General features: G+C 68.0%; 56 protein-coding genes and 1 pseudogene (1 of these 57 running past the window's edge). 20 read left to right on the plus strand and 37 right to left on the minus strand.

Translation table 11 applies throughout. The annotated features are described in order from the left end of the window. Positions 1–127: 127 nt before the first annotated feature. The 4 genes from prcA to dop all read right to left on the minus strand — a co-directional run bounded on the left by prcA (position 128) and on the right by dop (position 3,590). Positions 128–874: a proteasome subunit alpha gene (prcA, locus tag AB0F41_RS21785; RefSeq protein WP_357426533.1), complete on the minus strand. Its 747-nt coding sequence runs from the start codon at positions 872–874 to the stop codon at positions 128–130. Further along, the gene (gene prcB / locus AB0F41_RS21790) at positions 871–1,743 is read right to left on the minus strand and encodes a proteasome subunit beta (RefSeq protein ID WP_357426535.1); all 873 of its coding nucleotides are present in this window, start codon (positions 1,741–1,743) and stop codon (positions 871–873) included. Before prcB ends, prcA begins: the two co-directional genes overlap by 4 nt. After that, positions 1,740–1,934, minus strand: a complete 195-nt coding sequence (locus AB0F41_RS21795) for a ubiquitin-like protein Pup (RefSeq protein WP_030521323.1) — start codon at positions 1,932–1,934, stop codon at positions 1,740–1,742. Before AB0F41_RS21795 ends, prcB begins: the two co-directional genes overlap by 4 nt. A gap of 156 nt (positions 1,935–2,090) precedes the next feature. Then, on the minus strand, positions 2,091–3,590 hold the full coding sequence (dop, locus tag AB0F41_RS21800) for a depupylase/deamidase Dop (protein WP_357426537.1): 1,500 nt from the start codon (positions 3,588–3,590) through the stop codon (positions 2,091–2,093). Positions 3,591–3,681: 91 nt separating this feature from the next. Here dop and AB0F41_RS21805 point away from each other — a divergent pair, with 91 nt between their 5' ends. From AB0F41_RS21805 to AB0F41_RS21815, 3 genes are all read left to right on the plus strand, one after another. Continuing rightward, positions 3,682–4,893: a DUF418 domain-containing protein gene (locus tag AB0F41_RS21805; protein WP_357426539.1), complete on the plus strand. Its 1,212-nt coding sequence runs from the start codon at positions 3,682–3,684 to the stop codon at positions 4,891–4,893. 188 nt (positions 4,894–5,081) lie between these two features. Next, positions 5,082–6,431, plus strand: a complete 1,350-nt coding sequence (locus tag AB0F41_RS21810; protein WP_357426541.1) for a DUF3533 domain-containing protein — start codon at positions 5,082–5,084, stop codon at positions 6,429–6,431. A 64-nt stretch (positions 6,432–6,495) separates the two neighbouring features. After that, the gene (locus AB0F41_RS21815) at positions 6,496–7,416 is read left to right on the plus strand and encodes a helix-turn-helix domain-containing protein (protein ID WP_357426543.1); all 921 of its coding nucleotides are present in this window, start codon (positions 6,496–6,498) and stop codon (positions 7,414–7,416) included. 25 nt (positions 7,417–7,441) lie between these two features. Here the strand turns inward: AB0F41_RS21815 and AB0F41_RS21820 are convergent, their stop codons facing one another. The 3 genes from AB0F41_RS21820 to arc all read right to left on the minus strand — a co-directional run bounded on the left by AB0F41_RS21820 (position 7,442) and on the right by arc (position 10,774). Continuing rightward, entirely contained in the window at positions 7,442–8,119 is a 678-nt protein-coding gene (locus AB0F41_RS21820) for a TIGR00266 family protein (RefSeq protein ID WP_357426544.1), read from the minus strand. 88 nt (positions 8,120–8,207) lie between these two features. Continuing rightward, positions 8,208–8,900 (minus strand): arsenate reductase family protein, encoded by a 693-nt coding sequence (locus tag AB0F41_RS21825; RefSeq protein WP_357426546.1) that lies wholly within the window; start codon positions 8,898–8,900, stop codon positions 8,208–8,210. A 113-nt stretch (positions 8,901–9,013) separates the two neighbouring features. After that, complete coding sequence (arc, locus tag AB0F41_RS21830; RefSeq protein WP_357426548.1) at positions 9,014–10,774, minus strand: proteasome ATPase; 1,761 nt, start codon at positions 10,772–10,774, stop codon at positions 9,014–9,016. 179 nt (positions 10,775–10,953) lie between these two features. Here arc and AB0F41_RS21835 point away from each other — a divergent pair, with 179 nt between their 5' ends. After that, positions 10,954–11,502, plus strand: coding sequence for a hypothetical protein (locus AB0F41_RS21835; RefSeq protein ID WP_357426550.1), 549 nt, complete (start codon positions 10,954–10,956; stop codon positions 11,500–11,502). 88 nt (positions 11,503–11,590) lie between these two features. Here the strand turns inward: AB0F41_RS21835 and AB0F41_RS21840 are convergent, their stop codons facing one another. Then, positions 11,591–12,421 (minus strand): tRNA (adenine-N1)-methyltransferase, encoded by an 831-nt coding sequence (locus AB0F41_RS21840; RefSeq protein ID WP_357426552.1) that lies wholly within the window; start codon positions 12,419–12,421, stop codon positions 11,591–11,593. Between the two features lie 89 nt (positions 12,422–12,510). Between AB0F41_RS21840 and AB0F41_RS21845 the strand changes: the two genes are divergently transcribed. Next, positions 12,511–13,440 (plus strand): RecB family exonuclease, encoded by a 930-nt coding sequence (locus AB0F41_RS21845; RefSeq protein ID WP_357426554.1) that lies wholly within the window; start codon positions 12,511–12,513, stop codon positions 13,438–13,440. A gap of 505 nt (positions 13,441–13,945) precedes the next feature. On the opposite strand, the gene hisG is transcribed toward AB0F41_RS21845, so the two are convergent. The 8 genes from hisG to metH all read right to left on the minus strand — a co-directional run bounded on the left by hisG (position 13,946) and on the right by metH (position 25,266). Next, the gene (gene hisG / locus AB0F41_RS21850; RefSeq protein ID WP_357426556.1) at positions 13,946–14,797 is read right to left on the minus strand and encodes an ATP phosphoribosyltransferase; all 852 of its coding nucleotides are present in this window, start codon (positions 14,795–14,797) and stop codon (positions 13,946–13,948) included. Between the two features lie 37 nt (positions 14,798–14,834). Continuing rightward, a complete protein-coding gene (locus AB0F41_RS21855; RefSeq protein WP_357426558.1) occupies positions 14,835–15,098 on the minus strand; it encodes a phosphoribosyl-ATP diphosphatase in 264 nt (87 codons plus the stop codon). 92 nt (positions 15,099–15,190) lie between these two features. Next, positions 15,191–17,005: a choline/carnitine O-acyltransferase gene (locus AB0F41_RS21860; protein WP_357426560.1), complete on the minus strand. Its 1,815-nt coding sequence runs from the start codon at positions 17,003–17,005 to the stop codon at positions 15,191–15,193. Between the two features lie 57 nt (positions 17,006–17,062). Then, complete coding sequence (locus tag AB0F41_RS21865) at positions 17,063–17,884, minus strand: class I SAM-dependent methyltransferase (protein ID WP_357426562.1); 822 nt, start codon at positions 17,882–17,884, stop codon at positions 17,063–17,065. 47 nt (positions 17,885–17,931) lie between these two features. Continuing rightward, positions 17,932–18,792 (minus strand): arpA protein, encoded by an 861-nt coding sequence (locus tag AB0F41_RS21870; protein WP_357426564.1) that lies wholly within the window; start codon positions 18,790–18,792, stop codon positions 17,932–17,934. Between the two features lie 215 nt (positions 18,793–19,007). Then, positions 19,008–19,721: an HAD family phosphatase gene (locus AB0F41_RS21875; protein ID WP_357426566.1), complete on the minus strand. Its 714-nt coding sequence runs from the start codon at positions 19,719–19,721 to the stop codon at positions 19,008–19,010. Between the two features lie 3 nt (positions 19,722–19,724). After that, on the minus strand, positions 19,725–21,353 hold the full coding sequence (locus tag AB0F41_RS21880; protein ID WP_357426568.1) for a serine/threonine-protein kinase: 1,629 nt from the start codon (positions 21,351–21,353) through the stop codon (positions 19,725–19,727). Between the two features lie 316 nt (positions 21,354–21,669). Then, a complete protein-coding gene (gene metH / locus AB0F41_RS21885; protein WP_357426571.1) occupies positions 21,670–25,266 on the minus strand; it encodes a methionine synthase in 3,597 nt (1,198 codons plus the stop codon). Between the two features lie 191 nt (positions 25,267–25,457). On the opposite strand from metH, the gene AB0F41_RS21890 reads away from it, so the two are divergent. Further along, entirely contained in the window at positions 25,458–26,312 is an 855-nt protein-coding gene (locus AB0F41_RS21890) for a PAC2 family protein (protein WP_357426640.1), read from the plus strand. Positions 26,313–26,342: 30 nt separating this feature from the next. Here the strand turns inward: AB0F41_RS21890 and AB0F41_RS21895 are convergent, their stop codons facing one another. Beyond that, the gene (locus AB0F41_RS21895) at positions 26,343–26,648 is read right to left on the minus strand and encodes a hypothetical protein (RefSeq protein WP_357426573.1); all 306 of its coding nucleotides are present in this window, start codon (positions 26,646–26,648) and stop codon (positions 26,343–26,345) included. 214 nt (positions 26,649–26,862) lie between these two features. Between AB0F41_RS21895 and AB0F41_RS21900 the strand changes: the two genes are divergently transcribed. Then, the gene (locus AB0F41_RS21900) at positions 26,863–28,095 is read left to right on the plus strand and encodes an XRE family transcriptional regulator (RefSeq protein ID WP_357426575.1); all 1,233 of its coding nucleotides are present in this window, start codon (positions 26,863–26,865) and stop codon (positions 28,093–28,095) included. Between the two features lie 26 nt (positions 28,096–28,121). Here the strand turns inward: AB0F41_RS21900 and AB0F41_RS21905 are convergent, their stop codons facing one another. Continuing rightward, a complete protein-coding gene (locus AB0F41_RS21905) occupies positions 28,122–28,655 on the minus strand; it encodes a M15 family metallopeptidase (RefSeq protein WP_357426577.1) in 534 nt (177 codons plus the stop codon). A gap of 138 nt (positions 28,656–28,793) precedes the next feature. Beyond that, positions 28,794–29,408, minus strand: a complete 615-nt coding sequence (locus AB0F41_RS21910; RefSeq protein ID WP_357426579.1) for a TetR/AcrR family transcriptional regulator — start codon at positions 29,406–29,408, stop codon at positions 28,794–28,796. Between the two features lie 107 nt (positions 29,409–29,515). On the opposite strand from AB0F41_RS21910, the gene AB0F41_RS21915 reads away from it, so the two are divergent. Then, entirely contained in the window at positions 29,516–31,777 is a 2,262-nt protein-coding gene (locus tag AB0F41_RS21915) for a glycoside hydrolase family 3 C-terminal domain-containing protein (protein ID WP_357426581.1), read from the plus strand. A 75-nt stretch (positions 31,778–31,852) separates the two neighbouring features. Here the strand turns inward: AB0F41_RS21915 and AB0F41_RS21920 are convergent, their stop codons facing one another. Both AB0F41_RS21920 and AB0F41_RS21925 read right to left on the minus strand, forming a co-directional pair. Then, entirely contained in the window at positions 31,853–32,998 is a 1,146-nt protein-coding gene (locus tag AB0F41_RS21920; protein WP_357426583.1) for a DUF6596 domain-containing protein, read from the minus strand. Next, a complete protein-coding gene (locus AB0F41_RS21925) occupies positions 32,995–33,402 on the minus strand; it encodes a YciI family protein (protein WP_357426585.1) in 408 nt (135 codons plus the stop codon). The genes AB0F41_RS21920 and AB0F41_RS21925 overlap by 4 nt, the downstream gene beginning before the upstream one ends. A 236-nt stretch (positions 33,403–33,638) precedes the next feature. On the opposite strand from AB0F41_RS21925, the gene AB0F41_RS21930 reads away from it, so the two are divergent. Further along, the gene (locus AB0F41_RS21930; RefSeq protein WP_357426587.1) at positions 33,639–34,253 is read left to right on the plus strand and encodes a pyridoxamine 5'-phosphate oxidase family protein; all 615 of its coding nucleotides are present in this window, start codon (positions 33,639–33,641) and stop codon (positions 34,251–34,253) included. Positions 34,254–34,374: 121 nt separating this feature from the next. Here the strand turns inward: AB0F41_RS21930 and AB0F41_RS21935 are convergent, their stop codons facing one another. Beyond that, positions 34,375–34,974, minus strand: coding sequence for a hypothetical protein (locus AB0F41_RS21935; RefSeq protein ID WP_357426589.1), 600 nt, complete (start codon positions 34,972–34,974; stop codon positions 34,375–34,377). A 116-nt stretch (positions 34,975–35,090) separates the two neighbouring features. Between AB0F41_RS21935 and AB0F41_RS21940 the strand changes: the two genes are divergently transcribed. Next, a complete protein-coding gene (locus AB0F41_RS21940; RefSeq protein WP_357426591.1) occupies positions 35,091–35,291 on the plus strand; it encodes a hypothetical protein in 201 nt (66 codons plus the stop codon). A 58-nt stretch (positions 35,292–35,349) separates the two neighbouring features. On the opposite strand, the gene AB0F41_RS21945 is transcribed toward AB0F41_RS21940, so the two are convergent. From AB0F41_RS21945 to pip, 3 genes are all read right to left on the minus strand, one after another. Next, positions 35,350–36,066 carry a GNAT family N-acetyltransferase gene (locus AB0F41_RS21945; protein WP_357426593.1) on the minus strand — a complete coding sequence of 239 codons (717 nt, stop codon included), beginning with the start codon at positions 36,064–36,066 and terminating at the stop codon, positions 35,350–35,352. A 13-nt stretch (positions 36,067–36,079) separates the two neighbouring features. Continuing rightward, positions 36,080–36,961, minus strand: a complete 882-nt coding sequence (locus tag AB0F41_RS21950; RefSeq protein ID WP_357426595.1) for an NAD(P)-binding domain-containing protein — start codon at positions 36,959–36,961, stop codon at positions 36,080–36,082. Between the two features lie 244 nt (positions 36,962–37,205). Beyond that, positions 37,206–38,177, minus strand: a complete 972-nt coding sequence (gene pip, locus AB0F41_RS21955; protein ID WP_357426597.1) for a prolyl aminopeptidase — start codon at positions 38,175–38,177, stop codon at positions 37,206–37,208. A gap of 68 nt (positions 38,178–38,245) precedes the next feature. On the opposite strand from pip, the gene AB0F41_RS21960 reads away from it, so the two are divergent. After that, positions 38,246–38,692, plus strand: a complete 447-nt coding sequence (locus AB0F41_RS21960) for an SgcJ/EcaC family oxidoreductase (protein ID WP_357426599.1) — start codon at positions 38,246–38,248, stop codon at positions 38,690–38,692. A 40-nt stretch (positions 38,693–38,732) separates the two neighbouring features. Then, positions 38,733–39,278 (plus strand): DUF402 domain-containing protein, encoded by a 546-nt coding sequence (locus AB0F41_RS21965; RefSeq protein WP_357426601.1) that lies wholly within the window; start codon positions 38,733–38,735, stop codon positions 39,276–39,278. Between the two features lie 79 nt (positions 39,279–39,357). On the opposite strand, the gene AB0F41_RS21970 is transcribed toward AB0F41_RS21965, so the two are convergent. After that, complete coding sequence (locus AB0F41_RS21970; protein ID WP_357426603.1) at positions 39,358–39,711, minus strand: helix-turn-helix domain-containing protein; 354 nt, start codon at positions 39,709–39,711, stop codon at positions 39,358–39,360. Between the two features lie 59 nt (positions 39,712–39,770). On the opposite strand from AB0F41_RS21970, the gene AB0F41_RS21975 reads away from it, so the two are divergent. Further along, the gene (locus AB0F41_RS21975) at positions 39,771–40,556 is read left to right on the plus strand and encodes an SDR family oxidoreductase (protein ID WP_357426605.1); all 786 of its coding nucleotides are present in this window, start codon (positions 39,771–39,773) and stop codon (positions 40,554–40,556) included. Between the two features lie 30 nt (positions 40,557–40,586). Beyond that, complete coding sequence (locus AB0F41_RS21980) at positions 40,587–41,075, plus strand: GNAT family N-acetyltransferase (RefSeq protein ID WP_357426607.1); 489 nt, start codon at positions 40,587–40,589, stop codon at positions 41,073–41,075. Between the two features lie 62 nt (positions 41,076–41,137). On the opposite strand, the gene AB0F41_RS21985 is transcribed toward AB0F41_RS21980, so the two are convergent. The 3 genes from AB0F41_RS21985 to AB0F41_RS21995 all read right to left on the minus strand — a co-directional run bounded on the left by AB0F41_RS21985 (position 41,138) and on the right by AB0F41_RS21995 (position 42,108). Further along, positions 41,138–41,473 carry a YnfA family protein gene (locus AB0F41_RS21985; RefSeq protein WP_357426609.1) on the minus strand — a complete coding sequence of 112 codons (336 nt, stop codon included), beginning with the start codon at positions 41,471–41,473 and terminating at the stop codon, positions 41,138–41,140. Positions 41,474–41,545: 72 nt separating this feature from the next. Continuing rightward, positions 41,546–41,890: a hypothetical protein gene (locus AB0F41_RS21990; RefSeq protein WP_357426611.1), complete on the minus strand. Its 345-nt coding sequence runs from the start codon at positions 41,888–41,890 to the stop codon at positions 41,546–41,548. Beyond that, positions 41,887–42,108 carry a hypothetical protein gene (locus AB0F41_RS21995; protein WP_357426613.1) on the minus strand — a complete coding sequence of 74 codons (222 nt, stop codon included), beginning with the start codon at positions 42,106–42,108 and terminating at the stop codon, positions 41,887–41,889. Before AB0F41_RS21995 ends, AB0F41_RS21990 begins: the two co-directional genes overlap by 4 nt. Positions 42,109–42,335: 227 nt before the next feature. On the opposite strand from AB0F41_RS21995, the gene AB0F41_RS22000 reads away from it, so the two are divergent. The 3 genes and pseudogenes from AB0F41_RS22000 to AB0F41_RS22010 form a co-directional block, all read left to right on the plus strand. Further along, the gene (locus tag AB0F41_RS22000; RefSeq protein ID WP_357426615.1) at positions 42,336–42,776 is read left to right on the plus strand and encodes a DoxX family protein; all 441 of its coding nucleotides are present in this window, start codon (positions 42,336–42,338) and stop codon (positions 42,774–42,776) included. A gap of 197 nt (positions 42,777–42,973) precedes the next feature. Beyond that, positions 42,974–43,663 (plus strand): ATP-binding cassette domain-containing protein, encoded by a 690-nt coding sequence (locus AB0F41_RS22005; protein ID WP_357426617.1) that lies wholly within the window; start codon positions 42,974–42,976, stop codon positions 43,661–43,663. Positions 43,664–43,770: 107 nt separating this feature from the next. Further along, a pseudogene (locus AB0F41_RS22010) lies at positions 43,771–43,881 on the plus strand (IS982 family transposase); the annotation flags it as partial. A gap of 39 nt (positions 43,882–43,920) precedes the next feature. On the opposite strand, the gene AB0F41_RS22015 reads toward AB0F41_RS22010, so the two are convergent. Together AB0F41_RS22015 and AB0F41_RS22020 are read right to left on the minus strand one after the other, a co-directional pair. Beyond that, positions 43,921–44,451 (minus strand): hypothetical protein, encoded by a 531-nt coding sequence (locus tag AB0F41_RS22015; protein ID WP_357426644.1) that lies wholly within the window; start codon positions 44,449–44,451, stop codon positions 43,921–43,923. Positions 44,452–44,526: 75 nt separating this feature from the next. Then, a complete protein-coding gene (locus AB0F41_RS22020) occupies positions 44,527–45,078 on the minus strand; it encodes a cysteine hydrolase (protein WP_357426619.1) in 552 nt (183 codons plus the stop codon). Positions 45,079–45,245: 167 nt separating this feature from the next. Here AB0F41_RS22020 and rph point away from each other — a divergent pair, with 167 nt between their 5' ends. Next, positions 45,246–47,879, plus strand: a complete 2,634-nt coding sequence (gene rph / locus AB0F41_RS22025; protein WP_357426621.1) for a rifamycin-inactivating phosphotransferase — start codon at positions 45,246–45,248, stop codon at positions 47,877–47,879. Positions 47,880–47,950: 71 nt separating this feature from the next. On the opposite strand, the gene AB0F41_RS22030 is transcribed toward rph, so the two are convergent. Together AB0F41_RS22030 and AB0F41_RS22035 are read right to left on the minus strand one after the other, a co-directional pair. Continuing rightward, positions 47,951–49,039, minus strand: a complete 1,089-nt coding sequence (locus AB0F41_RS22030; protein ID WP_357426623.1) for an alkene reductase — start codon at positions 49,037–49,039, stop codon at positions 47,951–47,953. A 32-nt stretch (positions 49,040–49,071) separates the two neighbouring features. Continuing rightward, positions 49,072–49,467: a RidA family protein gene (locus AB0F41_RS22035; protein ID WP_357426625.1), complete on the minus strand. Its 396-nt coding sequence runs from the start codon at positions 49,465–49,467 to the stop codon at positions 49,072–49,074. A 102-nt stretch (positions 49,468–49,569) separates the two neighbouring features. Between AB0F41_RS22035 and AB0F41_RS22040 the strand changes: the two genes are divergently transcribed. Then, positions 49,570–49,977 (plus strand): MarR family transcriptional regulator, encoded by a 408-nt coding sequence (locus tag AB0F41_RS22040; RefSeq protein ID WP_357426627.1) that lies wholly within the window; start codon positions 49,570–49,572, stop codon positions 49,975–49,977. Between the two features lie 31 nt (positions 49,978–50,008). Here AB0F41_RS22040 and AB0F41_RS22045 read toward each other — a convergent pair whose 3' ends face one another. Both AB0F41_RS22045 and AB0F41_RS22050 read right to left on the minus strand, forming a co-directional pair. Then, a complete protein-coding gene (locus tag AB0F41_RS22045; RefSeq protein ID WP_357426629.1) occupies positions 50,009–51,685 on the minus strand; it encodes a fumarate hydratase in 1,677 nt (558 codons plus the stop codon). Positions 51,686–51,897: 212 nt separating this feature from the next. Next, positions 51,898–52,677, minus strand: a complete 780-nt coding sequence (locus AB0F41_RS22050; protein WP_357426631.1) for an NAD(P)H-dependent oxidoreductase — start codon at positions 52,675–52,677, stop codon at positions 51,898–51,900. 138 nt (positions 52,678–52,815) lie between these two features. On the opposite strand from AB0F41_RS22050, the gene AB0F41_RS22055 reads away from it, so the two are divergent. Next, positions 52,816–53,670 carry a helix-turn-helix transcriptional regulator gene (locus AB0F41_RS22055; RefSeq protein ID WP_357426633.1) on the plus strand — a complete coding sequence of 285 codons (855 nt, stop codon included), beginning with the start codon at positions 52,816–52,818 and terminating at the stop codon, positions 53,668–53,670. A 164-nt stretch (positions 53,671–53,834) separates the two neighbouring features. On the opposite strand, the gene mftD is transcribed toward AB0F41_RS22055, so the two are convergent. Both mftD and mftE read right to left on the minus strand, forming a co-directional pair. Further along, positions 53,835–55,052 carry a pre-mycofactocin synthase MftD gene (mftD, locus tag AB0F41_RS22060; protein WP_357426635.1) on the minus strand — a complete coding sequence of 406 codons (1,218 nt, stop codon included), beginning with the start codon at positions 55,050–55,052 and terminating at the stop codon, positions 53,835–53,837. Beyond that, a protein-coding gene (mftE, locus tag AB0F41_RS22065) for a mycofactocin biosynthesis peptidyl-dipeptidase MftE (protein WP_357426642.1) crosses the window boundary here: on the minus strand, positions 55,049–55,565 show its 3' portion. Its footprint extends 182 nt past the window's final position; the window shows 517 of its 699 coding nt (coding positions 183–699); its start codon lies beyond the right edge, outside the window; it ends in the stop codon at positions 55,049–55,051. The genes mftD and mftE overlap by 4 nt, the downstream gene beginning before the upstream one ends.

Consider the following 55,565-nt stretch of genomic DNA (forward strand, 5'->3'; position numbering starts at 1 on the left):
GGGGCGGGGCCCCCCCCCCAACATTTCCCCCCCCCGACCCCCCCCCACCCCCGGCCCCCCCCCCCCCCCCCCGGCCCCCCGGCCCGGGCTGGATGCCCGGCGTCGGGACTCTGCCCGCCGGGGTCGGTCAGTCGGGCTTTCCGCCCGTTTCCGGGGTGTCGGCTCCGGTTTCTCCGGCCGAACCGAGCAGCTCCTCGAGAGCCGCCCGGCCGATCCGGCGGAACGCCCGCCGCGGCCGCGCCCGTTCCAGGGTCGCGACCTCCAGCGATGCCTCGCCGAGACTCCGCTTCTCCTTCTCCTCGCTGGCCTGCAGGGCCGCCACGGCGACCCCGATCGCCGAGGCGAGGTCCAGGCCCGCCCGGTAGGTGTCTTTGAGGGCGGCGACGATGGGTTCGGTTGTCCCGCCCATCACGACGTACTCGCGTTCGTCGACGATCGAGCCGTCGAAGGTGATCCGGTAGAGCACCGACTCCGGTTCCTGTTCCGGATAGCTCACCTCGGCGACGCAGATCTCCACCTCGTAGGGCTTGAGCTGATCGGTGAAGATGGAGCCCAGTGCCTGTGCGTAGGCGTTGGCCAGCGCGCGCCCGGTGACGTCCCGGCGGTCGTACTGGTACCCGCGCAGATCGGCCTGCAGGATTCCGCCGCGGCGCAGGCTCTCGAACTCGTTGTATTTGCCGACGGCGGCGAAACCGGTCCGGTCGTAGAGTTCGCTGACCTTGTGCAGGGTGGCCGAGGGATTCTCCGCCACGAACACCACACCCTCGTCGTAGGCGAGAACCACGACACTGCGGCCCCGGCCGATCCCCTTGCGCGCGAGCTCGGTCTTATCGCGCATGATCTGCTCGGCGGACGCATACAGCGGCAGGGTCATGCCCGTGCGCTCCCTTCCTCGGCGGCCTCACGGTCCGCGGCGATACCGCGCGCGATCTCCTCGAGCCGGGATTCGGCCACGTCGACAGCACCGTCGGCATCGATGAGGATCGCGGTCGGGTAGATTCCGCGCAGCAGATCGGGCCCACCCGTGGCGGTATCGTCGTCCGAGGCGTCGACCAGGGCCTCGACCGCGATCCGCAGGGCGCGGTCGGCGTCGATCCCCTTGGCGTACAGCTTCTTCATCGACGTCCGGGCGAACATCGAACCGGAGCCGACGGCGGTGAAGCCGAACCGCTCCTCGCTGCGCCCGCCGACCACGTCGTAGGACACGATGCGCCCGGCCCGGTCCTGATCGGTGGCCTGCGGGTCGTAACCGACGAGCAGCGGAACCACCGCCAGGCCCTGCATGGCGGCCGGAAGGTTGTCGCGCACCATCTTCGACAGCTTGTTGGCCTTGCCGTCGAAGGTCAGCGAGACACCCTCGATCTTCTCGTAGTGTTCGAGTTCCACCGCGAACAGGCGCACCAGCTCGATGGCCATGCCCACCGTCCCGGCGATACCGGTCGCCGAGAAGGTATCGGTGATATGAACCTTCTCCACATCGCGGCCGGCCAGCAGGTTGCCCTGGGTCGAGCGCCGGTCGCCGGCGATCAGGACACCACCGCGATAGGACACCGCGACCACGGTGGTCCCGTGCGGTGCGATATCCCCCGCGGCACCGCCGCCGGGTTTCCCGGCGGCGGTGGTCTGGCTCAGCGCATCGAATCTGTTGCTCGGCAATAGATCCGGTGCCTGCTGGCGGAGATGTTCGGAAAAGGATGACAGGGCGTACCCCAACTGGAGACGCAAGGGGTCACCTGCGGTCACTGGCCACCTTTCTGCACGTAGGCGCGAACAAAGTCTTCGGCGTTCTCTTCGAGCACATCGTCGATCTCGTCGAGCAGGTCGTCGGTGTCCTCCGCCAGCTTCTCGCGCCGCTCCTGACCGGCGGCGTCTACGCCGTCGACGCCTTCGTCATCGTCGCCGCCCCCGGCGCGCTTGGTCTGCTCTTGTGCCATCGCAGCCGACCTCCTCTGTTTCCACCGACCGGACGCGTGGTGCGTACCGGACGAATCGTGAGCAGCTCTCTGTGCTCGTTCTTCAACACTACCCAGCCGGGACGACACGTAGTCGTATAACGCCCACCCCGGCGCCGGGCCGCGACCGTACGCGGATCAGGTGGTGAGCTGTCGTACCAGCTCAGCAGCGGTGTCGACACCGTCGAGCAGAGCGCCCACGTGGGCTTTGGTCCCGCGCCGGGGCTCCAGTGTCGGGATCCGCACCAGCGAATCGCCGCCCAGGTCGAAGATCACCGAGTCCCAGCTCGCGGCGGCGATATCGGCGCCGAACCGGCGCAGGCATTCACCCCGGAAGTAGGCGCGGGTATCGGTGGGCGGCTGCGTCATGGCGTCGAGCACCTGCTGCTCGCTCACCAGACGTTTCATCGAGCCGCGGGCCACCAGCCGGTTGTACAGGCCCTTGTCGAGCCGGACGTCGGAGTACTGCAGATCCATCAGATGCAGTTTCGGCGCCGCCCAGCCCAGCCCCTCGCGGCTGCGCATCCCCTCGAGCAACCGGAGTTTGGCAGGCCAGTCGAGCAGATCCGCGCATTCCATCGGATCGCGTTCCAGCCGGTCCAGGACCATCGACCAGTTGTCCAGCAGATCTCGCACCCGCGGCTCGTCGTTGCCCTGCACCTCGACGAACTTCGCGACCCGCTCGTGGTAGAGCCGCTGGATTTCCAGGCCGGACAGCTCGCGGCCGTCGGTGAGCGCGACCTTGGCACGCAGCGTGGGATCGTGGCTGATGGTGTGAACCGCGGTCACCGGCCGGGCCAGCTGGAAGTCCGAGAGGTCCGCGCCGGATTCGATCAGATCCAGGACCAGCGCGGTGGTACCGACCTTCAGATACGTCGACATCTCCGCCAGGTTGGCGTCGCCGATGATCACGTGCAGCCGCCGGTACTTGTCGGCGTCGGCGTGCGGTTCGTCGCGGGTGTTGATGATGCCGCGTTTGAGGGTGGTCTCCAGGCCGACCTCGACCTCGATGTAATCCGACCGCTGCGACAGCTGGAAACCGGCGTTGTCCCCGGACTGCCCGAGACCGACCCGGCCGGCCCCGCAGATCACCTGGCGGGAGACGAAGAACGGGGTGAGTCCGAGAATGACCGCGTTGAACGGAGTTTCGCGGCTCATCAGATAGTTCTCATGGGTGCCGTAGGAGGCGCCCTTGCCGTCGACATTGTTCTTGTACAGCTGCATCCGCGCCGCACCGGGCACACTGGAGGCGTGCCGGGCGGCGGCCTCCATGACCCGCTCGCCGGCCTTATCCCAGATAACCGCGTCCATCGGGTCGGTGACCTCGGGGGCGGAGTATTCGGGGTGGGCGTGATCGACGTAGAGCCGGGCGCCGTTGGTCAGGATCATATTCGCCGCCCCGACCTCGTCGGCGTCGATGACAGGCGCGGGTCCGTTCATCCGGCTCAGATCGAAACCGCGGGCATCGCGCAGCGGCGATTCCACCTCGTAGTCCCACCGGGTGCGCTTCGCGCGGGGCACCCCCTCGGCGGCGGCGTAGGCCAGAACCGCCTGCGTAGAGGTGAGGATCGGGTTGGCCGACGGGTCGGCGGGTGTGGATATCCCGTATTCGACCTCGATACCGATGATGCGCTGCATGGGTTCGAGAGTAGGCGACGGATCGCGAATCATCCGCTGAGTGGTACTTCCGGAGGATGCCGTGGCGGGTCCGCGGCCACATCCTCGGAGCATGACGCGCACGACTACCGACTCCGGCGTTTCCGGAGCCACTTCGCCGCGGCCGGTCCGGCTGGTGGCCCTGGATGTACTGCGTGGCCTCGCGATCCTCGGCACGCTCGGTACGAACATCTGGATCCTCACCGATCCGCGGGGAATGGCCGGCTATCTCGACCGGCTGTCCACCTCGCCCACGGATGCGTGGATGTGGACGGAGAAGATCCTCCAGCAGCTGGCCCAGGGGAAGTTCCTGGGCCTGCTGACCGTGATGTTCGGCATCGGCCTGGCCATCCAGCAGGCCTCGGCCCGGCGCGGCGGACGGCCGTGGCCGGGCGGATATCCGTGGCGGGCGGCACTACTGTTCCTCGACGGACTGCTCAATTTCCTGCTGATCGCCGAATTCGATGTGCTGATGGGTTACGCCGTCACCGGCCTTATCGTGGCATTCCTGCTCACCCTCGGTCCGGGCGCCCAGTGGCGATGGCTGCTCACGATGCTGGGCGTCCATCTCACACTGATCGGGCTCATCGCGGTCGCACTGACAACTGCGGGCCCCGGGAACTCCACCGGCTCCAGCACGCCGTCCCCGAATCCTTACGCGGACGGGTCGTTCTGGGATCTGGTGCTGTTCCGCGCGGAGAACGCGCTGGTCTTCCGTGCCGAGGCCCTGTTCATCCTGCCGATGTCGATTGCACTGTTCCTGCTCGGCGCCCGGCTGTTCCACGCGGGTGTGTTCCGCGCCGACGGCGCCCGGCTGCGGCGGCTTCTCATGCTCGCCGGATTCGGAGTCGCGGCGCCGATCGACTTGCTGGCCGGGGTCCTCGGCGGCGGCGATCTGGTACTGCTCACCCGCTACCTGGTGGCCCCGTTCGTCGCGCTCGCGATCCTGGCGCTGGTGGCCGAGTTCTATCTGCGCCGGCCCACCGCCGGTTTCACCGGCCACCGGCTGGCCGAGATCGGCCGGACCGCGCTCAGCTGCTACATCCTGCAGAATCTGGTGGCCTCGATATTGTGCTACGGCTGGGGATTCGGCCTGGCCGCGCGTTTCGCCCCCGGCGCCCGGGTGCCGTTCACGGTCGCGATCTATCTGGTGGTGATCGTGGTGATCGGATGCTTCGCGCATCTGTGGCTGCGCCGGTTCGCGCGCGGACCGGTGGAATGGCTCTGGCAGGCGAGCTACCAGCGCCTCACCGGGGAACATCGGACGCCGGCCACGACCGGGTAGCCACGCCTGCAGGGCTCCGCACCGGGCCGGGTATGACGACGCCCACCCGCGGACCCCTCCGGTGCGCGCAGTGACCGACACACCAGCGTGCTGTCCCGGCACCGGCCCGGCGAACTGCCACGATGGAACGCGGCCGGGCCCGGTGCGATCGCCCCGAGCCCGCGACCCGCGGCATCGAGGGAGGACAGATGGAGTCGAACGACACCGGTGACGAGCCGGGCACGGATACCGGGACGGCCGGCCGCCCCGCGGGCGGCGCGACGCTCGCGGCGAACCGGCCCGGTATCCGGATCTGGGCCGGGCCGCTGGCGGTCGTCACACTGCTGATGTCGCTGCTGGCCACCATGTACCTCGGCTATGTCGTCAATCCCGAGAAGAATCTGCACGATTTCCCGATCGCGCTGGTGAACCAGGACGACGGCGATATCCGTGACGGCACACCGATCAATATCGGCGACCAGATCACCGAGGGCCTGACCCGGCAGGTGCCCGCGGACAAGGTCGATCTGCGGGTCACCGGTATCGCGGAGGCACAGCGGCTGCTCGGCAACGGCGAGGTCTACGGGGCGATCGTGCTGCCCAGCGATCTGTCCAAACGACTGTCGATCCTCGGGGCGGGCGCGGTGGTGCCCGGAGATATCCAGCAGCCCGCCATCACCGTCTGGACCAATCCCCGCACCGGCACCTACGCCACCCAGATCGTCGCGCTGGTCTCCCGGCAGGCCCTGATCCAGGTGAACAGCGAGGTGGGCCGGCAACTCACCGAGACAGTGAACACCGCGCTGACCCCACCTCCCGGCGGCACCGCCACCGAGATATCCGGCGCCTCGCGGCTGATACTGGCCGAACCGATCGAGGTGATCACCGACCAGTACCGGCCACTGCCCGCGGGCACCGGCAGCGGACTGTCGGCGTTCTTCGTCACCCTGCTGGTGGTGCTGGCCGGGTTCACCGGGGCGATGATCGTGCACACCATGGTCGATTCGGCACTGGGTTTCGTGCCGACCGAATACGGCCCGTGGTTCGTCCACCGGCCCACCGCACCGCATTCCCGGTTGCGCACACTGCTGCTGAAATGGGGCGTGATCGCGGTCGCGGCGCCGATCGTCTCCGGCGTCTTCCTCGGGATCGGCACGCTGCTGGATATGCCGTTCGACCACGGTCTGGCCTTCTTCCTGTTCAGCACGCTGGCGATCATCGCCGTCGGGGTGACCGCGCTGTCGGTGCTGGCGGTATTCGGCTCGGCGGGCATGCTGGTGAACCTGATCCTGTTCATCGTGCTGGGCCTGCCGTCGGCCGGGGCGACCATCCCGCTCGAGGCGACGCCGAAGTACATGGCGTGGCTGGCCACCTTCGAACCGATGCACCAGATCTATCTCGGTATCCGGGCGATCCTCTACTTCGACGCCCACGGCAACCCCGGACTCTCCCGAGGGGTCGGAATGTGCCTGTTCGGGCTCGCCGTCGGCCTGATCCTGGGTGCGGCGGTGACCTACCTCTACGACCGCAAGGGTCTGGAGCGCCGCAACCGTCGCTGAGTCACCGGCCGGCAGCGCAAGAACGGTCGGGCGCATCGTGCCGCCGAACGGCCACACTCGAGGAGTGCGCAACCGACGCGACCGCCTCCGCGAACTGCTGGACGCCGTGCTCGACGAGGACAACACGTCACTCGGGCAGATGGCGGCCGGTGCCTACGCCTCCCCGTTTCATTTCTCCCGCCAGTTCAGTCGCGGTACCGGTGAATCGCCGGTTGGATTGCGGCGCCGGGTACTGCTCGAACGCGCCTGCTGGCAACTCGGCGGAGGCATGTCGGTGACCGAGGCGGCCTTCGCCGCCGGTTACGACACCGTGGAGGGTTTCGGCCGGGCGTTCACCCGGGCGTTCGGCCATCCGCCGAGCGCGACCCCGCCGCGTACCGGCCGGGCACCTCGGTGGCTGCCCGCGGTCAACGGGATCCATTTCCATCCGCCCATATCGCTCTGGGTGGAGGGCGAACCGAAAGGACGGTCCGATATGGACCCGACGGCACTGCTGCTGCACCACGACCTCGAGGACACCCGGCTGCTGCTGGAGGCGGCCGCCGGGCTGCCCGGAGACCGGTACCGGTACAACCGGTCCCCCGGTGCGGTCGTGCTGCCGTGGGACGGACCGGAGGAATCCATCGCCGCGGTACTGCATCACCTGATCCGGAGCAAAGAAGTCTGGCTCGCCGCGATCGACGGCGCCGATATCCCTGCCCCGGGCGCGGACGATCCGGCCGCGCTCACGGCCCGGCTCGCGGAGGTGGGACCGCGGTGGCTGGATACGGTGCGCGAGATCGATCGCCGGGGCGGATGGGGTGACACCCTGATCGACGCGCTGTGCGATCCGCCCGAGAGTTTCGTCCTGGGCAGTGTGATCGCCCATGTCCTCAGTTATGCCGCGTACCGACGCCAGCAGGTCCGGTATTGGCTACACCGCGAACTGTCCGAGGAGACCGTCGGCTGGGGCGATCCGATCGAATGGCTGCGCGACCGGGCCTGAAGGCGCCGCGGGTGGGTGGGTGGGGTCACCCCGACGAGACCGATGCCGTCCAGGACGCGAACGCCCGCGGATTGCGCGTCTGCAGCATCACCCGGCCGGGACCGGTGAAATCGAATACCAGGCCCTCCCCCGATTTCAGCGATTGCAGCGACCGGCCGGAGACCGCGCGCCGGATGGTGAACTGCATGGACAGGTCGTAGGCCACGACATGTCCGGTATCGATGGTCACCGGCTCCCCCGCTGCCAGATCGATGACATCGATCGCGCCGAACACGCCGATCACGACCTCCCCCTGCCCGTGCGCCCGCAGGCCGAAACCGCCCTCGCCCCCGAACAGGTTGGCGAAACCACCCCACTGGCTTTCCACCTGCACCCCGGCCGAATTCGCGATCCAGCCGCCGCGGCTGATGAAATGCGGCCGGTCCGCCGTGATCGGCAGCGCGAGCATATCGCCGGGGAGGGAGGCCGCCACATCCACCCAGCCCCCGTGCGCGGGCGCGGTGAAAGTGGAGACGAAGAACGATTCACCCGCCAGCACCGACCGTTTCAGCCCGGCCAGGATGCCGCCCTCGGCCTTGGCCTCGAGACTCACCCCGGCCGAATGCGCCAGCATGGCACCGGTTTCCACCCGGACCGGTTCACCACCCGCCAGGACACACCGCGCCACCGTCGACGACGGGTTGTGCCGCAGTTCAACTTTCATGATCCGACACTACCGCCGCGGGGGCGTCCGAGGTCACCGGGCCATCCCACCCGGCCGGGCCCGTTACCCGCCGGCAAATACCTCCGGGTCAGCCGAGCGAATGCAGAGCATCCTCGTCCCGCGCGACGACCGCACGACCGTCGGCGGTGAATACGAGCGGACGCTGGATGAGCCGTGGATGGCGGGCCAGCGCGTCGATCCAGCGATCCCGGTCCGCCGCGGTCCGGCCCCAGCCCGATATTCCCAGCTCCTTGGCGGCGTCCTCGCCGGTACGGGTGATCTCCCAGGGTTCGGCGCCCAGCCGGTCCAGCGCCGCGCGCAATTCGGCGGCGGTGGGCGGATCTTCCAGGTACCGGCGGACGGTATAGGCGATGCCGAGGTCGTCCAGACGCGCCACGGCCGCGCGGCTCTTGGTGCAGCGCGGGTTGTGCCAGATCTCGGTTTCCGGAGAGCTCATATCCCGCAGCGTAGCGGCCCGGCGCACGCTACATATGCATCCATTCCGGCCAGACCTCCCGCCGCCCAGATCCCGCGCGATCAGCGCGCTCACCACGATCGCCAGCACCGCCAGCAGGATGGCCGGCCCCCGTAGTGCGACCAGCGAGCCGGGGGCGGCGGTATCCATCGCCCAGGCCGGCACCGGCAGCACCGGCCCCTGGTCGGCATAGCCGGACGAGAGTCGCCGGCCGGCCGCCAGGAAGTACAGTTCGTCGCCGAAATATCCGTAGCGGGTCGCCGACGCCACCAGCACGATCGCGGCGGCCGCGGCGACGGCGAGCACCGGGACAGTGGCGAACGGGCGAACGGCGGACGGGTCCGGCCGGGAACAGGCCAGGGGCCGCGCTTCCGGCGGAAGCGCGGCCCCTGTGTCGGTGGGCGGATACCGGTATCGGTTTACAGGTACTGGCCCGTATTGGATTCGGTGTCGATCGCCCGGCTCGCGCTGGCGTTCTTACCGGTGACCAGCGTGCGGATGTAGACGATCCGCTCGCCCTTCTTACCCGAGATACGGGCCCAGTCGTCGGGATTCGTGGTGTTGGGCAGGTCCTCGTTCTCGGAGAACTCGTCCACGATCGAATCGTAGAGATGCTGGATCCGCAGACCCGGATTGCCGGTGTCGAGCACCGCCTTGATCGCGTACTTCTTGGACCGGTCCACGATGTTCTGGATCATGGCGCCGGAGTTGAAGTCCTTGAAGTACAGGACCTCCTTGTCGCCGTTGGCGTAGGTGACCTCCAGGAACCGGTTGTCTTCGCTCTCGGCGTACATCCGGTCCACCACCCGCTCGATCATCGCGCGGATGCAGGCCACCTTGTCGCCGTTGAACTCGGTGAGATCATCGGCGTGCAGCGGCAGGAATTCGGTGAGGTACTTCGAGAAGATGTCCTGCGCGGATTCGGCGTCGGGCCGCTCGATCTTGATCTTCACGTCCAGCCGGCCGGGCCGCAGGATCGCGGGGTCGATCATGTCCTCGCGGTTGGAGGCGCCGATGACGATGACGTTCTCCAGCCCTTCCACGCCGTCGATCTCGCTCAGCAGCTGCGGGACCACGGTGGTCTCCACATCCGAGGAGACACCCGAACCGCGGGTGCGGAAGATCGAGTCCATCTCGTCGAAGAACACGATCACCGGGGTGCCTTCGGACGCCTTCTCACGCGCCCGCTGGAAGATGATCCGGATATGGCGTTCGGTTTCGCCCACGAACTTGTTCAGCAGCTCGGGGCCCTTGATGTTGAGGAAGTAGGACTTCGCTTCCTTGGCATCCTCACCTCGCGCCTCGGCGATCTTCTTGGCCAGTGAGTTGGCGACGGCCTTGGCGATGAGCGTCTTGCCGCAGCCCGGCGGGCCGTAGAGCAGGACACCCTTCGGCGGGCGCAGCGCGTATTCGCGGAACAGGTCCTTGTGCAGGAACGGCAGCTCCACGGCATCGCGGATCTGCTCGATCTGCCGGCCGAGACCGCCGATATCGTTGTAGCCGACATCGGGAACCTCTTCCAGCACCAGATCCTCGACCTCGGCCTTCGGGATCCGCTCGAACGCGAAACCGGCCTTGGTATCGACCAGCAGCGAATCACCCGGCCGCAGCTTGCGCACCGGGGAGTCCGGATCCTCCATATCGTCGGCATCGGCGAGCTTGGCCAGCGGACCGGACAGCCACACGACCCGTTCCTCGTCCGCATGGCCGACGACCAGGGCGCGGCGGCCACCGTCGAGGACCTCGCGTAGCGTGCCTATCTCACCGATGGCGTCGAACATGCCCGCCTCGACAACCGTCAGCGCCTCGTTCAATCGGACGGTCTGGCCGTACGCGAGCGTGCTGGTGTCGATATTCGGCGAGCAGGTCAGTCGCATCTTGCGGCCGGAGGTGAACACGTCGACGGTCTGATCCTCGTAGACACCGATCAGAATCCCGTAACCGCTGGGCGGCTGACCGAGACGGTCGACCTCCTCACGCAGCGCGACGAGTTGCTGCCGCGCTTCTTTCAGGGTATCCATCAGCTTGGTGTTGCGAATGGTCAGCGAATCGATACGGGCTTCCAATTCCCGTGAGCGATCCGGTGAGTCGGCGAGTTGCCTCCGGAGTGCAGCCGCTTCGGCGCGTACTGCCTCGAGTTCTCTCCAGGCCGCCGAATCCGAATTCTCGATGGGGCTCATATGCTGCTCCTCCCAGTCCCGGTCTACCAACGCTACCGGGCGCGACCCGTTTGCGCTGTCCGACATGATTTCGTCGTGATCACATATGGTCCGCGGCCACGCGCTGGTCAAACCATGTTAGCCTGCCCTAACCCACAATCGGTGGGCGAGCTCACCGACTAGCCGAAAGGTTGCCAGCTATGCACCTTCCCGCACGGAGACTGCGGTTGTCCCGGGTCGCCGCGGCGTCGGCCGCGGCCGTCGCCCTGGCAGTGGGATCCACGGCATGCGGGTCCGGCGACGACAGCTCCGGGTCCGCCGAGACGAGTGCGGTGACCAGCAGCGTCGCCTCGACAGGCGCCGCCGGGGACGGTCACGACCACGAGCACGGCGAATCCGCGGACGCGCCCACCGCGGAGAGCCTACAGGCCGGTCTCGACACCTTCGTCAACCCGGATGTGCCGGTGGACGACAAGGTCGCCCTGGTGGTCGACGGTGAACAGCGCCGCGGCCATTTCGAGCAGCTCAACGCCGCTCTGCAGACCTACCGTGGGATCACCTTCCAGGTCACCGGGGTCGCGGTCGACGGCGATACCGCCACCGCCCAGACCACCATCACCAGCCCCAGGGGTTACAGCGCGCCGCCGGACGAGTTCACCTGGCAGCATCAGGACGACTCCTGGAAGCTGTCCGACGCGGACGCGTGCGTCCTGTTCGGCTTCGCCCAGATCCCCTGCAACGCGGCGTAGCGCATACCCGCACGGCGGGACCGGGGCCGGCGACATCGCGCCGCCCCCGGTCCCGCCGCCGTTTCGCGAGCTGGGCCGCCACGACCCCTCAGCCCTTCGAAGGCCGCCGCTGGGGCTTGGGGGTCACCACACCCTCGGCCAGCCGCCGTGCGCTCACCAGGAAGGCCGTATGGCCCTGCATCCGGTGTTCCGGGCGTACCGCCAGGCCCACCACATGCCAGCCGCGCACCATCGACTCCCAGGACCGCGGTTCGGTCCAGCACTGCTGTTCGCGCAGCGCCTCCACGACCTTGGAGAGCTGCGTCACAGTAGCGACGTAGACGACGAGCACGCCGCCGGGGACCAGCGCCTTCGCGACCGCCGGGAGCGCGTCCCAGGGGGCGAGCATATCCAGCACCACCCGGTCCACCTGCCCCTCGTAGCCGGCGACATCGCCGACCGTCAGCTCCCAGTTCGCAGGTCGTTCGCCGAAGAACCGCTCCACGTTGCGTACCGCGTGTTCGGCGTGATCGTCGCGGATCTCGTAGGACTCCACCGTCCCCTCCGAGCCCACCGCCCGCAGCAGCGAGCAGGTCAGCGCACCGGAGCCCGCCCCGGCCTCGAGCACCCGCGCACCCGGGAACATATCGCCCTCGTGCACGATCTGCGCCGCGTCCTTGGGGTAGATCACCGCCGCACCCCGCGGCATGGACATCACGTAGTCGGTCAGCAGCGGGCGCAGGGCCAGATACGGCGTGCCGTTGTTGGAGTGCGCGAGCGTGCCCTCCTCGGCGCCGATCAGCTCGTCGTGGGAGATGGCCCCGCGGTGGGTGTGGAACTGTTTCCCCGGTTCCAGCAGCACCGTGTACAACCTGCCCTTGGCGTCGGTGAGCTGCACCCGGTCGCCGACGACGAATGGCCCGGTCCGTCTGGCCGTCATGGATCTCCGTTCCGCGATTCGGTCCACGCCCGGCCCGTTGACTCCGCGCGCGAGCACCCGTGTCGGTGCCGCCGGATAGCCTGCCAGGTATGTCAGCGCCTCCGAGCACACCCCCGGCGAGTTGCGGTCCCGGATCCGCGCCGCGGTCCGCCCGCCCCGCGCTGTCCCCTTCGCGCGCAGCCGATTTCAAACAGTGCCCGCTGAAGTACCGGCTCCGGACGATCGACCGGATACCGGAGCCCCCGTCCCGTCAGCAGGTGCGCGGCACCGTGGTGCACGCCGTCCTCGAGGAGCTGTACGCGCTGCCCGCGGCCGACCGCGATCCCGACAACGCCCTGGCGCTGGCCGGACCCGCCTGGGACCGGGTTCTCGGCGAACAACCCGAGGCCGCGGAGGTGCTGGACGGAGAATCCGGGCCGGAGGCGTTCCTGGAGGAGGTACGCGCACTGGTGCGCACCTACTACCGCCTGGAGGACCCCCGCCGCTTCGAGCCCGAATCGTGCGAGACCAGACTCGAGGTCGAACTGCCCGGCGGCCCACCGCTGCGCGGTTTCGTCGACCGCATCGACGTGGCGCCCACCGGTGAACTGCGGGTGGTGGACTACAAGACCGGCCGGTCCCCGGGCCCCACCCGGGAGACCCGGGCTCTGTTCCAGCTGAAGTTCTACGCCCTGATGCTGCTGCGCTCCCGCGGCGTGCTGCCGGCCCAGCTGCGGTTGATCTACCTCGCCGACGCCCAGCTGCTCACCTACGCCCCCGAAGAAGACGAGCTGCTCCGCTTCGAACGCACCCTCACCGCCCTCTGGCAGGCGGTGCGGACCGCCGGCGACACCGGAGATTTTCCACCGAATCCGGGTTGGCTGTGTGATTACTGCGCCTACAAACGGCTCTGCCCGGCGTTCGACGGAACCCCGCCCCCGTACCCCGGCTGGCCGGGCGGCCCGGAAACCCCCTCCGAATCCCGCCCGGAATCGGTATCGGATCGTGTTCTTGCCACCGCCCCCGAGGACACCCTCTGAGTCGCTCGCAACATCGAAATCCCCGAGTGTCTCGCCCGGACTCGCCTACTCCTCGACCTCCGAGCCTCGCCCACTCCGGGGACCACCACCCTCGGCCCGGTCCCTTGGAAACCAACGATCTCCGGGTCCGGCGACGTATCGCACCTCCCCACGGGCCAACCGGCTGCCCGAGAACTCGGCTATCGGGTCGCCGCCGACTCCTCGAACACCTTCCAAGACACCCGCGGCACCCAGAAATAGGCATCCCGACACCCCGACGGACCCACCCGCCCCGCTCCCTGGAGAACCGACAACCAGAATCTCACCGATCCCACCCTCCCCGATCCCCGCATCGAACCCACCATCCCGCCCACAAGCGCCGAGTTCAGCGAGGCCCTGAAAGGGTCGAGGCCCGTCCCGTGTTTCCGCCCTCGAAGCGAAGCGGCGCAGCCGCCAGTCTCGAGGGCGGAAACACGGGACACCAGGGGGCCTCGACCCCCGCGACGCCGGAGGCGGCGCCAAAAACTCAGAAAGCTCGACAGGACCTGATGTCGGTGGCCAGGATCGCGCGGGCGCCCAGTTCGGCCAGTTGGTCCATCAGTTCGTTGCCTTTACGCCGGGGTACGAGGGCCCGGACGGCCACCCAGCCGGGGTCCGCCAGCGGCGCCACGGTCGGTGATTCCAGTCCGGGGGTGAGTTTCGCGGCGGCGTCCAGCAGACCCTTGGGGCAGTCGTAGTCCAGCATCAGATACTGCTGAGCGAACACCACACCTTTGACCCTGGCTATCAGCTGGTTACGGGCGCGGTCGCGCTGATCGGAGTCGGACTGTTCGATCAGCACGGCCTCGGAATCGCACAGCGAATCGCCGAATGCCACCAGATTGTGCTGGCGCAGGGTCCGGCCGGAGCCGACCACATCGGCGATCGCGTCGGCCACTCCCAGCTGGATGGAGATCTCCACCGCCCCGTCGAGCCGGATGACCTCGGCCTGGATACCGCGGCGGGACAGATCGGCGAGTACCAGGTTCGGATAGGAGGTCGCGATCCGCTTGTCCTGTAGATCCTCGACCTTCCAGTCCTGGCCCTGCGGGGCGGCGTAGCGGAAGGTGGAGCCGCCGAAGCCGAGCGACAGCCGTTCCCGGATGGGGGCCCCGGAGTCGAGGGCGAGGTCGCGGCCGGTGATACCGAGGTCGAGTTCACCGGAGCCGACGTAGATGGCGATGTCCTTGGGCCGCAGGAAGAAGAACTCCACCTGGTTGGCCGGGTCCAGCACGGTCAGGTCGCGGGAGTCGGTGCGTTTGCGGTAGCCGGCCTCGGTGAGGATGGCTGTCGCGGATTCGGAGAGTGCGCCCTTGTTGGGGACGGCGACGCGCAGCATGGTTGGTCCTTTCGGAGTCGGGGAACGGTCGGGGCGTCTACAGATGTCGGTAGACGTCCTCCAGCCGCAGCCCGCGGCCCACCATCAGCACCTGCACCCAGTACAGCAGCTGGGAGATCTCCTCGGCGAGCGCGTCGTCGCCTTCGTGTTCGGCGGCCAGCCACACCTCACCGGCCTCCTCCAGCACCTTCTTGCCCTGGGTATGGACGCCCGCGTCCAGTGCGGCGACGGTGCCCGACCCCTCGGGCCGGGTGGCAGCGCGATCCTGGAGCTCGGCGAACAGGGCCTCGAAAGTCTTCACGGCAGGTCATTGTTTCAGACCACCGCGCCGGGCCTCCGCCCGAGTGCGCGCCGCGGTGTCGTGGCACGCATCCGGGCGGAGGAATCCGGGTATCAACCCGCCACGAACAGGGCTTCCAGTTCGGCGACCGCGGTGCGCAGATGACCGGCGAAGGTGTGCATCTCGCCGGCCACCGGAGCCGGGGTGGCCAGGTAGAGGTTCCACCGGTCCGGGAGCAGGACGTAGGCGACGCCGATGCATTTCGGGCTGGTGGAGCCGAAACCGAAGTAGCGGATGTTCACCGACGGTGCCGAGCTGGTGCTCAGATAGTCGTCGCGCATCACCGTCCAGCCCGGGCTGGAGTACAGCGGGATCGGATCGGTGACGCCCAGTTCGGCGCCGCGCCGCCGCTGGATCCATTCGAGTTCCCACAGATGCTGTTCGGGTGCCTCGCCCGTCTGGCACTGTTTGGCCCGCGCCACATGCGCGCCCGCGGCCGCGCGGGCGGCCGCCAGTTTGGCGGCGTCGCCGGCGGCCGGGTCCTGCATGATGTCGGCGAAGGTGATCATCTCCGGGGTCACCACCCGCATCGCCTCGGTGCGGCCGTTGCGGTACTGCCGGGTGGCGATGGATTCATAGGTGGCGCCGGTGAGACCTTTACTGCGCCGGTGCGCCAGCTGGTAGCTCAGCTGAGCGAACGCGTCCGGGGAGATGCCGAGCTGTTTGGCGCGGGTGGTGCCGAAATCCTCGAACGACACCGTGATGGTGGCGTTGTCCGCCGCGTACTGCCCGAACGCCTCGCCCGCCGCCACGACCGCTGCCCGCTGTCCGGCGTCGAGCCGGAACTCGAGCTGTTCGGTCGGGGGCAGCCCCTGATCGCGGGCGCCCGAACGTTCCGCGTGTTCGGCGACCGGTGTCTCCAGCAGGGCGTCGACGAAGGACAGGATGGTGGTGCCGTCCAGACCGCAGTGTTCGACATTGATACCGGCCTGGCCGTCGGCGAAGACGATGAACGACACCGATTTGTCGAACCACCGGTTGGCGCTGTCCCCGTGCAGCAGGGTGTCGGAGGCGTGCAGTTCGTCGCGGGGGGCGAAATCCTCGAGGCAGACGCAGAACAGGGCGGTTTCGATCGTATCGAGGGTGGCCGCATTGTCCGGGTCGGTGAGCAGTTCGGCCCGGGCCCGGGCCCAGTCGGCGCGGGCCGCGGTGGTCAGATGCCCCACGCTGGTGCCGGCGGGCGCCGGCTCGGTCGCCGATTTCAGGATCGCGCACAGTCCGGCGGTCAGGTCCTCGAAGGCGTAGGGATCACCGTCGGGGCCGAGCACGTCCATCCGGAACATACTGCCGCGGTGCAGCACCAGGATGTGCCGGGCGGCGGAGGGCCCCGGCCACTCGTCGGTGTAGGGCACCCGCACCGTGTCCTGGTCGATTCCCGGGATACGTGTTTCGGAGAACAGGTACTTGTTCTGCCACATGGACAGTCGCTGCCCACGCTGGATGATCGGCGGGATCCGCTCCTGATCGAGTGCCAGTTTGTAGTCGACGGCGGCCGCGACGAGGGCCGCTCCCCGCTCTGCCTGATCGGCCGCGGTGGAAGCCGCGAGCGCGGTGTCGTCCCGGAACAGGAAGAAGAAATTGGCGTTCAGCGCGATCCGGTCCCGCCGGCCCAGGTAGCGCGACGGCCAGAACTCGTCCAGCCAGCTGCCCACGCCGGGGGTTTCGTCGTACTCACGCAGCGCCTGATTCAGCACCTGCCCGGGACCGCCGGGGCGCAGCAGGTCGGTAACGGCCTCTTCGGTCGCGGCCAGTTCCGCGGCGGTCAGCAGTGGTGCGCACCATTCGAGGAAACGCGCACCACTGTTCTCCAGGGTCGGCAGCGGCACCCTGGGCAGGGTGTCTTCGGCGGCGAAGGTGGGTTCGGTCAAGTCGGTTTCTCCGGTTCGGTCGTTCTCGCTCGGTCGTCGGACAGGTGCCCGGCGCGGTCACACGGTAGGGCGCGGTGCCGAAAGCGGCCGGGACACATAGAGATTGGCATACAGCAGGCCCTCGTCCTCGAGACCCGCGGTCGCGATGCCCTGGCCGGTCAGCGTATCGAGCACCTGCTCCCGTTCGGCCTCCGAGGCGAAGCGGCGCTGGGCGAACTCACCGGGCATTCGTTCGGTGCGGTAGCCGAGCGCCTCGAGTTCCGCCTCGATTGTTGCGAAACCGTACATGCGCAGCACGAAGTGCGCCATCCAGGGTCGGCGTTCGGGGTGCGCGGTGGCGATCCGGGAGATCGTCTTCTCGGTGACGTAGCCGATACAGCCGGTGGAGATCACCAGATCGGCGGCGGCCAGGATCTCGCGTTGTTCGTCGCCGGGGTCGGTGGCCTCGAGATCGGCGTGCACGATCCCGTCCAGCAGGCCCGCGGCCTTCGCGTATTCCAGCGCCGGCGCCGAGGCGTCCATACCGAGGAAACGCACCCCCGGGAGGGCGTCCGCGCCGGCCAGGCGGGCCCGGTCGGCCTCGATCAGCTCCTGCGTTGCGGCGGTGGACCCGGCGTAGGACCCGGCCAGTTCCGCCAATGTGGTGTCCAGCCGCAGCAGCGCCGCGTTCACACCGTACGAGCAGCCGATATCGAGAACCGCCGGTGCCGAGCCGGTGACTCTCCGGTATTCGGTGATCTGTGCGCGCAGATGGGGTTTCGCCAGTTCGGGGATGCGATAGTCCAGCTCCGACATCCGCGCGTAGTAGTCGCGGGGATCCGGTCTCGAGTAGATGTCGTCGAAGGATGCTTTCCCGGTGGTGTGCAACGGCACGGGCACGGTGTGTTCCTCTCGGTCGCGCTGTACCTACTCGATCGGTTTTCCGGTCAATCGAGTAGCCGGTCACCCCGGACGGCGTCGGCCGCCGCGAGATGTTCCGGGAGCACCCGCCCGAAGAGCTGGCGGGTGCGTTCCACGGTGCCGATGACACCGGGCCGGTCACTGTAGGCGAAGATCGCCGTATGCCGGGGGGTCTCGCCGCGCACCGGCGATACCCGGTGCAGCGAGAACCTCCCCTGGAACAGCTGCAGATCGCCGGGGCGCAGTTCCAGCCGCCGTACGAGGCGTTCGCCGGTCCCGGTGAGGACCGCGTGCACGTCCGCGAGATTCTCCGTATGGGGCGACCGGATCCCCGGGCAGTACTCGAAGACTCCCCCGGACTCCGGGCTGGTGGTGAGCATGCTGACGGTGAACTCGTTCGTATCGAAATGCCAGGGGTGGGAGTTGCCGGGCGCGACCACGTTGAGCACGAGGCCGGCCAGCGGGTCGGCGAACTCGTGCAGCCGGTCGTGGCCGAAGCAGTCGGCGAGGAAGCGCTGGAACGCAGCATCGGTGTAGAGGCGGTGGATCAGCGCGCCGGTGGGGATCCGATCGCGGGGCACGAACGCGTTGCCCCGTTCGAAGATGATCCGGCCCGGATGATCCTCGGGCAGTTCGGTGTCCAGCGGAATGTTGTAGGCGTTGACCCGCTCCGTCCGGTAGTAGGCGTGCGGTGCCATCGCCTCGCCCTGCGTACCGAGCAGCGCATGCAACTCGGGCCGGATGAATTCGCGCAGGACGGTGCAGCCGTCCTCCGCCAGATCGGCCCGTGCCGCCGCGACCGCCTCGCGGCGTGCGGGCGCGCCGGAATCGGCGATCGGGTAGCGGGAGGTATCGACGATCTCGTCCAAGGTCACCGTGGCGGCCATGCCGATATTGTTATCGGAGCTGTCTGCGACACGCCCGGTAAACGCGGTACTCAACTGGTGAGTCCGGTCACGGACCGATCGGTTTTGTTGATTCGCAACAGTATTCGCGGGCCCGCGTTGTCGATATCCACGGGCGGATGGCCGAAATGCGGCCGATGATCGGATGATTCGCCCTCACGCGATGCGGGATCACCCCAGCCCGGATGACCGGGAGTTCACCCTGGCGTGCGCTCCACGGTCACCACTTCGCCCCCGGCGGCACGCTCGGCGACGGCCAGTACATCGTCGAGTTCCGCCCGCGTCAGCCCTACCAGGCCGTCACGGTGCACCCGGGCCGGATGGACCGCCACCGGGATCTCACAGGGCACCACCAGCACGCCGCATCCCGCGGCCGCGGCGGCGGCCACCCCGGTCGCCGAATCCTCGATGGCCACGCAGTCACCGGGATCCACGCCGATCAGTTGCGCGGCACGCAGATAGACCGCCGGATCGGGTTTTCCGTGCGGAACCTCGTCACCACAGACCGAAACGTCGAATCGCTGCCGGCCCAGCGTCTCGAGCGCCAACTCGGTGAGCGACCGTTTGGTGTTGGTCACCAGCGCGCACGGCAGACCGGTCGCCCGCACCATATCCAGTGCTTCGGCCGCCCCCGGACGCCACGGGATCGGCCCGGTCATGAGCTCGGTGACCCGCCGTTCCAGGAACTCCCCCGCCTCCCGGACGGCCGCGGGCTCCGGATCGACTCCGAGTTCGGCGAACATGATCCGCAGCGCGTTCACCCCGGAGGCCCCGATCAGCGCGTGCCGGATCTCCTGTGTCATCTCCCGGCCCAGCTCCCGCGCCAGTTCGTGCACGCCGATATCCCACAGCTTCTCCGAATCGAGCAGGGTGCCGTCCATATCCCAGAGCACTCCGGCGAGCCGGCCCATCGTTCACACCACCTGCGAGGCGTTGATCAACAGTTGCCCGTTCCCCGGAACCACCTGGAAGGACCGGTTCTCCGACTGCGTGGACCCGTCCCGCATGGTGTAGGTGACCGTGGCGATCACGGTGTCGTTGCCCGACGGCCGCACCGAACCGATACTCACCCCGCCGATGGTCGACCAGAATCCGGAGTAATCGGCGAAACCCCCGGTCGATGCCTGATAACCGGGGGTGAGCTGTGCCCATGCGGCCGAGGGGTTCGCGGGGAGCAGCCCGTAGTAGCCGCGCACGAACTGCTCCACCCGCGCCGGGGTGGGCGGACCGGTTTCGGTGGTCGGGGCGGGCGTCGTGGTGGCCGGAGGGCGGGTGGTCTCGGCGCCCGGATCCGTGGAATCGGTGGCCTCCGGGGCGAGCGCCTGGCTGGTTCCCGGGTCGTCCGCGGCGGAATCGCCCGGTTCGCCGCCTCCGTTGGCCAGCACCAGGCCGACGGTCACCACGAGGATCAGGGCCGCCACGCCCGCCAGTACGGCGATCTTGGTACGACCACCGGAACCGCGGCCGCCGGAACCGCCGGGCCCGGCGGCCGGGGGTACCGGCGGCGGAACCGGGGCGGCCGGCGGGGCACCGCGGCCCGGTGCGGGCGCGGGACCCGGAGCGCGGAACGCAGGCGTGGCGGCGGCCGCGACGGCGGCGCGTGGCGGCGTGGAATCGGATTCGGCGGGACGGCCGGTTGCCGGCGCGGCGGCCGCGTAGCCCGCGGGCAGCACCTTGGTGGTGGTCGGCGGCACCGGAGCCGGAGACGCGGTGGGTTCCGGCGCCCGGCCGGCGGCCACATCCGCGAGCATGGCACGGGCCTCGTCCATCGTCGGCCTGGTCTCGGCCTCGGTCTCCAGCAACCGCATCAGCACCGGGCCCAGTGCCCCGGCATCGGCGGGCGGTTCGACCCGGCCGCCGGCGACCGCGTGCAGGACCGCCAGCGGGTTGTCACCGTCGCCGAACGGCGGACGGCCGGTATTGGCGTGATAGAGGGTCGAACCCAGCGCGAAGACATCCGAGGGTGATTTCGGTTCCTCACCCCGGGCGACCTCGGGGGCGAGGTAGGCGGGGGTCCCGGCGAGGAAACCCGTGGCGGTGACGGTGACGTCGCCGGTGGCACGCGAGATTCCGAAATCGGTGATCTTCACCGTACCGTCGTCGCCGACCAGCAGGTTCGCCGGTTTCACGTCGCGGTGGACGATCCCGGCGTCATGGGCCGCGGCGAGCGCGGCGGCCGCCTGGGCGCCGATGCGCGCCACCTCGAGCGGCCCCATGGTGCCGTCGAGATTGAGTCGGCTGGCCAGGCTGGGCGCGTTCATGTATTCCATGACGAGCCAGGGCTGTCCGTCCTCGTCGGCGACATCGAACACCGAGATGGCGTTGGGATGGTGCAGGCGTGCGGCGATCCGGCCCTCGCGCAGCGCGCGTTTCCGGGCCTCGGCGGTCTGCTGCTCGGTCAGGTTCGGGCCGAGCAGCACCTGCTTGACCGCAACGGTGCGCTGCAACCGGATATCGAGAGCGCGCCACACGACACCCATCGCGCCGGTGCCGATGGGATCCGTGAGCCGATACCGTCCGGCGATCAGCCGATCCTTGGTCATGTGTTGTCGTGGCCCTTCTGCTCGCCGCCGAGTCGTCCAGCACTCCGCGCGTTCACAGGCGGCTGCCTACGGCTCCGCTCCGGTCCGGCGCCACCGGTCCCGGACCACGTCGTCCGGATTTCTGGTTCGGCGGGAACCTCAGCGGAAATTCCCGGAAATCCTACGCTCCGGCACCCGGAACCCGTGCGGGCAGTGCGCGATTGCCGAACCTGCGGAACCCTGTTCACCTGCGTATACCGCATCTGATCGGCAATACCCGGTATCCGGCGCGACCATCTGGTGATCACAATCACACCGGCATCATGTTTAGTCCGGCTCAGACACTGAAGTATTTCGCCTCCGGATGCAACAGCACGAACGCGTCGGTCGACTGCTCGGGATGGAGCTGCAGTTCCTCCGACAAGGTCACCCCGAGACGTCCGGCGTCGAGCAGATCCACCAGCTTCGCGCGGTCTTCCAGATCCGGGCAGGCGCCGTACCCGAAGGAGTAGCGCGCGCCGCGATAACCGAGTTTGAAGTACTCGGCGACCTCCGCCGGATCCGATTCGGCGATCGCGTGCCCGTCGAGGGTGAGTTCCTCACGGATCCGGCGGTGCCAGTATTCGGCGAGCGCCTCGGTGAGCTGCACGCCGATCCCGTGCACCTCGAGGTAGTCGCGGTAGTTGTCCGCGGCGAACAGCTCGTTCGCGAAATCGGCGATCGGCTGCCCCATGGTCACCAGCTGGAACGGCAGCACATCCACCTGCCCGGTCTTCCGCGCGTCCTCGTGCGACCGGAGGAAATCGGCGACGCAGAGAAAGCGGTCGCGCTGCTGACGCGGGAAGGTGAAGCGATACCGCACCGGCGCATCGGGTTCCGGTTCGGTGAGCACCAGCACGTCATCGCCCTCGGACACCGCCGGGAAGTACCCGTACACCACCGCCGCGTGCTGTAGGACCCCCTCGGTGCTCAACCGGTCCAGCCAGGCCCGCAACCGCGGCCGGCCGTCGGACTCCACCAGTTCCTCGTAGCTGGGCCCCTCGCCGCCCCGCTGTCCGCGAAGCCCCCACTGCCCCAGGAACAGCGCACGCTCGTCGAGCAGACCGGCGTACTCGTGCACCGGCAGGCCCTTGACCACCCGGGTGCCCCAGAACGGCGGTACCGGCACCGGCACGTCGGCGGCCACATCCGAACGGGCCGGCACCTCGATCGGGGTTTCGGCGGCGCGCCGCTGTTCGGCGATCCGCTGCGAACGTTCGTGGCGGGCCTTGCGCTCGGCGGCCTTCTTCCGCGCCGCGACCGCCTCCGGGCTGTCGGGGTCGGGGCCCTCGCCGCGTTTACGCGCCATGATCTCGTCCATCAGGCGCAGGCCCTCGAACGCGTCGCGGGCGTAGTGCACATCGCCCTCGTAGACCCCGGTGAGATCGTTCTCGACATAGGAGCGGGTGAGCGCGGCGCCGCCCAGCAGCACCGGGAACTGCTCCGCCATCCCGCGGGTGTTCAGCTCTTCCAGGTTCTCCTTCATCACCACGGTGGACTTGACCAGCAGCCCCGACATCCCGATCACATCGGCCTTCTTGTCCAGCGCGGCGTCGAGGATGCTCGCGATGGGCTGTTTGATACCGAGGTTCACGACTTCGTAGCCGTTGTTGGACAGGATGATGTCCACCAGGTTCTTGCCGATATCGTGCACATCGCCTTTGACGGTGGCCAGGACCACGCGTCCCTTGCCGCTGTCGTCGGTGGCCTCCATATGCGGTTCGAGATGGGCCACAGCGGCTTTCATCACCTCGGCCGACTGCAGCACGAACGGCAGCTGCATCTGGCCGGAGCCGAACAGTTCGCCCACCGTCTTCATCCCGGACAGCAGGGTCTCGTTGATGATCCGCAGTGGCGGCACTTCCCGCATCGCCTCGTCCAGGTCGGCGTCCATACCGTTGCGTTCGCCGTCGACGATGCGTCGCTCCAGCCGGTCGAACAGCGGCAGTGCCGCCAGTTCGTCGGCGCGGGAGGCACGGGAATCGGCCGCCGACACCCCCTCGAAGAGTTGCATCAGTTTCTGCAGCGGGTCGTAGCCCTCGCTCCGGCGGTCGTAGACCAGGTCCAGGGCGGTGTCGCGCTGTTCGTCCGGAATCCGGCTGATGGGCAGGATCTTCGAGGCGTGCACGATGGCGCTGTCCAGCCCCGCCTGGACGCATTCGTGCATGAAGACCGAGTTCAGCACCTGCCGCGCGGCCGGATTGAGGCCGAAGGAGATATTCGACAGGCCCAGCGTGGTCTGCACCCCGGGATGCCGGCGTTTGAGTTCCCGGATGGCCTCGATGGTCTCCAGGCCGTCGCGGCGGGATTCCTCCTGCCCGGTGCCGAGGGTGAAGGTGAGGGTGTCGATGATGATATCGCCGACGTGCAGGCCCCAGTTGCCGGTGATATCGGCGATCAGCCGTTCGGCGATGGCGACCTTGTGCTCGGCGGTACGGGCCTGGCCCTCTTCGTCGATGGTCAGCGCGACCACCGCGGCGCCGTGCTCGGCGACCAGGCTCATGGTCTGCTGGAACCGCGAGTCGGGCCCGTCGCCGTCCTCGTAGTTCACCGAGTTCACCGCGCAGCGCCCGCCGAGGTGTTCCAGCCCGGCGCGCAGCACCGGTGTTTCGGTGGAGTCGAGCATGATGGGCAGGGTGGAGGCGGTGGCCAGACGGGACGCCAGTTCCGACATATCGGCACTGCCGTCGCGGCCCACGTAGTCGACGCACAGATCGAGCACATGGGCGCCGTCGCGGGTCTGGTCCTTGGCGATATCCAGGCATTTCGCCCAGTCCTGCGCGAGCATCGCGTCACGGAACGCCTTTGATCCGTTGGCGTTGGTCCGTTCGCCGATCATCAGCACACTGGCGTCCTGCCGGAACGGCACCGCGGTGTACATACTGGACACGCTGGGTTCGGGTTCCGGGTTCCGGCGCTGCCCGATGGGCGCGAGTCCGGGCTCCACCTCGCGCACGGCCGCGGCGACCTGGCGGATATGTTCCGGGGTGGTGCCACAGCAGCCGCCGACCAGGGCCAGGCCGTAGTCCGCGACGAACCCGCGCAGCGCGGCGGCCAGTTCTTCCGGGGTGAGCGGATACTCGGCCCCATTGGCGCCCAGCACCGGCAGGCCGGCGTTCGGCATCACCGAGACCGGGATCCGGGAATGCTGGGAGAGATAGCGGAGGTGCTCGCTCATCTCGTCCGGACCGGTGGCGCAGTTGAGGCCGATGAGATCGATACCCAGCGGTTCGAGCGCGGTCAGCGCGGCGCCGATCTCGCTGCCCACGAGCATGGTGCCGGTGGTCTCGACGGTGACGTGGGTGATGATCGGAATACGCCGCCCGGCCCGGTCCATCGCCTGCCGGGTGCCGTTGATCGCCGCCTTGACCTGCAGCAGGTCCTGGCAGGTCTCGATGAGCACGGCGTCGGCGCCGCCGTCGAGCATGCCGAGCGCGGCCTCGGTGTAGGCATCGCGCAGGCTGGTGTAGGGCGCGTGGCCGAGGGTCGGGAGTTTGGTGCCCGGTCCCATCGACCCCAGTACGTAGCGCGGTACGCCGTCGGGCCCCGGGCCCATCTCGTCGGCGACCTCCCGGGCCAGCCGGGTGCCCTTCTCCGACAGGTCACGGATGCGGTCGGCGATATCGTAGTCGGCGAGGTTGGGCAGATTGCAGCCGAAGGTGTTGGTTTCCACGGCATCGGCGCCGGCCTCGAAATAGGCCCGGTGGATATGCCGCAGCACCTCGGGACGGGTGTCGTTGAGGATCTCGTTGCACCCCTCCAGACCGCGGAAATCGTCGAGCGTGAGATCCACGGCCTGCAACATCGTGCCCATCGCGCCGTCGCCGATCACGACACGCCGGCTGAGGGTGTCGAGCAGCGTGGTGTCGAACTCGGCGGAGCGGGAGGCAGACATGGATTCCAGAGTAGTGGTCGGCCCCACGGCGCCCGCGCCCCGCCGGACCCCCTGTGCGGGCGGCCACAGCGACGGCCCACCTCACCGGGGCCGCTGCGACAGGCGCGACGGTACCGATACTGCGCGCCGGTCGCCACCCGCCCCGTAGGCTGGCAGGGGTGAGCTCGAGTGAATCTCCGGTGGATCGGGAAATGCCCGCACTGCGCGACCCGGTGCTCGTTGCCGCCTTCGAGGGCTGGAACGACGCCGGTGACGCCGCCAGCGGGGCGGTGGAGCATCTGGAGTTGATCTGGGATGCGCGGCCGCTGGCCGAGCTCGATTCCGAGGACTACTACGACTACCAGGTGAACCGTCCGATGGTGCGGCAGGTCGAGGGAGTCACCCGGGAGATCGTCTGGCCGGCGACCACGCTGTCGGTGTGCTCCCCGCCCGGCAGCGATCGCGATGTGGTGCTCCTGCGCGGTATCGAACCGAATATGCGGTGGCGGCGCTTCTGCGCGGATCTGCTGGAGTTCATCGATCAGCTCGGCGTACAGACGGTGGTCATCCTGGGGGCGTTGCTGGCCGATACCCCGCATACCCGCCCGGTGCCGGTGACCGGTTCGGCGTACAGCAAAGAGGCCGCCGAACGGTTCGACCTCGAGCAGACCCGCTACGAAGGTCCCACCGGGATCACCGGGGTTCTGCAGGACGAATGTGTGAAGGCCGGTATTCCGGCGGTGTCGTTCTGGGCCGCGGTACCGCATTACGTCTCGCAGCCACCCAACCCGAAGGCGACGATCGCGCTGCTGCACCGGGTGGAGGAGGTCCTCGATATCGAGGTGCCGATGCGGGAACTACCGCAGCAGGCCGAGGAATGGGAGTCGACGGTGAACGAGATGACCGTCGCCGACGAGGAGATCGCCGAATACGTCCGGTCGCTCGAGGAACGCGGCGACGCCGCGATCGATGTGAACGAGGCGATGGCCAAGATCGACGGGGATGCCATCGCGGCGGAGTTCGAGAAGTATCTGCGCAGACGAGGACCCGGCGGCTTCGGTCGCTGAGGGGGGACGCCGGGCCGCCGGGCCCTCGGTTCAGCCGGCCACCGACCAGATGCGGGCGGCGGCATCACTGGCCAGTTTCGCGATGAGCAACTCGCGGGGAATCGTCTGGCCGGTGAGGTGATCGAGCGAGGGAACGACCACATGGTGGGCGTCCGCTCGCAGGAGTTCCCGGGTCAGTTCTGCGAACGCTGTGCCGTCGCCCGCATGTGATTCATGGAAGGTCGCGGCGAAGCACAGTCCTTGGGCATCGGCCAGGTCGCGTAGCGCGGCCTCCATATCGTCACCGTCGCCCGCGGCCAGATCGTCGCGTAAATACCCGTATACCAACGCTTCCACCCGAACCTCCTGAATCCTTCCCCACACGGGGGCGGGGAACCATTTCCTGCTCCGGGATCTCCTCCCCGCATTCGCGGGGGTGTTGCTTGAACCGGCAATAAACCGGTTCGATTCGAGGATGACCCAACGCCGACAAGGGCAAAAGAGGTCATGCGGGGGACATCTGGATGCCCTATACGGTCCACCAGGAGTTTGCTGGTGCAATACTGGCGGCGTGACTGCTGCTGAAGATCGTCCGCTGTGGGCCGTCCGGATGCGCTCGGAACGCGATGCGCGTGGGTGGTCACAAGCGGATGCCGTACGCGCGCTACGCGCCAAATCCTCCCATAACCTGCCGACCGACAGCACCCTGCTACGCAATTGGCGCCGTTGGGAATCGGGCGAATCCCGTCCCGACGAGTTCTACGCACCCCTCATCGCCTCCGCCTTCGACTCCGTCGCCGCCGCGTTCTTCCCCAAGGCCCGTCCCAGCCGGGACGACGAATTGCTCACCGCCACCGGGATGGACACGCTCGAGTTCATGGGACGGCTACGAATGTCCGATGTTTCGGCCGCCACCCTCGACGCCGTCCGGATCACGGCCCAAAGGCTGTGCTGCGACTACTCCTCCACCGACGCGCACGCACTGCATCACGAGGCCACCGGCTGGCTGCGCCGGATCGCCGCGCTGCTCGACAGCCGGCTCACCCTCGCCCAGCACAGGGAGGTCCTGGAACTGGCGGGCTGGGTCGCGCTACTGCTGGGCTGCCTGGATTACGATCTGGGCCGGCGCAGCGGCGCCGAGGCCACCCGGCGGGCCGCCCGTTCGCTGGGCCAGGAGGCCGGGCATTCCGAGATCATCGGCTGGAGTTCGGAATTGGCGGCCTGGTTCGCGCTCACCCAGGGCAACCATCGGGGCGTGATCCAGGCGGCCGAGGCGGTACCGCCGGAATGCGCCGCCAGCGGTGTCGGGGTCCAGCTGGCCGCGCAGCGCGCGAAAGCGTGGGCGCGGTTGGGTGATCGCGACGCCGTCGAGACCGCGCTCACCGAGGGTCGCGTACTGATGGAGCGACTCGGGCACCCCGAGGATCTGGAGAACCATTTCGTGGTGGACCCGCAGAAATTCGATTTCTATGCGATGGACTGCTGCCGGGTGGTCGGCGACGACGCGCAGGCCGCGAGTTTCGCCCGGGCGGTGCTGGCCGACTCCACCACCCTCGACGGCACCGTCCGCAATCCGATGCGGGTCGCGGAGGCCCATCTCACCCTGGCCGTGGTGGCCGCGCGGGCCCGGGATGTGGAACAGGCGGTCGCCGAAGGACTGCAGGCGTTCGGCGCCAGACGCCGGTCGCTGCCCTCACTGCTGTCCATCGGCAGCGAAGTGGCGCAGGAACTGGTGACCTATTTCCCGGGTGACCCACGAACCCGCGAATACCTGGACGAACTGCGATCGTTGTCCGGAGTCTGAGCGCTTACCCGGCGCCGCCCCGCACCTCAGCGGTGGGCGGCGTCGGGAATCCGGGGTGGGCAGGCGGTACCGGGGAGTGTCACCAGCTCGAAATGCCACCACTCGTTGTCGAATGTCCGGCACAGGCCCCAGCGGTTGCCGTTCGCCTCCAGCCAGGCGGCTCCCTCCCGGGGCGCGATATCGACGGCTTTGCCGGTGACATGGGTGGATTCCTCCGGAGGCAGCACCCAGCGCCGGGTTTCCTCCGGGGTCCCGTAGGTGCGCAGTCCGTCCTCCCACATGGCCCGCTGCTCCTCGGGCGTGCGATAGCCGGAATTGATCGATATCGGCACACCCTGTGCGTGCGCGTCCTGCTCGGCCATCGTGTAGGCCAGGGCCAGCAGCGGATCGAGGCCCTCGGTGCCCGCCGCCGCGACCTCCGTGAGCGGTGGTATCGGGAACGCCTGCGCGGGCGCGGCGCCACCGGGCGCGGCGCCCAGCACCGTTCCGAGGGCTGCGGCGGCCACGATCGCGCCGGTCACACCGATACGGCGGGGTAGGACGCGGAGGGAGTCGATCATGCTGCCGATCCTATCGGCGCCCCACTCCCGCCTCCGGAAAAATTCATCCTGAGCTGCATAAACGTGATCTGTCAGTCGCATCCCCGTCACCTACCGCCCGCCTCGCCCGAACGCCGTCGTCAAAAAGTTTACCGGGTCTCAACTACGCGAATGTGGCTCCGGCCCGGCGCCGAGGATCATCTCCCAGAAGAAGGCGATATGGTCGGCCATATCGATGGAGCTGTCGTACATCCACTGCATCTGGAGTCCGTCGATCATCGCGAACACCAGCACCGCCAGGCGGTCACCGTCGAGGTCGGCGGGTAGGCGGCCCGCGGTCCGGAGCCGGGTGATCGTCTCGGTGAGATCGCCGCGGGCCTGCTCGTAGCGCTGCCGGAAGAAGTCGTGCGCGGGGTGGCCGGGGTCGGCCGCCTCGGAGGAATACCGCGAGTAGAGCTGAACCAACCCGGGCACTTCGGCGTTGTGGCGCACCAGGTTCACGATGGCGGCGGGTAGTTCGCCGGACCCGGTGCCGCCCGCGGGTCCGGCGAACGTGCGGCGGTCCACTTCGTCGCGGTAGCGCAGGATCTCGGTGAACAGCTGTTCCTTGGTGCCGAAATGGTGCAGCAACCCGGACTGACTGAGCCCGACCGCGTCGGCGAGTTCGCGCACGGTGGTGCGACGGAAACCGACGCGCGCGACGAGCTCGAGGGCCGCGTCCAGAATCTCGGTCCGTTTCGCGATGCCCTTCGAATACGAGCCACGTGGCGCCACGCGACGACTGTACTGGGGTGATCTCTTGCCACCAAAAACCGGATGGCATACGGTTTTGAGGAAGCGGCGTCTCGCACAGTGATGTGCCCAGCGGACAGGGAGACGATATGGACAACCGGTCACCGGCAGCGGCGGGACAGGCCGAAATGAGCCGAGCAGAGCAGATATCGCTCGGTAGCGGTGCGGATTTCTGGACCACGAAGGCGGTCGGGGCGGTGCCCGCCCTGACGATGACCGACGGCCCACACGGTGTCCGCAAACAGCTCGGCGCCTCCGATCACCTCGGGCTCTCCGAGAGCGCACCCGCGACCTGTTTCCCGCCCGCGGTCGGCTTGGGCCAGTGCTGGGACCCCGATCTGCTGCGGCGGGTGGGTGTGGCCCTGGGACGCGAGGCCCGCGCGCTCGACGTGGATGTACTACTGGGGCCGGGCATCAATATCAAACGGGATCCACGTGGCGGCCGGTCCTTCGAGTACTACTCGGAGGACCCGATTCTGACCGGCCGGCTGGGCGCCGCCTGGGTCGAGGGGCTGCAGAGCACCGGCGTGGGAGCATCGCTGAAACATTTCGCGGCCAACAACTGCGAACACGACCGGATGCGGTCCAGCTCCGATATCGATCCGCGGCCGTTGCGGGAGATCTACCTGCGGGCCTTCTCCCATATCGTGCGCACGGCGCGGCCGTGGACGGTGATGTGCTCCTACAACCGGATCAACGGGGTACCCGCCGCGGCGAACCACTGGCTGCTCACCGAGGTCCTCCGCGAGGAGTGGGGCTTCGACGGTGTGGTGGTCAGCGACTGGGGCGCGGTCGCCGACCGCGTCGCCTCGGTGGCCGCGGGACTGGACCTGCAGATGCCGGGCGATTCGGGGCGCGGCGATACCCAGGTGGCCGCGGCGCTCGACGCGGGCACGCTCGCCGGGACCGCCGTCGAACGCGCGGCCGCCAACATGGCCGCGCTCGCCGCCAAAGCGGTGGCCGGACGGCGCCGGGCCGGGCCGGCGCCGGAGCTGCCGGAACACCATGCGTTCGCCCGCGAGGTGGCGGGCCGCTGCGTCGTATTGCTGCGCAACGAGAACGAATTGCTGCCCTTGCCCCCCGGGCGTCCGGTGGCGGTCATCGGCGAGTTCGCCGAATCACCGCGATACCAGGGCGGTGGCAGCTCGCATGTGAACCCGACCTCGCTCGATATCCCACTGGCGGAGATCCGCGCCCTCGCCGGCGCGGACGCGGTCACCTTCGCCCGCGGGTTCACCACCGACGGCACCGGCGACGCGGACACGCTCCGACGCGAAGCGGCGCGGGTCGCGGCCGATGCCGAGACCGCCGTGGTGTTCCTGGGCCTGGCGGCATCGCAGGAATCCGAGGGTTTCGACCGCGACGATATCGAGTTGCCCGCCGACCAGCTCGCCCTGCTGGCCGAGATCGCGCGAGTACAGCCGCGCACCGTGGTGGTGCTCGCGCACGGCGGGGTGCTGCGGCTCGCGCCGGTGACCGCACTCGCCCCGGCCATCGTCGATGCCGCCCTGCTGGGTCAGGCCGGTGGCGGCGCGATCGCCGATGTGCTGTTCGGGGTGGTGAACCCCTCCGGGCGGCTCGCCGAAACGGTGCCGGTCCGCCTGCAGGACACCCCCGCCTACCTGAACTTCCCGGGCGAGAACTCCCATGTCCGCTATGGCGAAGGTATCCATATCGGCTACCGCTGGTACGACGCCCGCGAAGCGGAGGTCACCTACCCGTTCGGACACGGACTGTCCTACACCGCCTTCGACTACTCCGACGCGGAACTCACCGCCGGCGATTCCGGAATCCGGGTACGAGTGAGCGTCACCAACACCGGCACACGCAAGGGTCGCGAAATCGTGCAGGTCTACACCTCGATGCCCGATTCGGCGGTGCTCCGGCCCCCGTTGGAACTCGAGGGTTTCGCCGCCACCGGCGAACTCGAGCCCGGTGCCACCGAGCGGGTCACGATCGATATCGCCCGCGAGGATCTCGCCTACTGGGAGACCCGCACCGATCAGTGGGTCGTCGAAGACGGCGCCTACCGGGCCCATATCGGCGCCTCGAGCCGCGATATCCGGGCCACCGGCACGGTCGCGGTCACCGGCGACGAACTCCGCATCCCGATCACCGCGCAGTCCACCCTCGGCGAAGCGCTCGCGGACCCGAAAACCGCGGCCGCACTGGCCGATCTGTTCAGCGGTATGGCAACCCAGATGGGTGACGGCGGCGCCTTCGGCACGGACATGATGCGGATGATCGCTTCCATACCCCTCGACCGGCTGGCCGGATTCGGCATGGCCGAAGAAGACCTGCAGAAGCTGCTGGCCGCCGCCGACCACTCGGAACCGGCCGGCCCGTCGTAGCCCCCCGGATACCGCTGCCCCGGTGTGAATATCGGGGCGGCGGTCTCGGGGCGACGGGGGCCGGACGCTTCGCGCTCACGGTGGCGACAGCTGCCTCACGCGCGCGGCCTCGCGCGTGAGGTGATCGCGCTCGGGAACACTCGACGCGGCCCGGGCGGCTTCGGCGTACAACCCCGCGGCCGCGTCGAGGTCACCGGCCCGTTCCAGCAAGTACGCCCGGACCGCGGTGTACCGGGGCAGTTCGGGATCCACTTCGGCCAGCGCCGCGAGACCCGCCTGCGGTCCGTCCGCTTCACCCACCGCCACCGCGCGATTGAGGCGCACCACCGGGCTGCCGGTGAGACGCAGCAGTTCGTCGTACCACTCGACGATCTGCACCCAGTCGGTTTCCGCGGCGGCCGGGGCGTCCGCGTGCAGGGCGGCGATGGCGGCCTGCGCCTGATACTCCCCCAGCCGGTCGCGGCCCAGTGCGGTCTGCAGAATAGTCACGCCCTCGGCGATCAGCGCGGTATCCCAGCGGCTGCGGTCCTGCGCGCCGAGCGGCACCAGCCGGCCGCCGGGGCCGGTGCGGGACGCCCGGCGGGCGTGATGCAGCAGCATGAGCGCGAGCAGTCCCGCGGCCTCGGGGTCACCGGTGGCGGCGGCGAGATGCCGGGTGAGCCGGATCGCCTCGGCCGCCAGGTCGACGTCCCCGCCGTACCCCTCGTTGAACACCAGATAGAGCACCCGGAGCACGGTGTCGAGATCACCGGGCCGGTCCAGCGGCAGGCCCGAGATCCGGCGTTTGGCCCGGCTGATCCGCTGCGCCATGGTCGCCTCGGGAACCAGATAGGCCGTGGCGATCTGCCGGGTGGTCAGGCCGCCGACCGCGCGCAGGGTCAGGGCGACGGCCGAACCCGGGGCCAGCGACGGATGCGCGCACAGGAAATAGAGCCACAGAGTGTCGTCGGTGGCGGGCACCGGACCGGGCGCCGGCTCCACCTCGACCGCGACCTCCCGCCCCCGCCGCGACGTCTCCGCGCGGGTGGCGTCGAGAAACCTGCGCCACGCGACCGTCACCAGCCACCCTTTCGGATCCCGCGGGGGATCCTCCGTCCAGGTTTCCAGCGCCCGGATCAGGGCCTCCTGGACAGCGTCCTCGGCCGACGCGAAATCGGCGCCGCGCCGGACGAGGACTGCCAGGACCGCGGGCACCAGCTCCCGCAGCAACGCGTCGTTCACTCGGCCGCCGGAGGGGCCTCGGACAGGAACGGACGGACCTCGAGCCATTCGTAGAGGGGTTCGCCGCCGTACCCGGGTGCGGCGGACAGCTCCCCGGCCAGCTCGAGCGCGCGATCCCAGGACTCCACGTCGATCATCATCCACCCCGCGATGAGGTCCTTGGTCTCGGCGAACGGACCGTCGGTCACCGGCGGGCGGCCCGCGCCGTCGAACCGCACGAACGCGCCCTCCGGGGCCAGCGCCTGCGCGTCCACGAATTCGCCGTTCTCTTCCAGTTTGGTCGCGAAGTCCCGCATGAACTGCATATGCGCGTCGACCTCCGCGGGCGTCCAGCGATCCATCGGCACGAAATCGCCGACGGGGGCGGGGCCGCCGCGGTAATGCTTGAGCAGCAGGTACTTCATGTCGATTCTCCTTCGTCATCGCGGCCCTCGTGGCCGCTCTCATCCCTGGGACGGAGCCCGCACGACATTCTCGACACCCACAGCATGCCGAATCGAAACTTTTTTTCCGGCACCCGGCGACGACCTCGGTCCGGCGGCCATGCCCCGATGTGTCGATTTTCTCGATGCCCCCGCACGACGTGCGGGATAGGTTCGAATCCGGGTCCGGTACGAGGCGACGAGGGAAGAGGTCCACCATGGCCAAGGTGTTCGCGCATATCGATGATTCCTTGCGGGAATTCATCGGGAAACAGGCGATGTTCTTCGTCGCCACCGCTCCTTCCGAGGGCGGTCACGTCAATCTGTCGCCCAAGGGCTACCGCGACACCTTCGCCGTACTCGACGATCACACCGTGGCCTACCTCGATCTGTTCGGCAGCGGTGTCGAAACCATCGCGCATCTGCGGGACAACGGCCGGATCACCATCATGTTCTGCTCGTTCACCCGGAACTCGCGCATCCTGCGCCTGTTCGGCACCGGCCGCGCCGTCCGGCCCGACGACCCGGAGTTCGCCACCCTGCGACACCAGTTCGGTACCGACCATCCCGGTGTCCGGATGGCCATTGTGGTCGAGGTCGATCGCATCGCGGATTCGTGCGGCTACTCGGTGCCCTACTACGACCTGGTCGGCGAACGTCCGGTCCTCGATGCCCATCACGCCCGGCAGCCCGAGGAGAAGTACGCGCGGCGGGTCACCGGCGACAACGGGCACAGCATCGACGGCCTGCCCGCGCTCGATCCCGGACACCCCCTACCCGGTTCCCTCGGACATCAGCTACCGCCGACCGTGAGGCCCCTCTCCGAAAGCTGAGCAAAGGGTTTCCCTTCGCTTTCGGCAGGAACTCGGCGGGTTGTCCATTGCCTTGTTCCGCCATAGCGGACGGAGGCAACCCGAGTATGTGCCCGAGCGCCTCTCGGGTCCGGCGAATCGACTAGGCGGCGATAGGACGCGGCCCGAAGTCGGCGTCCAGGCGCCGCATACGCTGAGCGATCGTAGGGCTGAACGCGGTCAGATAGAGCCGTATGAAACCCCGGATCATGTGCCCGTTACGGATGTCGTGGTCGATCATCGAGTCCACGGCCGATCGCCCCATCACCTCGGCCACTCTGTGATCACTGCGGTGGATGACATGTCGCGACCGCAGCGCGAACGTCAGCAGGTAGCCGAACACGTAGAGAGTCCCGAACACGGAAACGGTCACCTCTATCGGAGTTCCGTGATAGGCGGCGGCATACATCAGCGGCCAGCTGGCGACCACGAAGCACAGGGCGAAGATCAGGGCGGTTCTGGTCGCTCCGGCGCGATAGGTATGGCCCACCACGATCATGTTCGCGAGCGCAGCGTCCTGCTCGGACACAGGGAGGTCACCGAATCCGGCAGCGATTGTCAGGACCGGCTCCCGCTTCCGGACGGAGTACCGCAGCCTCCAGGTCACCCATTGCGGCACGCTCCCCACCACGACGCGTGGCGTGCGCACGCCGAAATCTGCCGCGAGTTCCGCGGCCCGGGTGCTGATTCGATCGAGATCCACGCGGATATGATCACTCACCGGCCATGGCAAAAAACAGACCATATGGTTTTTGCGAGCCGGCTCACACCTATCCCCAGAACTCATGAACGCACAGTGTGGAATGTCCGGAGATGTTGGTGAGCTGGCGAGCAGAAGGCTGGCCGGAGGACACGATCGCGGTAACCCTCTACGCCACCCCGGCGTTCGCCGCCTACCCCGACGACCCCGTGCTCCGGGAGCAAGAGGAACCCGCTCGGCAGCTGCTCGGACGAGAACCACGCACTTTCCGAGAATGGGCGAGCATGTCCCTCCCGCCAGGCCGAGACCTCCGCTACTGAACCCCAGCGCGACCGATGCCATCTGAGGAACCACCGGAATCCCGATTCGATGGAGTCCTCAACTCGGTCTGGCACTGAGTTGGGCACCGAGTTCGCGAAATCCCAGGGCGAACGCAACGCGTTTGGACTGCGGGGTGCGGGCCCGCCACTGGGGAAGCAGCCCGGACTCCAGAGCGTGCGCCACGGCCGCAGAACCCGTCAGCCGTGCCCAGCCCCGCCCTCGGTCCTCGGGCGCTGTCAGCACACTCATGTGGGCGGTCCGGCTCGGCCAGGTGCGATATCCGGCGGCGGCGACCACCTTGCCATGGATCCGGACGGCGAAGGCCGGGGAGGTTATCTCGCGGAGCCCGCTTTCCTCGGATTCCTGCTCGCCCGCCGAAACTTCGAGCCGGCGTAGATCAGGGTGCTCGACGGAAAGCCGATCGACCGACACCGCACCCGGCGGAGCCGCCCGAAAATCGCGCTCGTCGATGTAGGCGAGCGTGGCCGGGCCCAGCACTTCTGCCAAGGGCAGGACCCGGCCGAGCATTTCGGGGTCGACCAGGTCCTCGACGGACAGCGCTGCGATGGCACCGCGAATCGCCGCGGCCGGACCGGGCGCGGTCACGATTGCCCGGCCTTGCAACACAATGAAGCCGGCCCAGCCCTGCGGGCAGACCATCGATCGGGGGGAGATCGCCACATCCACGCCGTCGGGCGACGAGAACGAAACCGGCGCCGCGGCCAGCCCCTCCCAGAGAGCGTGGGCTCTTGTCAGCACCGGATCCCTTGGCATGGCTACCTTCGTCCTATTGTGGATGCCCTCGAACCAACTCGAAGGTCGATATCGGTACACCGGTTCGCTCGCTTTCGGATAAGGCGCGAAGCCAGTGGTTCTGTACCGCGCGCGCCAAACCCGTATCTACACCGACGGCTGCGGTGGTCTCGACCACATGCCCGGCACCGGCCGTCATCATGCGCAGATGTGCGATGTCCCGCCACCCGCCGGTGTCGGTCGCCATTGCGGCAACCGCGGCGTACAGGGCCCTCATATCGCCCATTGATTGCTGCGCGTAGGGCAGGAATCGCTCGATCGGTTCGCCCGAGCGATCGATCATGGCGAGTGCTTGCTCGAACGCGAGCAGCCCGGACAGGAAAATGGCGAGAACGGCCTGGTAGTACAGCTGCGCGAGCCCGACGTCCGCGCCCAGATACTCGGCCCGGCCGAGGGGACGAAGTACCTCGGCGCTGGCATCGAACACCTCGCGTTCCCCGCTGTAGAAGACGTAGGAGTCCGCACTCCCGAGGCTCTCTCCGTCGGCCATCACTCCCCCGGCGAGGAATCGACCGCCTCGTGCACGAACCCACCCCGCGGCGGCGCGTGTCTCTTCCGGCGTATCCGACGAGAGGTTGACTATCGTCTTCCCCGGCAGCCGGTCGACAGCCGGCTCGAGGACTTCGTACATAGCGGCGTAGTCGGTCAGGCTGAGCAGGATCACTTCTCCGGCGTCGAGGGCTTGCGCCACCGTATCCGCACGGGCAGCGCCGAATTCCCGCATGGCGTGCGCCTTCTCCGAGCTACGGTTCCAGACGGTGACCTCGACGCCCGAGGCCCGCAATGACCTGGTCATCGCCTGTCCCATCGGGCCCAGGCCGATAACGGTCACCGAATCAGCTACTGCTCGCGGCATGATGATCCTTCCTCACGATTACCGCAACCTTCTGATGGGCCGATGCGGTTCCGGTACGCGCTGCGCGGGGGATTCCGCGGTCTCGTTCACAGAGACCGAGTCTCGGCGCAGGCGGCGGCACGGACCAGTACACACTTTCCGGTGCGATACCCCACCTTCGAGTAAGCGACCTGCTCACGAAGACCCACCGGGTGGGTGGATGACCGATATCACACCAGAAACCGCTGCCTCGCGGGATTCTCGCTCAGTCGGCGAACCGGGCGACGGCTTCCAGGATGACGGCTTGCATGGTGGGACTTCCGGTGTGGCCGGAGTCCTCGACGACTCGCAACTCGCTGTCGGGCCAGGCTCGCGACAGCTCCCAGGCGGTGCGCAGCGGTGTGGAGAGGTCGAGGCGGCCATGGATGAGGACGCCGGGGATACCGGCGAGGCGGTGCGCGTCGCGCAGGAGCTGTTCGTCGTCGAGCCAGGCGGCGCGGGCGAAGTAGTGCGCGCAGGTCCGCGCGAACGCCACCTGGTCGGCGTCCGGCTTCGCGCCCGCCTGGCCGGGCCTGCCGAGAGATTCGTGCGCGATCACCGCGTCCTCCCACGCACACCATCGACGCACGGCTTCGGCGCGGACCTCGGGGTCGCGATGTTCCAGTAGCCGCCGGTAGGCCTCGACCAGGTTGCCGTCTCGATCGGCCGCGGGCACCCCCGCACGGAATTCCTCCCATTCGACCGGCAGCAATAGCCGTAGGCCGTGGTAGAGCCAGTCGATCTCCTGCGGCCGGGTCATCGTCACCGAGACCAGCACGATCGCGGTCACCCGGCCGGGGTGGCGTTGCGCGTAGGCGAGAATCAGGGTCGATCCCCACGAGCCCCCGTACAGCAGCCATCGGTCGATGCCGAGATGCTCGCGAAGCAGTTCCATATCGGCAAGGAGGTGTTCGGTGGTGTTGTGGGCCATATCGACCGACGGATCGGAAGAGTGCGGCAGACTCGCCCCGCACCCCCGTTGATCGAACAACACGATCCGGAAGGCGTCCGGATCGAAGGTCTTTCGCGCCCCCCGCCCGCCGCCACCGCCGGGCCCGCCGTGCACCACCAGGACCGGACGGCCTTCGGGGTTCCCACTGGTTTCCCAATAGATCCGATTGCCGTCACCGACGTCGAGCAGCCCCGACTCGTAGGGCTCGATCTCGGGGAACCGTTGCCGTGCGTCGGAAGCAGCCACGAACGACCACGATATCGGGCACCGGAGGGCCGCACCGGCGGGTGGTGGGAGGGCGTAGCGTGCGGCGAGTGAGTTCTAGCGAGCATGCTCCGGCCGGCGTCCGTCCCACGGCAGGGATCCCGGATGCCGACCCGGGCACAACTGCCGAGATCGAAGCCCTGTTCCGGACATTGGAATCCGCGTTGGAGTCCAAGGACGCGGCAGCCTTCGACCAGCCGTTCACCGAAGACATCGTCTTCATCACACCGGCGGGCGCGATCTTCCGCGGCTGGGCCGAACTGCACAGCTACCACCGCGCACGTCTCGGCGACAGCCCGGACGCGCGAGCCCACTTCCGGATACTCGCCCTGCGCCTCCTGACACCGGAACACGCAATCGTCAACGTCGAGCAAACACTGCACACTGCGGAGTTCTCCCTCGCCAACCGAGGCACCTGGGTTCTGCTCAAGCGCAACGGGGCATGGTGGGCCTGTTCGGTGCACAACACCAATATTGCCGGGTCGGTCCGCACCTGATCCTCGGGCCGGCGCCTGCAGAGAAGCTAACGTGGCAACCATGCCCAGGTTCGCGGTCGGATCCACGGTGCAGCGACGCGAAGTACTGCACGGCCGGGTGTGGATGACGATGCCGGTGCGAGTGATCGCCGATGACGAAGTACTCGCTGTCTGGTTCGAGGACGGCGCACCCTTCACATTTCCGCCGCATCCGTTCGGCCCGCATCCGTGGTCGGGCCAGGACCGCTGGACCGGCAGCAACGTCCTGCAGCTGTACCGGCCCGGTGATGCCTACTCGGTGTGGGCGTTCTTCCGTCACGGCCGGTTCGACCATTGGTACATCAACTTCGAACGGCCCTACCACCGCGGCGACGACTACTTCGACACCGACGATCACGGCCTCGACATCGTTGTCCGGGACGGTGAATGGCAGTGGAAGGACCGCGACGACGTCGCCGAGCAGGTCGCCGTCGGCCGGCTCACCTCCACGGAGGCCGATACGGTGTGGCGCGAAGCCGCGCGGGTGGCTGCCGAACTGGACCGTGGCGACTGCTGGTGGATTCCTCGGTGGCAGAACTGGCAGCCCGACGCCGCTGCGCACGGGTAGTGGCGGGGTGCGGCGGGCTCGGCCGGTGGGATCCCTGTCGCGACAGTCGAGGGCCGATCGGTGTCTCTTGCGCAGCGGTTCAGGGCCAGCGGAAGTCGTGGGGCCGATCGGTCCAGATCTCCGACCAATCCCACAGCGGTTGCAGGGCTTCCCCGAGGCGCACCCCGGCGATGGTCAGTTCGTAGGAACCTTTCGGGCCGTGTTTTTCCACCAGGCCCGCCACCTGAAGCTGCTGGAGCCGGTTCGACAACATGCTCGACGAGCAGTTGCCCATCCGCCGGCGCAGTTCCAGGAACCCCAGCGGTCCGGGTTCCAGCTCCCACACCACGCGCAGCATCCACCGCTGCCCCAGCAGGTCGATTGCGGCCAGGATCGGTGCGTTGCCGGACTCCTCGGTCGGCCCGGCCGGGCCGCGATCATTTGCGCTTCTCATTTCGAAGCACCATAGTTGCTTCTCGATCAGAAGCATCCGGGAGACCGAGGAGACACCCGATGGACCGAACGGACCCGCCCACGCGACGAATCGTGCTGGTGACAGGCGCCTCCCGCGGTATCGGCGCCGCCACCGCCCAGCGGCTGGCGGCCCCGGACACCCACGTCCTGGTGAACTATCGCGAGAAGGCCAAACGGGCGCAAACGGTGGTCGATGCGATCACCGCGGCGGGCGGCAGTGCCTCGGCCATCGGGGCGGATCTGTCCGACGGCACCGCGGTCACCGAGATGATCGACCATATCCGCGCCCGATTCGGCCGCCTCGACGCGCTCGTGCTCAATGCCTCGGGTGGGCTCGAACGCGGCGCCGATCCCGGCTACGCGCTGCGACTGAACCGCGACGCGCAGGTCCGGCTCGCCACCCTCGCCCTGCCGCTCATGCCCGGCGGCAGAATCGTGTTCGTCACCAGCCACCAAGCGCACTTCCACACCCACGGCGGCGGACTGCCCGACGGATACGAGCCGATCGCCGCGAGCAAACGTGCCGGCGAAGACGCCCTGCGAGCTCTCCTGCCCGAATTCATCGACCACGGTGTCGGGTTCGTCGTCGTATCCGGCGATATGATCGACGGCACGATCATCATCCGGCTGCTGGAACGCCGCGACCCCGACGCCGTCGCGGCGCGGCGCACCCAGGGGCCATTGCCCACCGTGGAAGAGTTCGCGGTGGCCGTGGCCGATGCGCTCGATACCCCTGCCGCACCCGGGCAGACGTTCTACGTTGGCGGAGCGGACTATCTCACCGGCACCGTGCACCGGCCTCCGCCCGGCACGGAAACCATTTGACCTCTCGACCGTCCGGCCGATGATGTAGTCATGGCAGCACCGAGGGTGACCTTGCGGAAGATGACGGAAACCGAGTATGAGCAGGCTACTCGGCATCGCGAAGCCGAAGGCGCCCGTGAGCTCTCCCGGTTCATGCCGGAGGAAGAAGCATGGAACCGCTCACGGCAGGGGACGGCCCACTTCCTCCCCGACGGGCGTGATACCCCCGGTCATCACCTCGTCGTCGCCGAGAACGAGTCCGGCGAAGTGGTGGGAAATGCGTGGATCGGACCCGACCCGCAGGGCACGACCGGCACAGCGGACGCCGCGTGGCTGTACGACATCACCGTGTTCGAATGCTTCCGCCGCAACGGATACGGGTCCGCGATCCTGGCCGCCGCCGAACTCCTGGCCGGCGAGGACTACACAAGACTTGGGCTGAACGTGGTGGGAGACAACGAGGCGGCGATCGCGTTGTACCGCCGCAACGGATACCGCGTCTCATCGATGCAGCTGGACAAGCAGCTTCGTCCTCGGTAACCACTCCGGCGAGCGCGCTGCGCGGTATTCGGAAATGCAGCAATCGATGAACAGGACTGCGGTCAGGCCGGTCGGGGTGCGTACATGATGACCGCGACGCCGATCAGGCAGATGACTGCTCCGGTGACGTCCCAGCGGTCGGGCCGGAACCCGTCGAGAGCCATCCCCCACAGCAGTGATCCGGCGACGAAAACGCCGCCGTAGGCGGCGAGGATACGTCCGAAATGGGCGTCGGGTTGCAGGGTCGCGATGAACCCGTAGATGCCGAGCGCGATGACACCGGCGCCGATCCAGGCCCAGCCGCGGTGTTCGCGCACGCCCTGCCAGACCAGCCACGCTCCGCCGATCTCCGCGACCGCGGCAAGGACGAACAGCAGAATCGAGCGCAATACGGTCATGCGCAGAGCCTAAAAGGCAGGGTCACATGGCACCGGCAGCCGGGGCCGCGAGCGCACCGGCACTGAACGCGGTCAGCGGGCGCCACCGATCGCTGTGCCCGCACGCGCGGCGAATGCGTCGAGCACATCGACATACGCGCCGGGCACTGCGACCCCCATCACCAAACCCTCGGAGGTGGTGGCGAAGTCGAAGGTGAAGAACGCACAGCAACTCGACTCCCGAGCCGCCAGTTCCCGAGCGCCCGGCCCGGCAGCGGGATCGAGCACGATTTCGAGCCGGGCCGGGAACGGCCGGCGGGCGCTGCGCGCAGAGTCGGCGAAAAGCCGGTCGAACTCGGCGACCCGAATCGGCTGCTCCACGGTGGGCAGCGTGCACGCATCCGGCACCCACCCGGCACCGTCAGCAGAAGTCGTCATACCGCCACGATAAGCCTGTATCCGGGGACAGGCCGCACCCCCGGCACCCCTCCCGAGCGAGGTAGCCTCACCGTATCGGGACAGTCGCCGACGAGGTAGCCGGTGACGTCGAAGGCGACGCGGCCGTCGCCGGTGGTGATCCGCAGTGGGTGCAGGGTGATGATCAACCCGTGTTCGACGTTGCCGAAGGCCGTTCGATCCGCGTATTCCAAGCTCATCGCGGTCCTCCGATCGCAGTTCCCTGGTCCGGTTCGAACGATCGCGGCCTGCGGTATCGGTGAGGCACCTTCCGCGGGTGAACAGCGGCACTCGACTAAATCCGGTGCCGAGCGAGTACGGCAGCGGTGACGAGAATCTTCGCGGGTAGCGATTACTCCCCGGCCGGTGCTCCGTCTTATCGGTTGAACGCGCTACCAACCCGGCGCGACCGACCGAAGGACCGGATATGACCACCGCCAACCCCACCGCCAGCTACTCCGCCGACGCCGCCACCTACCGTCCCGGCAAAATCCGTAACCGCGTCCTGTGGACCCTGCAGATCCTGCTCGGCCTGTTCTTCATCATCGCCTCCGGCGGGCCGAAACTGGTGATACCGAACTCCCTGACCGAGAACGCCCCCGAGAACCTGACCATCCCCTTCGCGCTGCTCATCTTCATCGGCATCGTCGAGGTCGCCGGCGGTATCGCCCTGATGGTGCCCCGGCTCAGCGCCCTGGCCGCCGCGGGCCTGTCGGTTCTCACCGTCCTCGCCGCCGGGACACAGGCGTTCATCGCCGACAAACCCGCCATGGCGATCTTCCCGCTGACCCTCGCCGCGATCTTCGCCTGGATCGCCTACGAGCGCCGCGCCACCCTCACCGATCTGCGCGCCACGCTCTCGCGGTGACAAACCCATAAGCACGGTGGCGATCGGTGGGCTCACCCACCGATCGCCACCGTGTGTTCCCGGATCGATCGCCCGTCGGGTTGGCGGCGATCGATCCGGCGGACATCCGGCCCGCGCGATGGTGCCCGGAATATCGGTGGTGCACCCGATCGGCGCCCCCGGGTGATCCGATCCGGTCGCGCGGAGACACTGGAGCCATGACAGCCGAGCTGCGTTCCCTCACCGTCGACATCGACACCGGCCGCTGGCGCGAAACGGTCCTCACGGAAGTGGATCTGACCATCCCCGCGGGACAGATCACCGCACTGCTGGGCGGACCCGGTGACGGCAAGACGATGATCGCCTACGCCCTCACCGGGCGCCTGCCCGAATCGGCCCGCGTATCGGGCGAAGTCCGGGTCGACGGCAGTATCGGCTACATACCCCAAGATGGTATCGATACCTTCGCACGGGACCGCACCGTCGGTGTCCAACTCCGGGAACTGGCACAGGAATACCGATCCTGGACTGTCGAGCAGGCCTGCGCCGCCGCCTGCTATCCGTCCGATGCCCAGGACCTCTTTCCGCAACACAATTCCGCCGGTCAGATCCAGCGCGCAGCCGTCGCCGCTGCCCTGCTGGCCGCCCCGTCCCTGCTGGTCGCGGATGGCCCGACCTCGTCTTTGGATCAAGGCAACGCCTTCGGCGTCTGGAAATCGCTGCGCGAATACGCCGACTCGGGTGCTGCCCTGCTCGTCATCACCCACGATGTCCCTCTGCTCACCGCGACCGGTTTCGCCGACCGCCTGGTGATCATGAGAAAGGGGCAGATCCGCGCCTCCGGAACACTGCCGGAGCTATCGACCTCCGACGACCCACTGGTACAGATGTATTTCGGAGGTTTTTGAGGCCGACGGCGCCGGGCCGGTTACGGCCGGGATCTACGCCGCCGTCCGGCGACGGCGCGAATCCGGCGATGCTCGACGGCGCCGAACTCGCGCAGGCGATCGTCGCGCTGCTCGGGTTCACCTCGGAGACACACTGGCCGCGGTACGCGCGCAAGCACCTGGCCGGCATGTTCCCCTACCTGCCGCAGCAGTCCGGCTACAACAAGCGCCAGCGGGCCACGCTCGGGCTGGTCGAACACTCGGTTCGCCTGCGCGCTTTAGGCGGCGTCGGGTGGTTCGACGTCGATAACGACCAGTTTGTCTTGTCGGTAGCTGTCCAGGTCGGGGGTGTTCCAGCTCTCACCGCTGCGGATTCGATGAAACCGGAACGTTGCGTTGGTTTCGTTCGCGCCGACGATGAAGCGCACCGCAGTAGGCGAGTCGAGCTCGTAGACCAGCCGGCTCATCACCCGCGCCAACGCGACGCCGTGCACGAGCAGAACCCGCTGGTCGTCCTCCTCGATGAGCGGTTGGTTGTCCACAACCGCGACGGCCACCGCAACGAAGTCCTCCAGATGGAATGAACTGTCGCCAGCTTCCCAGTAAGACAAGTTGGGAAAGAACGACGGTGCGTTGCCGGCATCGGCGGCCGAGTCGGCCCACGTCAACACCTCACCCCGGCGGGCAATTCCGCGCGCGGCCTGCTCACGCAAACCGGAGGCCAATCCTGCCCGTGGCTCCATGACCCCGAATCCCGACAGCACACCCAAGGTCACCGCCGCCCGATCGTTCATCTTCACCGTGAGCACGCCAGCGAATATCCCACACCCGACTGCTGACCAAGCAAACGCACTATGAGCCCGGCGGCCTTCGGATTTACTCGTCTAGGTGATCAGTGCCAGGATTTCGTCGGCCGTGGCGACCCGGCCCAGTACCGGGAACACCCGGGTCAGCGACCTCTCCTGACCGGCAGGGTCGGGATCCGATACCGCGTCGGCGGCCACGACCACATCGAAGCCCAGATCGTAGGCATCGCGCGCGGTCGACTCGACACCGAAGGTCGTCGCCAGGCCCGCCACGACGACCGTGGTGACTCCGGCGGCGCGCAGCCGCTGTTCGAGATCGGTGCCGGCGAACCCGCTCCATCCCCGTCGACGCAGCAGCGGTTCGTTCCCGGCAGGCGCGGCTTCCGGCGGGATGACGGTCTGTTCCGCGCTCCAGCTCTGTCCCGTATCCGCGTAGGTGGTACGTCCATCGGGGGTGCCGGTCGCGATCAGGTGCACCACGGTGCGCTCGGCCTTGCGGAATCCGGCGAGCAGCAGTGCGACCCGATCGAGCAACCGATCCGCGGTGACGGCTCGCGCATTGGGCAATGTGCCCGACTGCATATCGATGACGACCAGAGCGGTGGCCGGGGGAATTTCGGTGATCGGCATACGGCTCATCCTGCCCGAGACCGGCCGGTTCCGGGCGCCGAAGAGATCGGTTGTCGATCCCCCGTCCCCCTTTCAGGTTATACACGATTCGAGGTCCTCATGAGGCATCGGCCGGTGGTCCATAATCGCCCACGAAACCCGAAACCTACAGGTGAGGAAGTGTCGGGATGGGCTACGTGCTGGGCTTCCAGGAGATCGACCGGAACCGGGTGACGGTCGTCGGCGGCAAGGGCGCGAACCTCGGCGAACTGTCACGAATGGACGGTATCCGGGTGCCGGACGGCTTCTGCGTGACGACGGACGCTTTCCGCCGGGTCATGGCGGGCGTACCCGCGATCGAGGATTCGCTCGAACGGTTGTCATATCTCGACGCGGGAGATCGGGAGTCGATCCGCGTGCTGGGCGCGCGGATACGGCAGGCGATCGAAGAAGCCGGCATTCCCGGTGAGGTGGCCGCGGAGATCACCGGTGCGCTCACGCGGCTCGGTGCACACGACGCGTATGCGGTCCGGTCCAGCGCCACGGCCGAGGACCTGCCGACCGCGTCGTTCGCGGGTCAGCAGGACACCTATCTGAACGTCGTGGGACCGGCGGCGGTACTCCGGGATATCGGCCGGTGCTGGGGTTCGCTGTTCACCGAACGGGCCGTCACCTACCGGCTGCGAAATGGATTCGACCACCGGAATGTGCTGATGGGGGTGGTCGTGCAGCGGATGGTGTTTCCGGAGGCGGCGGGGATCATGGTCACCGCCGACCCCCTCACGTCCAACCGGAAGGTCGTTTCCGTGGACGCCGGTTTCGGTCTCGGCGAGGCCCTGGTTTCCGGTCTGGTCGACGCCGACGTCTACAAGGTGCGCGACGGCGTCGTCACCGACCGGACCGTCGCCGCCAAACGGCTCGCCGTCGTGCCCGATCCGGCGGGCGGCACACATCATCAGCCGATCGAGGGCGAACGGCAGCAACGGCCGGCCCTGACCGACGCGCGGATCGTGGAACTCGCCCGGTTGGGGCGTCGAATCGAGGCGCATTTCGGCAGCCCGCAGGACATCGAATGGTGCCTGGCCGATGACGGGTTCCGCATTGTGCAGAGCCGGCCGATCACCACCCTGTTCCCGATTCCCGACGCCGCCGACGACGCGAACCGGGTGTACGTCTCCGTCGGCCACCAGCAGATGATGACCGATCCGATCACACCGCTGGGGATCTCGGTATGGCAGCTGACGAGCCGGGCGCCGATGCGCCACGCGGGCGCTCGGTTGTTCGTGGATGTCACCGAGAGTCTGGCGTCACCGGCCGGTCGCCGGGCCGTGGTCGACGCGCTGGGCAGATCCGATCCGCTGATCGGGGACGCACTACGGACCGTCCTCGCACGTGAGGATTTCATCCGATCGGTACCGGACGACTCTCCCGCCACCCCACCGGCCGGCGCCGGGCCCGCCCCGATCGAGGCCGATCCGGCGATCGTCACCGAGCTGATCGAGGACAACCGAGCTTCCGTCGCGACGTTGCGACGCGATATCGAGACCAGGTCCGGACCGGATCTGCTCGACTTCATCCTGGCCGATTTCCCGGAGATGCAGCGGCTCATGTCCGACCCGCGCAGCTATCAGGTGATCATGGCGGGTATGGAGCCCGCCTGGTGGCTCAACGAGCATATGCAGGAGTGGCTGGGCGAGAAGAACGCGGCCGATACGCTCGCACAGTCGGTTCCGCACAACATCACTTCGGAGATGGGTCTGGCGCTGCTGGACGTCGCGGATGTGATCCGGCCGTTCCCGGAGGTGGTGGACTTCCTGCGGCACGTCGAGGACGCGGGCTACGAGGACAGGGGTTTTCTCGACGCCTTGGTGGAGGTACCGGGCGGCCGCGCGGCACGGGCGGCTATCGATTCCTTCCTCGACAAGTACGGGATGCGCTGCGCCGGCGAGATCGACATCACGCGACCGCGCTGGAGCGAACGCCCCGCCGCGCTCGTGCCGACGATCCTCGGCAATATCAACAGCTTCGAACCCGGCGCGGCCGCACGACATTTCGACCGGGGTCTGCGGGAGGCCCGGCAGAAGAAAGAAGAGCTGCTCGCGCGCCTACGTGATCTGCCGGGCGGAGAATCGAAGGCCGAGGAGACGGCCCGCATGATCGACCGGCTGCGGACCTTCTCGGGCTACCGGGAGTACCCGAAGTACGGCATCGTCAGCCGCTACTTCCTCTACAAACAAGCCCTGCTGCGCGAGGCCGGTCGTCTCGTGGCGGCCGGGGTCCTACGCGCGCCGGAGGACATCTTCTACCTCACCTTCGACGAACTACATCAGCTGGTGCGCACACATGAGGCGTGTGACCGGCTGATCCGTGAGCGGAAAGCCGAGTTCTCCGCGTATCGGGCACTCACACCGCCCCGGGTACTGACCTCGGACGGCGAGACCTTCGCCGGCGAGTACCGGCGCACCGACGTACCGGCTGGGGCCCTGGCCGGAATGCCGGTGTCCGCGGGCATCGTGGAAGGACGGGCCCGCGTCGTCTCGGATATGGCGCAGGCCGACCTCGAAGCCGACGACATCCTCGTCACCGCCTACACCGACCCGAGCTGGACCCCGTTGTTCGTCGCCATCAAAGGTCTGGTGACGGAGGTGGGCGGGACGATGACCCACGGTGCGGTGATCGCCCGCGAATACGGCCTGCCCGCACTGGTCGGTGTGGAGCACGCCACCCGGCTGATCCGCGACGGTCAGCGGATCCGCGTGAACGGCACGGACGGGTACGTCGAAATCCTGACAGGCGGAACGGGCGAGACCGGAGCACGGTGAGGGACGTACCGGCTCCGGCTCCGCGCCGCAACAGCGCTACCGCCGGGTTTCCGAGGCGGTCGGGCAATGGCTCATACCTGCTCGGTGTGTAACGCCGGGTAGTCGGTATAGCCTTCGGCGCCGCCGCCGTAGACGCGATCGCGTGCATATTCGTTGAGCGGGGCTCCGGCGGCGAATCGGGCGGGCAGGTCAGGGTTGGCGATGAAGTGCCGTCCGAACGAGAAGATATCGGCCAGCCCGGTATCCAGCACCTTCTCGCCCGCGTCCCGCGTGGTGGGAGACGGGCCGTTGAAGTTCGCGATGAGTGTGCTCGACCAGCGTGGGCGCAGGTCGGCAAGCGCGGCGTAGTCACCGCGTTCGATCACGTGGAGGTAGGCGAGGCCGAGCGGATCGAGGGTGTCCAGGAGAGCACGGTAGGTGTCCTGCGGGTCGCGCTCGGCGATCTCGTTTTCCGGGTTGTCCGGCGAGATGCGCAGGCCGACCCGTTCGGCGCCGACTTCGGCCGCGACGGCTGTCACGATATCCACAGCCAGCCGGAGCCGGCCGTTGCGGGAGCCGCCGTAACGGTCGGTCCGCCGGTTGGTGTTCTCTGCAAGGAACTGCTGGATGAGATAGCCGTTCGCGCCGTGCACCTCCACACCGTCGAATCCGGCCGCGATCGCATTGCGCGCCTCGGCCACGAAATCCTCGACCGTCGCATCGGCTTCGGCTGTGGTCATGGCTCGCGGGGTGACATGCTCCACCATCCCCTGGCCGGTGAAGATCGGTGCGCCGGTGATCCGCACGGGCGAGGGCGCCAGCGGGATCGCACCCCCCGGCAGAGTGAACGGATGGGTCATCCGGCCGACGTGCCAGAGCTGGGCGAAGATGCGCCCGCCCGCCGCGTGCACCGCGTCGGTTACCGACCGCCAGCCTGCCACCTGCGCTTCATCGACAAGGCCGGGGATGCCGGGGCCACCCTTACCCAGGACGTTGGGGTAGATGCCCTCGGTCACGATCAGGCCGGCGCCGGCGCGCTGTGCGTAATAGTCCGCGGTGAGTGGATTCGGGACGCCCGTGGCGTCGTCCGCGCGCCCTCGGGTCATCGGGGCCATCGCGATGCGGTTCGGCAGGTCGAGCACGCCGCGCCGGTATGGACGGAACAAAGAACTGTCGGACATGAGATTTCCTTGCCGGAGAGAGGGATCGCGGGTCAGCGAGCGAGGGCGGTGACTTCTACTTCGATCTGCCAGTCCGGCCGAGCCAGCGACGACACTTCGAGCAAGGTGTCGGCCGGGTAGGGCTCGCTGAGGAACTCCTCGCGCAGCTGAATGACCTGGTCCAGATTGGCGGCCATATCGGTGACGAAGATGCCGACTTTCACCACGTCGCCCATGCCTGCCCCGGCCTGCGCCAGAACTCGCTCGATATTGGCGAACGCCTGCCGGCCCTGGGTCAGAAAGTCGTCGGAAACAGTATTTCCTCGCTCGTCGATACCTGCCTGCCCGGACACATGGAGCAAACCGCCGGCCTCGATGGCCTGTGAGATCTTGTATGGCGCGTACCAGTCGGGCGTGGTGGAGATCTTCTTGATGCGCTGCACGGTCATCGGTAAACCCCTTCGAATATTGCATGTACATGCAATTAATGTAGGTACATGCAGATGTTGTCACTGCATGTACTCTGATGTCAAGACAGGAAGGCAGGAATCATGGAAGCGGCGATCTGGGACCAGATGGTGACCCTGCACGGCATGGTGACCCAGCGGCTGGCCAAGGAGATGCAGCGACGCCACAGCATCGGCCTGTCGGAGTATCAGGCCCTGCGACGGCTCGCGCACGCCGAGGACGGGGAGCTGCGGATGCAGGAACTGGCCGAACTCATCGGCCTCAACCAGAGTTCGGTCAGCCGCCTGGTCGCCCGCCTGGAATCAGGAGGCCTCAGCCGTCGCGATCATTGCCCCAAGGACCGGCGAGGCGTATATACCGTGATCACCGAAGAAGGCCGCGCCCTGCAGCGGGAGGCGGAGCCCACCTACCGGGACGTTCTGGCCGAAGCCCTGGACGAAGCCGCCGCCGACGCCAGGGTGAGCGAATTCGCCGCCCGGCTCCGGGTGTGACCCGGCGAGCAGGCCGAAGCCACCTTCTCGCTCAGACGCGCTCTTTGGACCGCGTCCGCACCCGCAGCGCGATCGGCTTCTGAGTTTCGGCGAAGAAATCGTTGCCCTTGTCGTCCACCACGATGAACGCCGGGAACTCCTCGACCTCGATCTTCCAGACCGCCTCCATACCCAGTTCCGGGTATTCGAGGACCTCGACCGATTTGATGCAGTCCAGCGCGAGCCGGGCCGCCGGCCCGCCGATCGAACCGAGGTAGAACCCGCCGTGCTCCTTGCACGCCTTGGTCACCTGGGCGGAGCGGTTGCCCTTGGCGAGCATCACGTGCGATCCGCCGGCCGCCTGGAACTGGTCTACATAGGAGTCCATCCGGCCCGCGGTGGTGGGGCCGAAGGAACCGGAGGCGTAGCCGTCGGGGGTTTTCGCCGGACCGGCGTAGTAGACGGCCATATCGCGCAGGTACTGCGGCATCTCCTCGCCCGCGTCGAGGCGCTCCTTGATCTTGGCGTGCGCGATATCACGGGCCACCACCAGCGGGCCCGACAGCGACAGCCGGGTCTTCACCGGGTATTTCGACAGTTCGGCGCGGATCTCGTCCATCGGGCGGTTCAGGTCCACCTGCACCACATCACCGCCGAGTATCGCATCGGTCTGCTCGGGCAGGTACTGCGCGGGTTCGCGCTCGAGCTGCTCCAGGAACACGCCCTCGGGGGTGATCTTGGCCAGCGCCTGCCTATCGGCGGAGCACGAGACCGCGAGCGCCACCGGGCAACTGGCACCGTGGCGGGGCAACCGCACCACGCGGACATCGTGGCAGAAGTACTTACCGCCGAACTGTGCACCGATCCCGAAGGACTGGGTCAGTGCGAATACTTCCTGTTCGAGTTCGAGATCGCGGAAGGCGTGCCCGGCCATCGAACCCTCGGTGGGCAGGTTGTCCAGATAGTGCGCGGACGCGTACTTCGCGGTCTTCAACGCGAACTCGGCGCTGGTGCCGCCGATGACCACGGCGAGGTGGTAGGGCGGGCAGGCCGCGGTGCCCAGCGAACGGATCTTCTCGTCCAGGAACTCGAGCATCCGGTTGGGGTTCAGGACCGCCTTGGTCTCCTGGTACAGGAAGGATTTGTTGGCCGAACCACCACCCTTGGCCATGTACAGGAACTTGTAGGACGGCTTCGCGGGATCGCCGGGCGCGGAGTAGAGCTCCACCTGCGCGGGCAGGTTGGATCCGGTGTTCTTCTCGTCCCACATGGTGAGGGGCGCGAGCTGCGAGTAGCGCAGATTCAGTTTTGTGTAGGCGTCGAAAACGCCGCGGCTGATCCATTCGGCGTCGTCGACGCCGGTGAGCACACCCTCGGATTTCTTACCCATCACGATGGCGGTGCCGGTGTCCTGGCACATCGGCAGGATGCCGCCCGCGGAGATGTTCACGTTCTTCAGCAGATCCAGTGCGACGAACCGGTCGTTGCCGCTGGCCTCGGGGTCGTCGATGATCCGGCGCAGCTGGGACAGGTGCGCGGGCCGCAGATAGTGGCTGATGTCGTGCATCGCCTCGGCCGTCAGCATCCGCAGGACCTCGGGGTCGACCTGGAGGAAGGTACGGCCGCCGGACTCGAAGGTACTGACGCCCTCGGTGGTGAGCAGCCGGTACGGGGTGTCGTCGGCGCCGATCGGGAGCAGGTCTGAATAGCGGAACTCGGGCGCGGTCACCGATCGCACTCCTTTGGAAGTGGGCTGCTGGTCTAACAGGGCGCAGCCGCGGGTGACGGCCACTGCGCCGGGGGTCGAGCACAGCGAGCCTAGCGGCCGACCCTCGCACCACCTGGAGTTAGGCAATCCTAAATCCTACCCCGGACGGAGCAGCCGTTCCCCGCGTGCTTCACCGGGGGTTCACGCCACGCCTTCCCATCCATGGCCGGCCGTCACCCGTGCACATGCAGCCCGAAGCTCGTGCGGCCCGGGGACTCCAGTCCTTCTTTCAGATGCAGCGAGGGGATCTCATAGTCACCGAAGTTTTGCCGCCGGAAGGCGATCGGCTCGGTCGACTCCAGGGTGAGCAGGCGCTGTTCCCAGGTCGCGGCGACCTCCGGGTAGCTCTCGGCCGTCATTCGGTCGGTGCCGTACAGCACGAACGGCGGCAGCACCTCGATACCCGGGTAGTAGAGGATGCCGTGGTGGATCGGGAACAGCAGATCGTCGATGGGGCCGTTGATCCCGCGGGCCGCGTAATGCGATGCCGGGCCGCCGGCCGTCACCGACAGCAGCGCCTTCCTGCCCGCCAGAGTGCCTTCGCCGAAACGTTCGCCGTACCTGGTGTCACTGTGCTCGCCGACGCCGTAGGCGAAGTGGTAGGTGAAAACGCGATCCACCCAGCCTTTGAGGATCGCGGGCATCGTGTACCACCACAGCGGGAACTGGAAGATGATCGTATCCGCCCACAGCAGCTTCTCCTGTTCGGCGAGCACATCCGGGGTGAGCGTCCCGGCGTCGAAGGCCCGGCCCGAGTCCAGGGCGACCCGCAGCGGATCCGAGGCGTCGGGACCGTAATCCGCGGCGTCCACGACCGCCTTCCAGTTCATCGCGTACAGATCGCTCACCCGCACCTCGTGGCCCGCGGTCTCCAAGGTGGACACCGCGAGGTCCTTCAGCGAGCTGTTGAGCGACTTCGGCTCCGGATGGGCGTAGACGATCAGCGTTTTCATGGGAACTCCTTCGGATCGGATGCCTTCGATCCTGGGCGCCACGCGGCCCGGTGTTCAGGGGCGCCGCTTCCATCGGACAGGACTTCCTGGTAACAGCAGGACCACCTTCCCGGGCGCCACCCGAGGCCATACTGAGGCATGGACGATCTCGCGAGCTTCCTGCGGACCCGGCGTTCCCGGGTCGACCCGGCGGTCGTCGGCATCGCCGTCGACCGACGCCGCCGGGTGGAAGGGTTGCGCCGTGAAGAGGTGGCACACCTGTCCGGAGTCAGCGTCGATTACTACGTGCGTCTGGAACAGGGCCGCGCGACCCAACCCTCCGAGCAGGTCCTCGACGCGCTCGCCCGCATCCTCGGTCTCGACGAGACCGAACGCGGGCACCTGCACCGGCTCGCCCGCCGGCGCCGCCGCCGCGCGAAAGCACCGGGCGGACGGATCCGGCCGGAGTTACTGCGTGTCCTCGACCTGGTCACCGACGCGCCCGCCCTGATCATGGACCACCGCCTCGATGTGCTCGCCGGGAACCGCCTCGCCGGGCTCCTCTACGGCCGGTCGGCACCGGGGCTGAACACCGCACGTCATATCTTCCTGGAGGAAACCGAGCGCGGCCTCTACGCAGACTGGGAACAGTGCACCCTCGACGTGGTCGGGCACCTGCGCCTGGCCGCCGGCAAATACTCGGAGGACCCCCGCCTCGCCTCGCTCATCGGCGAGCTGGCGATGGGAAGCGAACGTTTCCGCCGCCTCTGGGCCCGCGCGGACGTGCGCGCCCGCACACACGGCCGCAAGGCCTTCCAGCACCCACTGGTCGGGCTGCTGGAACTACACCAGGAGAACTTCGCACTACCGGATGGATCAGGTATGGAGCTGCTGGTGCTGTCCGCGGCCCCCGGCAGCCCCGCCGAGGACGGACTGCGCCTGCTCGCGAGCTTGGGTGCGGACGTCGGGGAAGGCGAACCCGGGATGTTCGAGCACCCGCACCCCGCAAGCTGATCGAGCACCTCGACGGGGCCGACCGCGGCGGGTCTACGTGGCGGCCGAGCCGTGCGTGCTCGACCGAGTCACTCGAGGATGGTCCGCCCGTGGCCGGGTGCGGCTTCACGTGACCGGCCGGGGCGGCCGGTCACGTGACTGCACGGCGCGCTACGCCGACCGGGTCATACCGCTTCGGTAGCCGATTCCGGAACGCGCAGCTCCCCCGCTGTGCCGATGCCCAGCCGCCGTTCGAAGCCCTCCGGGACGACGATATCGGAGCGGTCCAGATCGGTGACGCTGGTCTTGCGCAGCCCCAGCAGCGCGGAATCGATACCGCCGCGCAGGATGTCCAGCACGTTCTCCACACCGGCCTGCCCGTTGGCCGCGAGACCCCACAGGTAGGCGCGACCGATCATGACCGCCCGCGCACCGAGTGCCACCGCCTTGACCACATCACTGCCGCGGCGGATACCGCCGTCGAGCAGGATTTCGATCTCGTGGCCCACCGCGTCCGCGACCACCGGGAGGGCGCGAATGGAAGCCGGGGTGCCGTCGAGGTTGTTACCGCCGTGATTGGACACGGAAATGGCGGCGACCCCGGCGTCCACGGCACGGCGCGCGTCGTCCACCCGCATCACGCCCTTGAGCATCACCGGGCCGTCCCACTGCTCGCACACCCAGGCGACATCGGCCCAATCCGGCGCCGTCGTGCCCATCCATTCGCCGTAGGCACCGAAGAAACCGGGCGCGGGAGCGTCACCCAGGGCCATATTGGGGGCGGTGAGGTCGGGCAGCGATCCCGACTTCAGATAGGTGGTGAGCCAGCGCGGTTTGGTGATCACCTGCGGCGCGAAACCCGCCATCGTCTTCAGATCCAGTTTTTCCGGGATCACCGGGCTGCCCCAGTCGCGGCCGTGCGAGAACGACCAGTCGAGCGTGAGGATGAGCCCGACCGCGCCCGCGGCCTTCGCCCGCGCCATCCGCCCGGCGATATCGTCCTTGCTGCCGCACCAGTAGAGCTGGAAGAAGGTCGACGGATTGGCGGCGACCACTTCTTCGACGGGTTTACTCGCGAACGAGGACAGCCCCATCGCGGTACCGCGGGCGGCCGCGGCACGAGCGACGGCGACCTCACCGTCGGGATGGACGGCCTGGACACCGGTGGGCGAGATGATCACCGGCATCGAGATCTGCTGACCCATCACGCTGGTCGACTGGTCGCGTTCGCCGATCGGGCCGGCCGCGTGCGGCGCGAAACCGAGTTCGGCGAAGGCCGCCTGGTTGTCGTCGATGGTCTGACCGCGTTCGGAGCCGGCGACCAACGCGCCGTACACCGATTTCGGCAGGCGTTTCTTGGCGCGCCGATGCGCTTCGGCCACGGTTTCGAACCACGGGTTCATGGTCGGATCCTTTCCACTGGTTCCGGCCACCATTGCCGGACCTGTTCGGACAATTGAGAGATGAGTTCGGTGAGCAGCCGGGCGCCTTCCTCGGCGGACGCGCCGGTGGGATCACCGAGGACCCCGTTGGCACTCACCGCCCTGACACCACCGGCGCGTAGTTCGGGCAGGATCTCGGCCAGCGGCCGGGTATCGCCGCGCCGGATACGGCCGGTGCGCACCCGATCCGGCGCGAGCCCGAGCTGCAGGGAGGTTTCGGTGCGGCCCGCGTGGGCGTCACCGCGGTACCGCGGCAGATAGAGACGGATATCGCGCGATTCCCCGCGCAGCCGGTCGACGGCGCGCCGCAGTGCCTCCACATTGCCGCCGTGTCCGTTGACCAGGACGATGCGATCGAAGGTATCGGTCGCGGAGCGGCACAGTTCGACGATCAGGAATTCGAGCGCCTCCTGGCCGATCGACAGGGTTCCGGGGAATCCGCTGTGCTCCCCGCTGGCGCCGTAGGCCACGGCC

Source organism: Nocardia sp. NPDC024068, assembly GCF_040638875.1.
GTDB lineage: Bacteria > Actinomycetota > Actinomycetes > Mycobacteriales > Mycobacteriaceae > Nocardia.

What these genes read in the sequence shown, in the direction of transcription:
- AB0F41_RS21905 (WP_357426577.1), bottom strand. Translation starts at nt 28,655, where the DNA reads ATGATCGACTCCCTCCGCGTCCTACCCCGCCGTATCGGTGTGACCGGC.
- hisG (WP_357426556.1), bottom strand. Translation starts at nt 14,797, where the DNA reads ATGCTGCGCGTCGCCGTCCCCAACAAGGGCGCACTCTCCGAATCCGCG.
- AB0F41_RS21985 (WP_357426609.1), bottom strand. Translation starts at nt 41,473, where the DNA reads ATGACCGTATTGCGCTCGATTCTGCTGTTCGTCCTTGCCGCGGTCGCG.
- AB0F41_RS22035 (WP_357426625.1), bottom strand. Translation starts at nt 49,467, where the DNA reads ATGACCGTGCAGCGCATCAAGAAGATCTCCACCACGCCCGACTGGTAC.
- AB0F41_RS22050 (WP_357426631.1), bottom strand. Translation starts at nt 52,677, where the DNA reads ATGAAAACGCTGATCGTCTACGCCCATCCGGAGCCGAAGTCGCTCAAC.
- AB0F41_RS21965 (WP_357426601.1), top strand. Translation starts at nt 38,733, where the DNA reads ATGCCCAGGTTCGCGGTCGGATCCACGGTGCAGCGACGCGAAGTACTG.
- AB0F41_RS22055 (WP_357426633.1), top strand. Translation starts at nt 52,816, where the DNA reads ATGGACGATCTCGCGAGCTTCCTGCGGACCCGGCGTTCCCGGGTCGAC.
- AB0F41_RS21945 (WP_357426593.1), bottom strand. Translation starts at nt 36,066, where the DNA reads ATGCCAAGGGATCCGGTGCTGACAAGAGCCCACGCTCTCTGGGAGGGG.
- AB0F41_RS22030 (WP_357426623.1), bottom strand. Translation starts at nt 49,039, where the DNA reads ATGTCCGACAGTTCTTTGTTCCGTCCATACCGGCGCGGCGTGCTCGAC.
- arc (WP_357426548.1), bottom strand. Translation starts at nt 10,774, where the DNA reads ATGAGCCCCATCGAGAATTCGGATTCGGCGGCCTGGAGAGAACTCGAG.
- AB0F41_RS21930 (WP_357426587.1), top strand. Translation starts at nt 33,639, where the DNA reads ATGGCCAAGGTGTTCGCGCATATCGATGATTCCTTGCGGGAATTCATC.
- AB0F41_RS21950 (WP_357426595.1), bottom strand. Translation starts at nt 36,961, where the DNA reads ATGCCGCGAGCAGTAGCTGATTCGGTGACCGTTATCGGCCTGGGCCCG.
- metH (WP_357426571.1), bottom strand. Translation starts at nt 25,266, where the DNA reads ATGTCTGCCTCCCGCTCCGCCGAGTTCGACACCACGCTGCTCGACACC.
- AB0F41_RS21890 (WP_357426640.1), top strand. Translation starts at nt 25,458, where the DNA reads ATGCCCGCACTGCGCGACCCGGTGCTCGTTGCCGCCTTCGAGGGCTGG.
- AB0F41_RS21870 (WP_357426564.1), bottom strand. Translation starts at nt 18,792, where the DNA reads ATGGCCGCCACGGTGACCTTGGACGAGATCGTCGATACCTCCCGCTAC.
- mftD (WP_357426635.1), bottom strand. Translation starts at nt 55,052, where the DNA reads ATGAACCCGTGGTTCGAAACCGTGGCCGAAGCGCATCGGCGCGCCAAG.
- prcA (WP_357426533.1), bottom strand. Translation starts at nt 874, where the DNA reads ATGACCCTGCCGCTGTATGCGTCCGCCGAGCAGATCATGCGCGATAAG.
- AB0F41_RS21980 (WP_357426607.1), top strand. Translation starts at nt 40,587, where the DNA reads ATGGCAGCACCGAGGGTGACCTTGCGGAAGATGACGGAAACCGAGTAT.
- AB0F41_RS21880 (WP_357426568.1), bottom strand. Translation starts at nt 21,353, where the DNA reads ATGACCAAGGATCGGCTGATCGCCGGACGGTATCGGCTCACGGATCCC.
- AB0F41_RS21970 (WP_357426603.1), bottom strand. Translation starts at nt 39,711, where the DNA reads ATGAGAAGCGCAAATGATCGCGGCCCGGCCGGGCCGACCGAGGAGTCC.
- AB0F41_RS21805 (WP_357426539.1), top strand. Translation starts at nt 3,682, where the DNA reads ATGACGCGCACGACTACCGACTCCGGCGTTTCCGGAGCCACTTCGCCG.
- AB0F41_RS22005 (WP_357426617.1), top strand. Translation starts at nt 42,974, where the DNA reads ATGACAGCCGAGCTGCGTTCCCTCACCGTCGACATCGACACCGGCCGC.
- AB0F41_RS21995 (WP_357426613.1), bottom strand. Translation starts at nt 42,108, where the DNA reads ATGAGCTTGGAATACGCGGATCGAACGGCCTTCGGCAACGTCGAACAC.
- AB0F41_RS21820 (WP_357426544.1), bottom strand. Translation starts at nt 8,119, where the DNA reads ATGAAAGTTGAACTGCGGCACAACCCGTCGTCGACGGTGGCGCGGTGT.
- AB0F41_RS22000 (WP_357426615.1), top strand. Translation starts at nt 42,336, where the DNA reads ATGACCACCGCCAACCCCACCGCCAGCTACTCCGCCGACGCCGCCACC.
- AB0F41_RS21875 (WP_357426566.1), bottom strand. Translation starts at nt 19,721, where the DNA reads ATGGGCCGGCTCGCCGGAGTGCTCTGGGATATGGACGGCACCCTGCTC.
- AB0F41_RS22020 (WP_357426619.1), bottom strand. Translation starts at nt 45,078, where the DNA reads ATGCCGATCACCGAAATTCCCCCGGCCACCGCTCTGGTCGTCATCGAT.
- AB0F41_RS21840 (WP_357426552.1), bottom strand. Translation starts at nt 12,421, where the DNA reads ATGACGGCCAGACGGACCGGGCCATTCGTCGTCGGCGACCGGGTGCAG.
- AB0F41_RS21845 (WP_357426554.1), top strand. Translation starts at nt 12,511, where the DNA reads ATGTCAGCGCCTCCGAGCACACCCCCGGCGAGTTGCGGTCCCGGATCC.
- AB0F41_RS21835 (WP_357426550.1), top strand. Translation starts at nt 10,954, where the DNA reads ATGCACCTTCCCGCACGGAGACTGCGGTTGTCCCGGGTCGCCGCGGCG.
- AB0F41_RS21795 (WP_030521323.1), bottom strand. Translation starts at nt 1,934, where the DNA reads ATGGCACAAGAGCAGACCAAGCGCGCCGGGGGCGGCGACGATGACGAA.
- AB0F41_RS22040 (WP_357426627.1), top strand. Translation starts at nt 49,570, where the DNA reads ATGGAAGCGGCGATCTGGGACCAGATGGTGACCCTGCACGGCATGGTG.
- AB0F41_RS21925 (WP_357426585.1), bottom strand. Translation starts at nt 33,402, where the DNA reads ATGAAGTACCTGCTGCTCAAGCATTACCGCGGCGGCCCCGCCCCCGTC.
- AB0F41_RS21990 (WP_357426611.1), bottom strand. Translation starts at nt 41,890, where the DNA reads ATGACGACTTCTGCTGACGGTGCCGGGTGGGTGCCGGATGCGTGCACG.
- AB0F41_RS21915 (WP_357426581.1), top strand. Translation starts at nt 29,516, where the DNA reads ATGGACAACCGGTCACCGGCAGCGGCGGGACAGGCCGAAATGAGCCGA.
- rph (WP_357426621.1), top strand. Translation starts at nt 45,246, where the DNA reads ATGGGCTACGTGCTGGGCTTCCAGGAGATCGACCGGAACCGGGTGACG.
- AB0F41_RS21975 (WP_357426605.1), top strand. Translation starts at nt 39,771, where the DNA reads ATGGACCGAACGGACCCGCCCACGCGACGAATCGTGCTGGTGACAGGC.
- AB0F41_RS21810 (WP_357426541.1), top strand. Translation starts at nt 5,082, where the DNA reads ATGGAGTCGAACGACACCGGTGACGAGCCGGGCACGGATACCGGGACG.
- dop (WP_357426537.1), bottom strand. Translation starts at nt 3,590, where the DNA reads ATGCAGCGCATCATCGGTATCGAGGTCGAATACGGGATATCCACACCC.